Annotated in this window: 57 protein-coding genes (2 of these 57 running past the window's edge); 21 read left to right on the top strand and 36 right to left on the bottom strand. The window is 44.6% G+C overall.

Features of this window, described 5'->3' with window-relative positions:
• Both CWO08_RS03845 and dnaQ read right to left on the bottom strand, forming a co-directional pair.
• A protein-coding gene (locus CWO08_RS03845) for a TIGR03503 family protein (protein WP_102432044.1) crosses the window boundary here: on the bottom strand, window positions 1–1,118 show its 5' portion. It extends 130 nt beyond the left edge of the window; the window shows 1,118 of its 1,248 coding nt (coding positions 1–1,118); it begins with the start codon at window positions 1,116–1,118; its stop codon lies beyond the left edge, outside the window.
• 9 nt (window positions 1,119–1,127) lie between these two features.
• A complete protein-coding gene (gene dnaQ / locus CWO08_RS03840; protein ID WP_017060722.1) occupies window positions 1,128–1,895 on the bottom strand; it encodes a DNA polymerase III subunit epsilon in 768 nt (255 codons plus the stop codon).
• Between the two features lie 56 nt (window positions 1,896–1,951).
• Here dnaQ and rnhA point away from each other — a divergent pair, with 56 nt between their 5' ends.
• Window positions 1,952–2,416 (top strand): ribonuclease HI, encoded by a 465-nt coding sequence (gene rnhA / locus CWO08_RS03835; protein ID WP_048661234.1) that lies wholly within the window; start codon window positions 1,952–1,954, stop codon window positions 2,414–2,416.
• Window positions 2,417–2,535: 119 nt separating this feature from the next.
• Here rnhA and CWO08_RS03830 read toward each other — a convergent pair whose 3' ends face one another.
• Entirely contained in the window at window positions 2,536–3,318 is a 783-nt protein-coding gene (locus tag CWO08_RS03830) for a class I SAM-dependent methyltransferase (protein WP_048661233.1), read from the bottom strand.
• 53 nt (window positions 3,319–3,371) lie between these two features.
• Here CWO08_RS03830 and gloB point away from each other — a divergent pair, with 53 nt between their 5' ends.
• From gloB to CWO08_RS03815, 3 genes are all read left to right on the top strand, one after another.
• A complete protein-coding gene (gene gloB / locus CWO08_RS03825) occupies window positions 3,372–4,130 on the top strand; it encodes a hydroxyacylglutathione hydrolase (RefSeq protein WP_108019938.1) in 759 nt (252 codons plus the stop codon).
• A 70-nt stretch (window positions 4,131–4,200) separates the two neighbouring features.
• Entirely contained in the window at window positions 4,201–5,775 is a 1,575-nt protein-coding gene (locus CWO08_RS03820) for a LysM peptidoglycan-binding domain-containing protein (protein WP_102432045.1), read from the top strand.
• Window positions 5,772–6,458: a YIP1 family protein gene (locus CWO08_RS03815; RefSeq protein ID WP_048661230.1), complete on the top strand. Its 687-nt coding sequence runs from the start codon at window positions 5,772–5,774 to the stop codon at window positions 6,456–6,458. The genes CWO08_RS03820 and CWO08_RS03815 overlap by 4 nt, the downstream gene beginning before the upstream one ends.
• Before the next feature lie 34 nt (window positions 6,459–6,492).
• On the opposite strand, the gene CWO08_RS03810 is transcribed toward CWO08_RS03815, so the two are convergent.
• The 21 genes from CWO08_RS03810 to rpsB form a co-directional block, all read right to left on the bottom strand.
• Window positions 6,493–7,335 carry an endonuclease/exonuclease/phosphatase family protein gene (locus CWO08_RS03810; protein ID WP_108019936.1) on the bottom strand — a complete coding sequence of 281 codons (843 nt, stop codon included), beginning with the start codon at window positions 7,333–7,335 and terminating at the stop codon, window positions 6,493–6,495.
• A 61-nt stretch (window positions 7,336–7,396) separates the two neighbouring features.
• A complete protein-coding gene (glnB, locus tag CWO08_RS03805; protein ID WP_004738609.1) occupies window positions 7,397–7,735 on the bottom strand; it encodes a nitrogen regulatory protein P-II in 339 nt (112 codons plus the stop codon).
• Window positions 7,736–7,865: 130 nt separating this feature from the next.
• Window positions 7,866–8,177: a cytochrome c gene (locus tag CWO08_RS03800; protein ID WP_048661228.1), complete on the bottom strand. Its 312-nt coding sequence runs from the start codon at window positions 8,175–8,177 to the stop codon at window positions 7,866–7,868.
• A 58-nt stretch (window positions 8,178–8,235) separates the two neighbouring features.
• A complete protein-coding gene (gene tilS, locus CWO08_RS03795; protein ID WP_108019934.1) occupies window positions 8,236–9,573 on the bottom strand; it encodes a tRNA lysidine(34) synthetase TilS in 1,338 nt (445 codons plus the stop codon).
• A 126-nt stretch (window positions 9,574–9,699) separates the two neighbouring features.
• The gene (gene accA, locus CWO08_RS03790; protein ID WP_017060731.1) at window positions 9,700–10,659 is read right to left on the bottom strand and encodes an acetyl-CoA carboxylase carboxyl transferase subunit alpha; all 960 of its coding nucleotides are present in this window, start codon (window positions 10,657–10,659) and stop codon (window positions 9,700–9,702) included.
• 45 nt (window positions 10,660–10,704) lie between these two features.
• Complete coding sequence (gene dnaE / locus CWO08_RS03785) at window positions 10,705–14,184, bottom strand: DNA polymerase III subunit alpha (protein WP_048664589.1); 3,480 nt, start codon at window positions 14,182–14,184, stop codon at window positions 10,705–10,707.
• A gap of 143 nt (window positions 14,185–14,327) precedes the next feature.
• A complete protein-coding gene (rnhB, locus tag CWO08_RS03780; RefSeq protein ID WP_048606660.1) occupies window positions 14,328–14,948 on the bottom strand; it encodes a ribonuclease HII in 621 nt (206 codons plus the stop codon).
• A gap of 48 nt (window positions 14,949–14,996) precedes the next feature.
• The gene (lpxB, locus tag CWO08_RS03775; protein WP_108019932.1) at window positions 14,997–16,193 is read right to left on the bottom strand and encodes a lipid-A-disaccharide synthase; all 1,197 of its coding nucleotides are present in this window, start codon (window positions 16,191–16,193) and stop codon (window positions 14,997–14,999) included.
• A gap of 129 nt (window positions 16,194–16,322) precedes the next feature.
• Window positions 16,323–17,111 (bottom strand): acyl-ACP--UDP-N-acetylglucosamine O-acyltransferase, encoded by a 789-nt coding sequence (gene lpxA, locus CWO08_RS03770; protein WP_108019930.1) that lies wholly within the window; start codon window positions 17,109–17,111, stop codon window positions 16,323–16,325.
• Between the two features lies 1 nt (window position 17,112).
• Complete coding sequence (fabZ, locus tag CWO08_RS03765) at window positions 17,113–17,565, bottom strand: 3-hydroxyacyl-ACP dehydratase FabZ (RefSeq protein ID WP_048661224.1); 453 nt, start codon at window positions 17,563–17,565, stop codon at window positions 17,113–17,115.
• Between the two features lie 93 nt (window positions 17,566–17,658).
• Window positions 17,659–18,690: a UDP-3-O-(3-hydroxymyristoyl)glucosamine N-acyltransferase gene (lpxD, locus tag CWO08_RS03760; protein WP_102432050.1), complete on the bottom strand. Its 1,032-nt coding sequence runs from the start codon at window positions 18,688–18,690 to the stop codon at window positions 17,659–17,661.
• 5 nt (window positions 18,691–18,695) lie between these two features.
• Window positions 18,696–19,196, bottom strand: coding sequence for an OmpH family outer membrane protein (locus tag CWO08_RS03755; RefSeq protein ID WP_017056311.1), 501 nt, complete (start codon window positions 19,194–19,196; stop codon window positions 18,696–18,698).
• A 27-nt stretch (window positions 19,197–19,223) separates the two neighbouring features.
• A complete protein-coding gene (gene bamA / locus CWO08_RS03750) occupies window positions 19,224–21,629 on the bottom strand; it encodes an outer membrane protein assembly factor BamA (protein WP_048661222.1) in 2,406 nt (801 codons plus the stop codon).
• A gap of 48 nt (window positions 21,630–21,677) precedes the next feature.
• Window positions 21,678–23,036 (bottom strand): sigma E protease regulator RseP, encoded by a 1,359-nt coding sequence (gene rseP / locus CWO08_RS03745; protein WP_048664583.1) that lies wholly within the window; start codon window positions 23,034–23,036, stop codon window positions 21,678–21,680.
• A complete protein-coding gene (ispC, locus tag CWO08_RS03740) occupies window positions 23,033–24,241 on the bottom strand; it encodes a 1-deoxy-D-xylulose-5-phosphate reductoisomerase (RefSeq protein ID WP_108019928.1) in 1,209 nt (402 codons plus the stop codon). Before ispC ends, rseP begins: the two co-directional genes overlap by 4 nt.
• Before the next feature lie 51 nt (window positions 24,242–24,292).
• The gene (locus CWO08_RS03735; protein WP_048606675.1) at window positions 24,293–25,135 is read right to left on the bottom strand and encodes a phosphatidate cytidylyltransferase; all 843 of its coding nucleotides are present in this window, start codon (window positions 25,133–25,135) and stop codon (window positions 24,293–24,295) included.
• A gap of 15 nt (window positions 25,136–25,150) precedes the next feature.
• Window positions 25,151–25,903: an isoprenyl transferase gene (locus CWO08_RS03730; RefSeq protein ID WP_017063364.1), complete on the bottom strand. Its 753-nt coding sequence runs from the start codon at window positions 25,901–25,903 to the stop codon at window positions 25,151–25,153.
• 98 nt (window positions 25,904–26,001) lie between these two features.
• Window positions 26,002–26,559, bottom strand: a complete 558-nt coding sequence (frr, locus tag CWO08_RS03720; protein ID WP_017060741.1) for a ribosome recycling factor — start codon at window positions 26,557–26,559, stop codon at window positions 26,002–26,004.
• Between the two features lie 97 nt (window positions 26,560–26,656).
• The gene (pyrH, locus tag CWO08_RS03715) at window positions 26,657–27,388 is read right to left on the bottom strand and encodes a UMP kinase (RefSeq protein WP_017630771.1); all 732 of its coding nucleotides are present in this window, start codon (window positions 27,386–27,388) and stop codon (window positions 26,657–26,659) included.
• A gap of 150 nt (window positions 27,389–27,538) precedes the next feature.
• Window positions 27,539–28,384 carry a translation elongation factor Ts gene (gene tsf / locus CWO08_RS03710; RefSeq protein WP_017630772.1) on the bottom strand — a complete coding sequence of 282 codons (846 nt, stop codon included), beginning with the start codon at window positions 28,382–28,384 and terminating at the stop codon, window positions 27,539–27,541.
• Window positions 28,385–28,522: 138 nt separating this feature from the next.
• Window positions 28,523–29,254, bottom strand: a complete 732-nt coding sequence (gene rpsB / locus CWO08_RS03705; protein WP_009847420.1) for a 30S ribosomal protein S2 — start codon at window positions 29,252–29,254, stop codon at window positions 28,523–28,525.
• A gap of 457 nt (window positions 29,255–29,711) precedes the next feature.
• On the opposite strand from rpsB, the gene map reads away from it, so the two are divergent.
• From map to CWO08_RS03690, 3 genes are all read left to right on the top strand, one after another.
• Window positions 29,712–30,590 (top strand): type I methionyl aminopeptidase, encoded by an 879-nt coding sequence (gene map / locus CWO08_RS03700; protein WP_048661217.1) that lies wholly within the window; start codon window positions 29,712–29,714, stop codon window positions 30,588–30,590.
• A 141-nt stretch (window positions 30,591–30,731) separates the two neighbouring features.
• Window positions 30,732–33,353 carry a bifunctional uridylyltransferase/uridylyl-removing protein GlnD gene (glnD, locus tag CWO08_RS03695; RefSeq protein ID WP_102432053.1) on the top strand — a complete coding sequence of 874 codons (2,622 nt, stop codon included), beginning with the start codon at window positions 30,732–30,734 and terminating at the stop codon, window positions 33,351–33,353.
• 181 nt (window positions 33,354–33,534) lie between these two features.
• Complete coding sequence (locus tag CWO08_RS03690; protein WP_004734354.1) at window positions 33,535–33,918, top strand: DUF3461 family protein; 384 nt, start codon at window positions 33,535–33,537, stop codon at window positions 33,916–33,918.
• A 149-nt stretch (window positions 33,919–34,067) separates the two neighbouring features.
• Here CWO08_RS03690 and truC read toward each other — a convergent pair whose 3' ends face one another.
• A complete protein-coding gene (gene truC / locus CWO08_RS03685; protein WP_102432054.1) occupies window positions 34,068–34,817 on the bottom strand; it encodes a tRNA pseudouridine(65) synthase TruC in 750 nt (249 codons plus the stop codon).
• Window positions 34,817–35,131: a YqcC family protein gene (locus CWO08_RS03680; RefSeq protein ID WP_108019926.1), complete on the bottom strand. Its 315-nt coding sequence runs from the start codon at window positions 35,129–35,131 to the stop codon at window positions 34,817–34,819. The genes truC and CWO08_RS03680 overlap by 1 nt, the downstream gene beginning before the upstream one ends.
• A gap of 87 nt (window positions 35,132–35,218) precedes the next feature.
• On the opposite strand from CWO08_RS03680, the gene CWO08_RS03675 reads away from it, so the two are divergent.
• Both CWO08_RS03675 and CWO08_RS03670 read left to right on the top strand, forming a co-directional pair.
• On the top strand, window positions 35,219–36,259 hold the full coding sequence (locus tag CWO08_RS03675; RefSeq protein WP_048661213.1) for a DUF3549 family protein: 1,041 nt from the start codon (window positions 35,219–35,221) through the stop codon (window positions 36,257–36,259).
• A gap of 87 nt (window positions 36,260–36,346) precedes the next feature.
• The gene (locus tag CWO08_RS03670; protein ID WP_108019924.1) at window positions 36,347–36,655 is read left to right on the top strand and encodes a DUF3301 domain-containing protein; all 309 of its coding nucleotides are present in this window, start codon (window positions 36,347–36,349) and stop codon (window positions 36,653–36,655) included.
• Here the strand turns inward: CWO08_RS03670 and CWO08_RS03665 are convergent.
• Window positions 36,621–37,139 (bottom strand): GNAT family N-acetyltransferase, encoded by a 519-nt coding sequence (locus CWO08_RS03665; protein ID WP_048664574.1) that lies wholly within the window; start codon window positions 37,137–37,139, stop codon window positions 36,621–36,623. The two genes, CWO08_RS03670 and CWO08_RS03665, sit on opposite strands and share 35 nt — an antisense overlap.
• A gap of 785 nt (window positions 37,140–37,924) precedes the next feature.
• On the opposite strand from CWO08_RS03665, the gene CWO08_RS03660 reads away from it, so the two are divergent.
• Both CWO08_RS03660 and CWO08_RS03655 read left to right on the top strand, forming a co-directional pair.
• A complete protein-coding gene (locus tag CWO08_RS03660; RefSeq protein WP_055319552.1) occupies window positions 37,925–38,209 on the top strand; it encodes a hypothetical protein in 285 nt (94 codons plus the stop codon).
• Window positions 38,210–38,266: 57 nt separating this feature from the next.
• Window positions 38,267–38,710, top strand: a complete 444-nt coding sequence (locus tag CWO08_RS03655; RefSeq protein ID WP_009847429.1) for a YaiI/YqxD family protein — start codon at window positions 38,267–38,269, stop codon at window positions 38,708–38,710.
• Window positions 38,711–38,822: 112 nt separating this feature from the next.
• Here the strand turns inward: CWO08_RS03655 and CWO08_RS03650 are convergent, their stop codons facing one another.
• The 3 genes from CWO08_RS03650 to CWO08_RS03640 all read right to left on the bottom strand — a co-directional run bounded on the left by CWO08_RS03650 (window position 38,823) and on the right by CWO08_RS03640 (window position 41,184).
• Complete coding sequence (locus tag CWO08_RS03650) at window positions 38,823–40,409, bottom strand: AbgT family transporter (protein WP_048661211.1); 1,587 nt, start codon at window positions 40,407–40,409, stop codon at window positions 38,823–38,825.
• A gap of 388 nt (window positions 40,410–40,797) precedes the next feature.
• Complete coding sequence (gene ykgO / locus CWO08_RS03645) at window positions 40,798–40,923, bottom strand: type B 50S ribosomal protein L36 (protein ID WP_004734365.1); 126 nt, start codon at window positions 40,921–40,923, stop codon at window positions 40,798–40,800.
• Window positions 40,924–41,184: a type B 50S ribosomal protein L31 gene (locus CWO08_RS03640; protein WP_048661210.1), complete on the bottom strand. Its 261-nt coding sequence runs from the start codon at window positions 41,182–41,184 to the stop codon at window positions 40,924–40,926.
• Window positions 41,185–41,307: 123 nt separating this feature from the next.
• On the opposite strand from CWO08_RS03640, the gene tsaA reads away from it, so the two are divergent.
• The 6 genes from tsaA to CWO08_RS03610 all read left to right on the top strand — a co-directional run bounded on the left by tsaA (window position 41,308) and on the right by CWO08_RS03610 (window position 45,823).
• Entirely contained in the window at window positions 41,308–42,003 is a 696-nt protein-coding gene (tsaA, locus tag CWO08_RS03635; RefSeq protein ID WP_102432056.1) for a tRNA (N6-threonylcarbamoyladenosine(37)-N6)-methyltransferase TrmO, read from the top strand.
• Window positions 42,004–42,104: 101 nt separating this feature from the next.
• Complete coding sequence (locus CWO08_RS03630) at window positions 42,105–43,820, top strand: proline--tRNA ligase (protein WP_102333426.1); 1,716 nt, start codon at window positions 42,105–42,107, stop codon at window positions 43,818–43,820.
• A 190-nt stretch (window positions 43,821–44,010) separates the two neighbouring features.
• Window positions 44,011–44,700 carry a tellurite resistance TerB family protein gene (locus tag CWO08_RS03625; RefSeq protein WP_102478913.1) on the top strand — a complete coding sequence of 230 codons (690 nt, stop codon included), beginning with the start codon at window positions 44,011–44,013 and terminating at the stop codon, window positions 44,698–44,700.
• A gap of 167 nt (window positions 44,701–44,867) precedes the next feature.
• Window positions 44,868–45,071 (top strand): YaeP family protein, encoded by a 204-nt coding sequence (locus tag CWO08_RS03620; protein ID WP_008222923.1) that lies wholly within the window; start codon window positions 44,868–44,870, stop codon window positions 45,069–45,071.
• 1 nt (window position 45,072) lies between these two features.
• Window positions 45,073–45,264 (top strand): DUF4250 domain-containing protein, encoded by a 192-nt coding sequence (locus tag CWO08_RS03615; protein ID WP_029235125.1) that lies wholly within the window; start codon window positions 45,073–45,075, stop codon window positions 45,262–45,264.
• Window positions 45,265–45,496: 232 nt separating this feature from the next.
• Window positions 45,497–45,823, top strand: coding sequence for a hypothetical protein (locus CWO08_RS03610; protein WP_017063350.1), 327 nt, complete (start codon window positions 45,497–45,499; stop codon window positions 45,821–45,823).
• A 337-nt stretch (window positions 45,824–46,160) separates the two neighbouring features.
• Here CWO08_RS03610 and glyA read toward each other — a convergent pair whose 3' ends face one another.
• A complete protein-coding gene (gene glyA / locus CWO08_RS03605) occupies window positions 46,161–47,411 on the bottom strand; it encodes a serine hydroxymethyltransferase (protein WP_102432631.1) in 1,251 nt (416 codons plus the stop codon).
• Between the two features lie 347 nt (window positions 47,412–47,758).
• Here glyA and CWO08_RS03600 point away from each other — a divergent pair, with 347 nt between their 5' ends.
• From CWO08_RS03600 to CWO08_RS03590, 3 genes are all read left to right on the top strand, one after another.
• Window positions 47,759–48,361 (top strand): YitT family protein, encoded by a 603-nt coding sequence (locus tag CWO08_RS03600; protein ID WP_061032592.1) that lies wholly within the window; start codon window positions 47,759–47,761, stop codon window positions 48,359–48,361.
• Between the two features lie 88 nt (window positions 48,362–48,449).
• Window positions 48,450–49,967, top strand: a complete 1,518-nt coding sequence (locus CWO08_RS03595; RefSeq protein WP_108019922.1) for a winged helix-turn-helix domain-containing protein — start codon at window positions 48,450–48,452, stop codon at window positions 49,965–49,967.
• A 147-nt stretch (window positions 49,968–50,114) separates the two neighbouring features.
• Window positions 50,115–51,029, top strand: coding sequence for a hypothetical protein (locus CWO08_RS03590; RefSeq protein WP_102432634.1), 915 nt, complete (start codon window positions 50,115–50,117; stop codon window positions 51,027–51,029).
• A 145-nt stretch (window positions 51,030–51,174) separates the two neighbouring features.
• Here CWO08_RS03590 and treC read toward each other — a convergent pair whose 3' ends face one another.
• The 5 genes from treC to gmhB all read right to left on the bottom strand — a co-directional run bounded on the left by treC (window position 51,175) and on the right by gmhB (window position 56,649).
• The gene (treC, locus tag CWO08_RS03585) at window positions 51,175–52,860 is read right to left on the bottom strand and encodes an alpha,alpha-phosphotrehalase (RefSeq protein ID WP_108019920.1); all 1,686 of its coding nucleotides are present in this window, start codon (window positions 52,858–52,860) and stop codon (window positions 51,175–51,177) included.
• A gap of 141 nt (window positions 52,861–53,001) precedes the next feature.
• On the bottom strand, window positions 53,002–54,426 hold the full coding sequence (gene treB / locus CWO08_RS03580) for a PTS trehalose transporter subunit IIBC (RefSeq protein WP_048661201.1): 1,425 nt from the start codon (window positions 54,424–54,426) through the stop codon (window positions 53,002–53,004).
• A gap of 205 nt (window positions 54,427–54,631) precedes the next feature.
• Window positions 54,632–55,576, bottom strand: coding sequence for a trehalose operon repressor TreR (gene treR, locus CWO08_RS03575; protein ID WP_019824953.1), 945 nt, complete (start codon window positions 55,574–55,576; stop codon window positions 54,632–54,634).
• 89 nt (window positions 55,577–55,665) lie between these two features.
• Window positions 55,666–56,001 (bottom strand): MliC family protein, encoded by a 336-nt coding sequence (locus tag CWO08_RS03570; protein ID WP_048664565.1) that lies wholly within the window; start codon window positions 55,999–56,001, stop codon window positions 55,666–55,668.
• 63 nt (window positions 56,002–56,064) lie between these two features.
• Complete coding sequence (gmhB, locus tag CWO08_RS03565; protein WP_170960820.1) at window positions 56,065–56,649, bottom strand: D-glycero-beta-D-manno-heptose 1,7-bisphosphate 7-phosphatase; 585 nt, start codon at window positions 56,647–56,649, stop codon at window positions 56,065–56,067.
• A gap of 207 nt (window positions 56,650–56,856) precedes the next feature.
• Here gmhB and metN point away from each other — a divergent pair, with 207 nt between their 5' ends.
• A protein-coding gene (gene metN, locus CWO08_RS03560) for a methionine ABC transporter ATP-binding protein MetN (RefSeq protein ID WP_048661199.1) crosses the window boundary here: on the top strand, window positions 56,857–57,671 show its 5' portion. The gene runs 220 nt beyond the window's last position; the window shows 815 of its 1,035 coding nt (coding positions 1–815); it begins with the start codon at window positions 56,857–56,859; its stop codon lies off the right edge, out of view.

Below are 57,671 nucleotides of genomic sequence, written 5' to 3'. Positions count from 1 at the left end.
CGCTGTCTGTCATCTTCACGTTTTTGAAGGATCATCAACTCTGTTGCGATACGCTTCTGTTCAGCAAGTGCTTCTTCTTGAAGGCGTCGTGACTCTGCTAAGTCGATATCTTCAACAACGCTGTACGACTGCTCAGTAATTGGAAAGATAAGCGGGCGCTGACTTGAAGCATCAGTGGCATAAACCATCCCTGACCAATTATAAATCCCTAAATCGCCATTATAAGGCAGCTCTAAAGCGACTTTCATTGCGTCGACTTCAGCTTGCCCCTGCTTGTAAATAACATATTCATCAGGAGCCTTGTGCTCAACATGAACCGCCAAAGAGCTCGGTGCGATCATCCCCTGTTCACCAGACACCACAATAGTATGAGGTAAACCCTCTTTTCGAGACTGAATAAAGGTGGTAGTGAGCGGTGTTGGGTAAACCAAGACTTCTTGCTCTTGCGCTCGCAGGAACACACCATTACCAGAGGTAATTCGCGCTCGGTATTTACCGGGCTCGATATCAATTGGTAAGGATACTGTGAATACGCCGTCTCCCGCTTTTTCATCAAGATCAACACCATCATCAGCAAACTCGCCCATCACAACCGGAACCGGGCGAGCTTCTCTCACTAAAGACTCTTCGTTTTCAACAAACTTAGTAAAGGTAACCTTAAGCTTCACGCGATCGAGAAAATCACGCAGCACAAGCGGCTTGCCATCAGAGGTGAGACGGGCGGTAAATTTAATGCGCTCAGTCTGATACAACTTGTCGGGAAACTCATTAGCATCCAAAACAAGATGAGACAGGAGCTTGATGTTGTTCTTAGGGGAAACTTTACCTATCGCTTGCCAAGGGCCAGGCATCGGATTGTCGATAGATATAATGTCCATGGACGACTCTTCGTACCAACGGACATTATCAGCATTGCGCCAAGAGTAGTATTTCTTGCCATCAGGACGAACCAAAACGACAGGTTTAGAGTTATCGGCTCGATAAATCACAAAGGTGACTTGTTCAATACTGGAATCAACTCGAAAACGGTTGTCCAATAAACTCATTACGGATTCTGTTGCCGCATGCAAGCTAAAGCTTAACAGCAATAAACAACCGGTAGCCAATACCCTTAACATACTCTCTCCCTACTGACGCCAGAGGCAGCTTCCGCTTTTCTCGACGAGATCTAAACGACTTTGATGCGCTTCTACTTCATCGGCCGTAGCTCGTAAAACCTTTAGGGATTTTCGACCACTTTCTACTCTTCGTATGCTTTCGGCTTCGCCTTCCTGTTGACCAGCGTTAAATTGCAGCGAAGTTTGGCCACCCGTCATCAATAAGTAGACGTCGGCTAGGATCTCCGCATCGAGTAATGCGCCGTGGAGAGTACGGTGCGAGTTATCAATACCATAACGGTCACATAAGATATCTAGGTTGTTTCTTTTACCTGGGAATATCTTCTTCGCCATCGCCAAGGTATCGGTAACTTTACAGTAGTCATCCGTTTTACCTATCGCTGGATTAAGCTTCTCAAACTCATAGTCCATAAAGCCGGTATCGAAGGGCGCGTTATGAGCCACCAGCTCTGCACCTTTTATAAAGTCGAGAAACTCTTTATGTATGTCTTGATATTCAGGCTTATCAATCAAGAACTCATCGGTAATACCGTGAACGCCAATCGCCTCTTCTTGAATCGCACGATCAGGTTTTATGTAGACGTGAAAATGACGCCCGGTCAACCTACGGTTGATGATCTCTACTGCACCAATTTCAACGATGCGGTGACCCATGTAATGAGGGCCACCTTCTGTATTCATACCGGTGGTTTCGGTATCGAGTACAACAATGCGCTTATTTTCGTTCGAACTGTTTTTTTCGTTCGTGCTTTGTTCTGGAGTGCTACTGGTATTCATAAGGATAACTGTGTCAGACTATGCCGATAATGTGCTTGAGGTAATAGTATCAAATCATGACGAAACAAGTTGAAATTTTCACTGATGGTTCTTGTTTAGGCAACCCTGGTCCTGGCGGCTATGGCATCGTACTTCGCTACAAAAAAGTCGAGAAGACGCTAGCAGAAGGTTTCACGCTAACAACCAATAACCGTATGGAAATGCTCGCCGCTGTCGTTGCTCTCCAAGCCCTCAAAGAGCCTTGTTCTGTGATTCTGACCACAGATAGCCAATACGTGCGTCAAGGCATCACACAGTGGATTCACAACTGGAAAAAGCGTGACTGGAAAACAGCCGACAAGAAACCGGTTAAAAATGCCGATCTGTGGCAAAGGCTTGATAAAGAAACCGCTCGCCATAGCGTTGATTGGCGCTGGGTAAAAGGACACGCAGGACACAGAGAAAACGAAATGTGTGATGATTTAGCAAGAAACGCAGCGGAAAATCCGACTAAAGAAGATACGGGCTATCAGCCAAGTTAATCGTCTTTTAGAATTAGACGTACATTTCAGAAAATGATTTATTGTTCCTGAAACTGATTGATAACGCCTTAAATTAATTGATAATTTCTTAACCGAACTAGTAGATAAAAAGCCGACAACTAGTCGGCTTTTTCTGTTTTTAGCGGATATGACGCTTTGGCGGAATCCATTGTACGACGCGTATTGGTTCTAAAACTTGCTCCAACAGGTGAGAAACGTCGCTTAAGGTGCCAATGTGGCTTGATAGGTTTAAGCGGGTAAGTACGTTTACGTGCAACAATAAAGTATTGGCTTCCGGCGAAGGATGCACATCCACCTAAGCTGTTCTCCAACCACGTCCACATCGCTTGATACTTACTCATCGGAAACAGCGCGTAGGTGTCACAATGAATCACTTCATAATTAAGTACCCCTAACCAGTCTTTTATTCGGTTAGGCGTGTACATGCGCCCACTCCAAGGCAAACTGTTCTTTCGCCAAGGCATCAAACTGGCAAGCCCAGTGACACTAATCGGGTTAAAGCCAGTGATAATGATATAGCCATCGTCCATCATGACTCGATCAACTTCTCTCAATAAGCGATGTGGGTCATTGCTATAATCTAACTGATGACTCAACACCACAACATCAAAGCTTTTCTCCAAAAAGGGCAAATTATAGCCATCCGCTATCACATTATGTAATGGGTTCTGGATATCTAGGTTTACTTGATGTTGAATGTTGCATGTGCAGCTAGAAATCTCACTACTGAGGCCGCCGAGCTTGAGCATATGGTAACCAAATAGCTTTGGGCACCACTCATCGAGTCGAGTTTGAATAGATTCTCTCAACCAGTCCCCATTGTGCAATTGCGCCCAAGTATAAGGACGTTCAAACTTCTTTCTGCTACGTGCTGGCTTCATCAATAATCTGTCTCACTTATTCTGTCGCACTAAAAGTGACTGGAGAACCAATAATGTTACATATCAAAAGCATACCTGCATTTAACGACAATTACATCTGGCTGATTGAAAATAGCGATCGCCGTTGTGGTGTCGTCGACCCCGGTGATGCGGCTCCAGTATTAGAGTACTTAGCACACCATGAGCTAACTTTAGATGCAATCTTGATTACGCACCACCACCACGATCACATTGGTGGCGTTCCAGAACTAGTTAGACAATTTCCCGGCGTTGATGTCGTGGGTCCAAGGAATGAACCAATCCCCACCTTAACTCACCCAGTCGATGATGGTGACCAATTAGAACTGTTTGACGAAGTATTCCTCGTCCTAGGGCTCAGTGGCCACACCGCGGGTCATATTGGTTATGTAGGTGATGCAAAACTGTTTTGTGGTGATGTGCTGTTCTCTGCGGGTTGCGGCCGAATCATGGAAGGCACACCACAACAGATGTTCGATGCACTGAATAAGATCACGGCGCTACCTCAAGAAACCGAAGTTTATTGTGCGCATGAATACACTGCCGCAAACATCGCTTTCGCATTAGCGGTTGAACCTGACAACCAACATTTGCAGCAATATCGCGACCAAGTGAACCGACTTCGCGCGCAAAATAAGTCGACCATCCCCACAAATTTGAGACAAGAGAAGTTTGTGAACCCCTTCTTGCGCTATACCGAGCCAAGTGTAGTGAAATCAGTGTCTAATCGCACCGAGCAGACCGACCCTTTATCGGTATTCACCGCTTTACGTGCGTGGAAGAACGAATTTTAACAAATACAGACTTGTCACTCATAGGGGGTGGCAAGTATTATCATCGGCCGTTAATTAAAAAGGCTGTAACATGCGAGTTAAGTACAGCTGGGCTTTGGTATTACTACTTTCTGGTTGCCAATTAACTCAGTCAGAGAATCCAGACCAAGCTTCCGAGCAAACCAACACATCTCCTACTAAAGAAGTTTCTCAAGCGAACGTTTCATCAGAAGCCACAGCCAAAGAAGATCAAAAAGTTGAAGCACCTGTCGTAACTCCACAAACACAACAAGATGTTTGGAAACGCATTGCGATGCAACTTGAAATGGAAGTACCAGACCAAAAGAAGGTCGACTACTACCGAACTTGGTACCTCAAGCACCCGAGTCATCTAAAAACCGTATCAAAGCGTGCTGAACCTTTCCTGTATCTGATCACCACTAAGATTGAAGAAAAAGGCTTACCACTAGAGCTGGCCCTATTGCCCGTTGTAGAAAGTTCTTTCGATGCGTTTGCCTATTCTCATGGCAGTGCTGCAGGTCTATGGCAATTCATTTCAGGCACAGGCAAAGACTACGGGCTTGAACAGAACTTTTGGTATGACGGCCGCCGTGATGTTGCCGCCTCTACCGACGCCGCATTGGATTTCTTATCAGACCTTAACCGACGTTTCGATGGCGACTGGAACCATGCGATTGCTGCCTATAACAGTGGCGGTGGTCGAGTAAACAGCGCAATCCGTAAGAACAAGAAGTTGGGTAAACCAATCGACTTCTTCTCTCTCGATTTACCAAAAGAGACCAGCAGCTATGTACCTAAACTGCTTGCTCTAGCTGATGTCATTGCCAATCAAGAAAAGTATGGCATCGATATCCCTGCGATCCCGAACAAGCCAGTGCTGACTCTGGTTAACCCTGAAGAACAGCTTGATCTAGCGATTGCTGCGAACTACGCAGGCATTCCAGTTAAAGAGCTGCAAGGCTACAACCCTGCTTACAACCAGTGGGCAACGGCACCAGAGAAACACCAACAGCTATTACTTCCTCTAGACTCAGTTGAAAAATTCAACAAAGAAGTCGCTGCCAATAAAGGCAAAGGCATGAAGTTGGTGCGTTACAAAGTTCAATCTGGTGACAGCATTAGCGTGCTAGCAAGCAAATACAACACCACCAGTAAAGTGATTCGCTCTGCAAACGGTTTGAGCAACAACAATATTCGTATTGGACAGCACCTGCTAATCCCAACATCAACTAAAGATGACAAGACATACGCACTAAGCGCTTCAAACCGCCTAGCAAGCACCCAGTCGAAGAGTCGTGGTCAATATAAGCTCAGCCATACAGTAAAAAGTGGTGACAGCCTATGGACGATTGCACGCGCAAATAAGGTATCTCACCAATCACTGGCTAAGTGGAACGGTATGGGACCACGCGACACGCTGAGAGTTGGTCAAGAACTGGTCATTTGGAAGAATGGTTCAGACGGCGCCGTCATCCGCACGATCTTCTATAACGTAAGATCTGGTGACACAGTCAGCGGTATTGCATCAAAGTTCAAAGTAAAAAGTACAGATGTTGTAAAATGGAACGCTTTGCAGAACAAGAAATACCTACAGCCAGGACAAAAACTCAAGCTGTATGTTGATGTAACTAAGGTAAGTGTATGAACCCGTCAAGTAACCCACTCGTCATGCTGTTGGATATATTCCGTTCACCAACAGCGTGTTTCTTAGCGCTTTATCAGCGAAGTGCTTGGGGATGGCAACCCTACGTCGTATTAATGCTCAGCCCATTTTTGTTTTGGGGTGCTTATTTTTCGAATGTCGATTTTGCATGGTTAAGTGCAGAGCTATCACAGCAATTGGCTCAAACTAACCCTGACCAATTGGCGTTACTTGACAGCAACACCCTACTCGCAAGTGAAATCATCAACGACGTATTTAGCCGAACGCTAACCATCGTTTTGTTGGCATTCTGGTTTAACCTAGCAACAAAGCCAAGCCAACATCAACATAGCTTTTGGCGATGGTTTGCAGCGGCATCCGTTATCATCTTCCCTGCAGTTTTAGGCGACATTGCGAGCTACGCAAGCCTGATACTCAAGCATGGGCATGTGATGAACTACGCCGCTGATTTGAATAGCTTAAACGGCTTAATCAAGTTACCGCTAACCAATGATTGGTCGCAGTTTGCTAGCTCATTACCACTGTTGTTGCCTTGGTACATTGTGTTGGGTTATGCCGCTGTATTGACGTGGACTGAGTTTGAGCGTGGTCAGGCACTGGTCATCTCTGGCTTACCATGGGTCGGCTACTACCTAATCTGGGCGCTCTACATTTTAATCTTTTAAGTTAAAGATATAAGGCTAGCGAAAACTCTCTAGCCTATTTAGCCTTAAAAGTCACTCGCATAGGGTTATGATCAGAAGCGTCCGTAATGGGCGCTTTTGCTTTTTCTACCTCTAGCCCTCGATAGAACACATGATCGAGCACCAGTCCTGTAATGAACTGAGTTCTGTTGTCTGGGTCAAAGGCTACTTCCGTCAAACCTACCTGTTCCAATGCACCTTTCAAGACAGCAAAGCGGGCTTCACTCCAACTATTAAAATCCCCAGCAAAAATAACAGGCCCACGATACTTTTGCAGATTGTCAGTTAAGCTCTTGAGCTGAGCTTTGTAATCTTCCGTACCAAACGTAAAGTTCACAGCATGGATGTTAATCACGGCCAGTTGTTCGCCGTTACTAAGTTGGTAACGCGACCAAAGCGCGGATTTTGGTAATTGAAGCCAAGGTTCTTCATGAGTATAAGCACAAGCTTCGATAGGCAAATGCGTCGCTAGGTTAAGTACACCAGCACTTTGCTCAAAGGCTTCAAACGCATTAACACGAGTGCTTCCCCACTGGCCACTCGTTACCCATTGGCGAAGTTCTTCTGTCATACTCGCTTCTTGCAACAAGACTAAATCGCTACCAGCCGACAGCTTATTTAATTCACTCTGCCAATTACTTCGGTTTTGCTTGTAGATATTCCACACCGTAATGTCTAAGCCATCAGACACATCAATTGCTTTCGGCTCAGAATTTTGGTAGCAACTGTAGATATCATTGCTGGTATTTTGAGAAGAGGTGATCAGGTTGGGTTTATTCGGGATCACGAAGATTAAATGAAAACTAACGACAGCAAGCGTTATCAATAGCGTGATAACAATGATGGTTTTCTTAAACATACAACACCCTACCAGAGATGAAAAAGGAGCGATAAACGCTCCTTTTAGGGTAATAGTTTTTTTATACGGCGTCTTCGTCTTCTTCACCAGTACGAATACGTACCACACGTTCAACGTCAGTAATGAAGATCTTACCGTCGCCAATTTTGCCTGTTTGCGCCGTTTCGATAATGGTATCAACACATTGGTCAGCCACTTCGTCGGTCACAACAATTTCCAATTTCACTTTAGGTAAAAAGTCGACCATGTACTCTGCGCCGCGGTATAGCTCAGTATGACCTTTCTGACGTCCAAAGCCTTTCACTTCAGATACTGTCATACCCGTAATACCCACTTCTGCAAGTGCTTCACGTACATCATCAAGTTTGAATGGCTTGATAATGGCTTCAATCTTTTTCATGTTCATCCCTTAAACTGTGCGAATGGCTCATTATCGGTTAGCTATAGTAAACATTCAATGAAAAAAGCCAGAGCTTTAAAGCTCTGGCTCGAAATTTATCATCTTGTTTAATCAGCGCTTTAAGAAGGTTTTACTTAAGGCTTGCGTAGTAAGCGGCTAGATTAGCAATATCTGCATCATTCAGCATTGAAGCTTGAGCCTGCATTACAGCGGCCAAACCGCCGGTACGCTGGCCGTTCTTATATGCGTTAATTGATGAAGCGATGTATTGCTCGTTTTGACCTTTAAGGTTTGGGTAACCTGGGATCACTGCGATACCGTCAGCACCATGACATGCTGCACAGATTGCTGCTTTAGCTTGACCCGCAGCAACATCACCCGCCAGAGCGTTACCACTCAATAGTCCAAATCCAAGAACTAATCCTAGTGTAATTTTCTTCATTGCATATTCCATTAATTATTTTTATTAAAGTGACGGTGAATTGTGACACAAACTTTTTCTACTTGCTCCAAAGCGCTTCACAATCTTGACCTTCGTAGTTTTTATCTACGAATAAGCCTAAAACAGCGATCACTCGATCGCCATCCATTAATATTGGCGTTCTGCGTCGTAACCAACTGGGTACTTGGTACTCTTGAAAGAGTTTTTTGAGCTTTCTGCTATGACCGCGTCCAACAGGATGCGCTGATAATCCTTCAGGGTTGAAGATCACTCGTAGCGCTCCGTTTAACCCCTTCAAGCTGAAGCTTTGCGAATTACGACCATTCGATACAGCACCACTCTGTGATGGCATGAATTGTAATCTCCCTAAACCATCGGGCAGTTGCAAGCTATCACCAAGCACAACATCGGCATGCCAACTCGACAAGTCCTTAGTCTCTTTCACTATGTAGAGCTGATGATTAAAACGCCTAACCTCAACCTCATTCAACACCAACTTAGGATTGGCGTCAGCCTGAGCGCATGCCACCTCATCCCATATAAGTTTGAGCTGCTTTTGGCTCGGCATCGGTTGATTACAGCGGCTCAGCCACATTCTTAATAGGCGTGCACGCAGTAAATCAGAGTGCTGAGACAATGCCTTAATACTTAAGCTGTGCTTCTCAGTTAAAGCTTGTTGTAAGTGAGACTCAAGCAACTCATCCAACAGTAACTCTTGCTCTGCACATAGCTGAGCGCTGCGACTGACCGATTCTCGGAAACTAGGCCAACGCTCGGTCAGTGTCGGAGTGACTTGATGACGAATAAAATTACGGTCAAAACGCAGATCCTGATTACTCTCATCTTCGACCCAAGTTAAGCCCATGCCGTAAGCAGCTGCTTCAATCTCGGTTCGAGTTACCGATAGCATAGGGCGAACAATATGAGCATCAACAAACGGCATCACTTTCGCCATTGAAGAGAGGCCTTTAGGCCCACTGCCACGCTTCAACGCTAACAAGAAAGTCTCTACTTGATCATCGAGGTGTTGACCTGTAACAAGCACATCACCATATCGAATATATTGTTTGAAGGCGTGATATCTAGCATCTCTAGCGAGTTTTTCTATGCTTTCTCCACTGTTAACATCCAACGACACTCGCTCAATAGCTAATGGAATAGACAAACCATCACACCATGTTTGGCATTGTTCTACCCAGAGGTCTGCATTTGTACTTAAGCCATGGTGCACATGAACCGCATGGCACTCAATGTCGTGCGCTTGGGCATATTGAGCGGATAACTCCAACAACACTCGTGAATCGACACCACCACTGAAAGCGACGACCAACCTACTACGAGGCTTAAGCGCGCTTTGATCAAGTACAGATGTGAAAGTATCAATTAAGTGTGTCATGAGGCTACTAAACCAAGAGGTCGTGTGTGAAAGGATAATGTTTTAATAATAAAAAAGGGTTGGCACTGAGTCCAACCCTTTCATCAACTTGTTACGTTAAGCAGACCTTATTACTAAGGTAACTTATCAGCAGTAGCCGTAGCTCATTAGACGCTGGTAACGACGCTCAAGAAGCGTTTCGTTATCAAACTGCTCTAGCTCTTCTAGCTGTTTAACTAGCATGTCTTTCATGTTCTGAGCGGTTTGTGCAGGGTCGCGGTGCGCGCCACCTAGAGGCTCAGGAATGATTTCGTCGATAAGCTCAAGCTCTTTAAGACGAGGAGCAATCAGGCCCATCGCTTCAGCTGCTTGTGGGGCTTTATCTGAATCACGCCATAGGATTGAAGCACAACCTTCTGGAGAGATTACTGAATACGTAGAGTACTGAAGCATGTTCACGTAGTCACCAACACCAATCGCTAGTGCACCACCAGAACCGCCTTCACCCACAACGTTACAGATAACTGGAACAGAAAGACCAGCCATAACCTTTAGGTTTTTCGCGATAGCTTCAGATTGACCACGCTCTTCAGCACCAACACCTGGGTATGCGCCCGCTGTGTCGATGAAAGTAATAATAGGCATGTTGAAACGCTCAGCGGTTTCCATTAGACGTAGCGCCTTACGGTAACCTTCTGGCTTTGGCATACCAAAGTTACGGATCACTTTCTCTTTAGTCTCGCGACCTTTCTGGTGACCAATAACCATAACAGGACGGCCATTTAGACGAGCCATACCACCCACAATAGCTTTGTCGTCAGCGTAAGCGCGATCGCCCGCCATCTCTTCAAACTCTGTGAATGCATGCTCCAGGTAATCTTTTGTGTAAGGACGTTGAGGGTGACGAGCAAGTTGAGCAACCTGCCATGCACCTAAGTCACTAAAGATTTTCTGTTTAAGCTCTAAGCTTTTTTTCTCTAGTTGTTCGATTTCTTTGTCTAGATCTACCGCTGTGTCACCACCATGACGCGAAACGTCACGTAGCGCTTCGATTTTTGCTTCAAGTTCAGCGATAGGCTTTTCAAATTCTAGAAAGTTCAGGCTCATCTATGAATCCTTGTTGATTCAGCTCCGTATTCGCGAAGCTAAATTTTAGTTAAATTCGAGTTCTACTTGGCTATTTCCAAGCAGCTGTTTTAATTCGTCTAGTAATGTATCACTTGGCGTCACACGCCATTCTGTGCCCAATGTTAACCGCGCTCTAGCGTCGGCACGCTGGTAGTATACATTGACTGGGACCGTTCCGGCTCTATAAGGTTCTAAGATTTGACTAAAGCGTTCAAAAAATTGACCGTTAATTTGGGATTGGTCGATAGATATCGACACCCCACGAGCATATTTCTCACGGGCGCTTCCTAAGTCCATGACCTCGCGCGCGGACATTTTAAGCCCGCCATTGAAATCATCAAAGCTGACCTGTCCGGAAACGACCACAATTTTGTCTTTTTCGAGCAACTCTGCGTAACGATCGAGGGCATCCGAGAACAACATCACTTCCATTCGCCCAGATCGGTCATCAAGTGTCATCAAACCGATTCGTGTACCGCGCTTAGTGGTCATCACTCTCGCAGCAATCACCAAACCGGCAATCGTTAATGATTGGTCACGACGCGTTGGCGTGGCATCTTTCAAGCGACAGCTAGTGTATTTCGCTAACTCTTTGATGTAAGCGTTAACCGGGTGACCAGTTAGATACAAACCAAGCGTTTCGCGTTCGCCCTCAAGCCAAACCTTCTCAGGCCACTTAGGCACTTGGGTATACTTGTGTTCAACCTCTTCCGGAGCATCGGTCAACACGCCAAACATATCTGATTGTCCAAAGGACTCAGCGTGGTGATGTTGGCTTGCCGCTTTAACCGCATCCGGCAATGAAGCCATCATCGCTGCACGGTGAGGACCTAATCTATCTAAGGCACCGGATAGAATCAACTTTTCGATAACACGTTTGTTGACCTTCTTCAGATCAAGACGCGCACAGAAGTCGAATAAGTCTTTAAAGTAACCGCCCTTATTTCGTGCTTCGATAATCGCTTCAATAGGGCCTTCACCTACCCCTTTGATCGCGCCGATACCATAAACAATCGCGCCATCTTCATCCACGTTAAAGCGGTACAAGCCCGAGTTGATATCAGGTGGAAGCAGCTTGAGCTTCATACGGAAACACTCATCAACAAGGCCAATAACCTTCTCGGTGTTATCCATATCAGCCGTCATTACCGCAGCCATAAATTCCGCTGGGTAGTGCGTTTTCAACCACAGCGTTTGGTAAGAAACCAGTGCGTATGCCGCCGAGTGAGATTTGTTGAAGCCGTAGCCCGCAAATTTCTCTACCAAGTCAAAGATTTTCATGGCAAGTTCGCCATCAACACCGTTGGCTTCAGCACCCTCTTTAAAGGTACCACGCTGTTTCGCCATCTCTTCTGGCTTTTTCTTACCCATCGCACGACGCAACATATCCGCGCCGCCAAGCGTATAGCCTGCCAGAATCTGTGCGATCTGCATTACCTGTTCTTGATACAGGATGATGCCGTAGGTAGGTTCTAGTGTCTCTTTCAGTGATTCGTGTTGCCACGTTTCATCAGGGTAAGAAACCGCTTCACGGCCATGTTTACGGTCGATAAAGTTATCTACCATGCCTGATTGCAGAGGACCCGGACGGAACAGGGCTACCAATGCGATGATATCTTCAAAACAGTCGGGCTGTAGACGTTTGATCAGGTCTTTCATACCACGCGATTCCAGCTGGAATACCGCGGTGGTTTCAGAATTTTGTAATAGGTTAAACGACGCTTGGTCATCTAGAGGAATCGACTCGATACGAACCGGTTCTTTACCCTCTTTCTTCAAACGTGGGTTCACTAGGCCTAACGCCCAGTCGATGATGGTCAAGGTACGCAGACCCAAGAAGTCGAACTTAACCAAGCCAGCAGTTTCAACGTCATTCTTATCGAATTGCGTTACTGGGAAGTTGCCTTCAGCATCGGCATAAATTGGCGCAAAGTCAGTGATCGTGGTTGGTGATATTACAACACCACCCGCGTGTTTACCGGCGTTTCGCGTACAACCTTCAAGGATGCGACACTTATCAATCAGTTCACGAACTTCTTCATCGCCATCGTAAAGCTCCGGCAGTGCCGGTTCAGCAAGGAAGGCTTTCTCAAGCGTCATACCCGGATCTGGCGGTACAAGCTTTGAAATTCGGTCGACGAAGCCAAACGGGTGACCCAATACACGGCCTACATCGCGGATTACCGCTTTTGCCGCCATAGTACCAAAGGTGATGATCTGAGAAACAGCATCACGACCGTACATCTCAGCCACGTGATCAATAACTTGGTCACGTTTATCCATACAGAAGTCGATATCGAAATCGGGCATGGATACACGTTCTGGGTTCAAGAAACGTTCGAAAAGGAGATCGTACTCAAGCGGGTCAAGGTCGGTGATATCAAGCGCGTAAGCCACCAAAGAGCCAGCACCAGAACCACGCCCTGGACCTACTGGCACATCGTTGTCTTTTGACCACTGAATGAACTCCATTACGATCAAGAAGTAACCTGGGAAACCCATGTTATTGACAACTTCGAGCTCGATCTTGAGTCGCTCATCGTATTCAGGTCTGCGCTCAGCGCGAACTTTTTCGTCAGGGAACAGGAACGCCAAACGTCGTTCAAGACCTTCTTCAGATTTCTTGATCAAGAAGTCTTCAATCGCCAAACCTTCCGTAGGGAAGTTAGGCAGGAAGTATTCCCCTAAACGAACGGTCACGTTACAACGCTTGGCAATCTCAACACTGTTCTCTAACGCTTCCGGAATATCAGAGAACAGCTCACACATCTCTTCTTCACTACGAAGATATTGCTGCGCGCTGTAGTTCTTAGGACGACGAGGATCGACCATAGTGAAACCGTCATGGATCGCCACGCGGATTTCATGAGCATCAAACAGGTCTTCAGTTAGGAAAACCACTTCGTTGGTTGCGACAACAGGCAGGTCTTCCTGTTCAGCAAGCTCTAACGCAAAGTGTAAGTATGACTCTTCATCCGGTCGTCCGGTACGAATCAGTTCTAAGTAAAAACGGTCGGCGAAGTACGTCTTGTAAAACTCGACGCTGCTTGCAACCAAATCACGGTTACCTTTCAGTAGCGCCTTACCAATCTCACCTTCTTTGGCACCCGATAGAATAATCAGGCCTTCGGCATTCTCAATCAACCACTCTTTATCGATAACAGGCTGATGCTGTACATGACCACGAAGGTAAGCTTTTGAGATAAGCAGCGTTAGGTTGTTATAACCTTTATTGTCGGTTGCAATGACGGTGAGCTTGGTTAGCTCGTCACCGAATTCCGGAGACTGCATCAAGAAGTCAGCACCAATAATTGGTTTAACCCCACACCCATGAGCAGTACCGTAAAACTTCACCAACCCACACAGGTTGGTAAAGTCGGTCAATGCTAGAGCAGGCATACCCATTTCAGCGACTTTTTTTACTAATGGTGGCACCTTGGATAGGCCATCCACCATCGAAAAGTCACTGTGTACGCGTAGGTGAACAAATTTTGGATCTGACATTATTTTTCCTGAATTCTAGGTTTGAGCCTAGGGTTACAACTGTGTGTATTCTATTTTTTTCTGACGCAAGTAAGCAACTTTATTCGATGCCCAGGTCTAGCTAACGTAAAGCTCTAGTCTAGATAGAGCTTAATCAATACGCTCTAATCTATGCCAAGGATACGTTTTACTGGCTTAAAGCTCTTACGGTAATGTTCGGTAACACCATGTTTTTCAATCGCTTCGAAATGCGCTTTGGTTGGGTAACCTTTGTGTTTCGCGAAACCAAACTCTGGATGCAACTTGTCGAGTTCTTCCATCTCTTGGTCACGAACCACTTTAGCGATAATAGACGCTGCACTTATCTCTGCTACTCGTAAATCGCCCTTTACAATAGCCAGACCGTCCATTGGCAGTTCAGGAACACGGTTACCATCGATCAGTGCCATGTCAGGCTGAACGCTCAACCCAGCGATAGCGCGCTGCATAGCGACCATAGTTGCCTGTAGAATATTCAGCTCATCAATTTCTTGTGGCGAACAGCGACCAACAGACCACGCCAAGGCTTTCTCCTTGATTTCAGGAAGCAGAGCAAGACGCTTTTTCTCAGACAGTTTTTTTGAATCGTTTAAGCCTTCGATTGGATTATTTGGATCTAGGATAACCGCAGCAGTCACCACATCGCCTACCAATGGCCCACGACCTACTTCATCCACACCAGCAAACAACTGGTAGCCTTGCGGATATTCAAATGGAGGAAGCTCTTTTTTCTCTTTTACTGCCATGACAATTCTCTTTGTAACTTATAAGTCAGTGCTTTCTGAGGCTGCACTTTATGATTCAACAAACTCTCGACCAATCAATTTCAGTACTGCGTTGGCGGCTTGCTTATCAGCATCTTTACGAATCCAGTGATGCATCTCGGTAAAACGTTCGATCAATGCACTGTTGTCGGCTGATAGCATTTTGTCGACAGATGGGAACAAGAAGTCTGGGTGGCATTCCTCAAGAATATGCTCTTTCACGATCTCTTCACCAGCCAAAATATTCGGCAGTGATACGAAATCAGTGATTGCTAGCTTCTTCACAATGTAGCCTGTCAGCTTATTTACTTTGTAGCCAACGACCATTGGACGCTTCAGTAACATACACTCAAGAGCCACTGTGCCGGAAGCCAGAAGCACAGAGTCAGCAGCGGTAATCACGTTGGTTGCCGTATCTTCGACTAACGTGAATTCAAGCTCAGGCGCTGTTGTTTGCCAGATTTCGGTAAACTGTTTTTTACGCTGTTCATTCACGAGCGCAACAACAAAATTGATGTCAGGGTATTTTTGCTTAATGCGCTGGCACGTTTCGATAAATGGTTGAGCGATCAACCCCATCTCACCACCTCGACTGCCCGGCAATACGGCTAACCACTGTTTGTCTTGGTCTAAGCCTAACAGCTCACGTGCATCTTGTTTACTTGGTTCTAAAGGAATTGCGTCTGCCAGCGTGTGGCCAACAAATTCACAGGCAACGTTGTATTTATCGTAAAACGCTTTCTCGAATGGCAGGAAGGCCAAAACCAAGTCGGTTGCTTTGTCGATTTTAAAGATACGCTTGGGACGCCAAGCCCACACTGAAGGGCTCACGTAATGGACCGTTTTAATGCCTGCGTTCTTAAGATCAAGTTCAAGTCTTAGGTTGAAATCAGGTGCATCGATACCAACAAACACATCTGGTGGGTTTTGAGTGAAATACTTAACCAACTCTGCTTTTACTTTTAGCAGACGAGGTAAACGGCCAAGTACTTCAACTAAGCCCATGACAGCTAGCTCTTCCATCTCGAAAAGAGACTCACAACCAAGCGCCTTCATTTTGGGTCCGCCAATACCGACGAATTCAGCATTCGGGTACTGTGATTTGATTGCTTTGATAAAACCTTCACCAAGCGTATCACCAGAGAGTTCTCCGACAACGATACCTACCCGCAGAGGTTCATTCGAAACAAAGTCCTTGCTGTTGGTTGCTGCTTCTTGCTGTGCCATAGTTTTCCAATTCCCTTCTTGCCTAAAACAAAAAAGATCGCCTAATGATTAGCGATCTTTTTGTTATACCAATCTGATTAAGTAATTATTGTCATACTTGCGCGGATTGGTACACAACCACATCCAGTATTAACGAATAATACCGCGCTCAGAATTCTCTAGCATTTCTAGCATAGGAGCCACCGAAGTAAACTCTTTCGCCATTTCAACTAAAGCCGCTTTCGCTTCTTCAAGTGTTTTACCTGAACGGTATAACTCTTTGTACGCTTTCTGTAGTGCACGAATTTCTGTTTTTTCAAAACCGTTACGCTTCAAGCCCACTAGGTTCAGACCGAATGGAGCAGCATGGTTACCCTGTGCAAGTACGTACGGAAGTACATCTTGAACAACAGCAGAACAGCCGCCAATGTATGCGTAAGCACCAATTGAGCAGAATGGGTGAATCGCAGACAGTGCCATAACACCAGCGTAGTCGCCAACCGTCACGTGTCCACCAAGAATAGCGTTGTTACCAATGTGAGTATGGTTACCAACAATAACATCGTGCGCTACGTGAGCATTAACACAAAGTAGGTTGTCATCACCAATTACAGTGGTTGCTTTGTCTTGAACCGTACCACGGTGGATTTGAACCGCTTCACGGATCACGTTGCGATCACCGATCACAACTGTTGTCTCTTCACCACCGTATTTCTTGTCTTGGTTTTCTTCACCAATAACAGCATGAGGGAAGATACGGTTTTCTTTACCAATGGTTGTATGACCTTTGATCACAACATGCGACATCACTTCAGTGTCGTCACCAATTGTCACGTTACCAGCAATGTAAGTGAAAGGCCCAACTGTCACGTTAGCACCGATAGTTACATCACCTTCGATTACTGCTGCCGGGTGAATTTTCGCTGTTTCATGAATCATATTAAAACTCTCTACGAGCACATTTAAGTTCAGCTGAACATACAACGTCGCCGTCAACTTTCGCTACACCGTTAAACGATGCAATGCCACGACGCTCTTTTAAGAATTCAACTTCGATAACCAGTTGGTCACCAGGTACGACTGGCTTACGGAATTTTGCTTTATCAACACTTGCAAAGTAGTAAAGTTCGTTGCCAGAAGGCGCACCAAAAGATTTAAATGCTAGAAGGCCTGTTGCTTGTGCCATTGCTTCTAAGATCAACACGCCTGGGAATACAGGAAGCTGAGGGAAGTGGCCTGTGAACTGAGGTTCGTTAACAGAGACATTCTTAATTGCGGTCAGTGTTTTTTCTTTTTCAAAGCTAGTCACACGATCAACCATTAAGAATGGGTAGCGATGAGGTAATAGTTCCTGAATTTCAGTAATGTTCATCGTTGTCTGTTCAGTAGTCAAAGTCGTATTCCTATGTATATTCTTTATTTAATTAGAAGGATTATAAACGAAAAAGACTCGCTATACGCGAGCCTTTTATTAGAAATGCTGGAATTATGATTCCGCGCTCTTCTCGATAAGTTTTTCAACGGTTTTCAAACGCTTGTTCATTTCATCAATACGATGAACACGCGTTGCTGTTTTACGCCAATCTTTGTTTGGCTGTAAAGGAATACCCGAAGAGTACATGCCTTTCTCAGTGATGCTGCGCATTACCATCCCCATACCGGTGATTGTAACGCCGTCAATGATTTCAATGTGACCATTAATCACACAGCCACCACCAATAATACAGTACTTACCTATCGTCGTGCTGCCAGCTACAATAGTACCACCCGCAAGGGCTGAACCATATCCGATGTGAACATTGTGAGCAATTTGAAGTTGGTTATCTAAGATAACGTTATCTTCAATAATTGTGTCGTCTAATGCACCACGGTCGATGGTAGTACACGCGCCGATTTCTACGCGGTTACCGATACGAACTGAACCGACTTGTGGGATTTTAATCCACTCGCCTTTCTCGTTCGCATAACCAAAGCCATCAGAGCCGATAACCGTGCTTGATTGAATCAAACATGCTTCGCCAATCACAACTTCATGGTAAACACTTACGTTAGCCCATAGCTTAGTGCCAGAGCCAACTTTCGCGTTTTTACCAATAAAGCAACCAGCACCGATGATCACATCATCACCAAGTACCACACCAGACTCAATCACAGCATTTGCACCAATAGACACATTTTGTCCAATGGTCGCATCACTTGCAATCGAAGCTGAATCAGCAATAGCCGCAGCGGGTGCTGGAGTAGTATCAAGCGCTTGAGCAACTTTAGCAAAAGCAACGTAAGGGTCATTAACCACAATCACGTTCGTCTTACAAAGTTCACGCTCATTCTCTTTAACCATAATAGCGGATGCTTTACAGTCACCTAGGTGCTTGCTGTACTTTACGTTAGAAAGGAACGTAATGTTACCTTCTTGCGCTTTATCCATAGGAGCGACTGCTGAAACGGTAATAGTACCATCTCCGTGTAGCTCTCCCCCGGTAATCGTTGCCAATTCGGCTAAAGTTAGATTCTTCATAAAACTTATTTCAGTGCTTTAATTACTTTCTCAGAGATGTTGTATTCTGGCTTGCCGTATTGCAGAGCTTGAATATCAACGATCATATCGTAGCCTTCTTTCTCTGCAACTTTCGTTACAGCATCTTGAATCACTTTGAATAGCTTCTGCTTCTCTTGTGCTTCACGACGTTGGCTTGCTTTTTCTAGTGCTTGAGCTTTGATTTTGTACTTGCTGTCTAGTTGACCTACTTCGATACGTAGCTTTTCAACTTCGTCAGGACCTAGTAGCTCGCCATCACGCTTAAGCTTTTCAATCTTCGTTTTTGCTTCAGCTTGAATGCTCTGCAGCTCAGCTGCTTTGTCTTTGAACTCTTCCTGCATTTTTTGAAGAACAACTTCACGCTGAGGTAGAGCCTGGAATACTTGTGCAGTGTTTACATAACCCACTTTTTGCGCAGCTTCAGCAGCTGTTGCAAAGAAAGAAGAGCTAAGAACTACAAGGCCTAAACCTGCTGCTTTAATCATATTTTTCAAAATATTGTCCTTTAAATATTAGAAAGTTCTACCAATGGTAAATGTGAAGAATTCCTCATCATCACCTTCGTAAATTTTAACTGGTTTCGCTAGAGAGAAAACCAGTGGGCCCATCGGTGACATCCATTGAAGGGCTGCACCATAAGATGAACGGTAATTCGTTGGATCAGAGTAATCGTAGTAGTACTGGCCGCCACTATTAGGCGCGCCACGGTCTACAAATTCGGTATCCCATACACTAGCCATATCGAAGAAGACACTGGTACGAATCTGGCTGCGTGCTTCATCAGAAGCAAACGGCGTAGGTACAATTAACTCTAGACTTGCCAAAGCAACCGCGTTACCACCCACTGAATCATCAGTAGCAGTATCGTAGGTTGGGTTGTTACCTGTGCTGCTTCCGTAAACGGCTTTCGGGCCAGCCGAGTTAGAACCAAAACCACGTAGGGTTGTAAAACCACCTGCGTAGTAGTTCTCGTAGAATGGGAACAAGTTATCGTTACCATCCGTTTGACCATAACCATTACCATAGCCTAATCGGCCACGCATCAATAGTGTGAACTCATGCTTTTTGGTCAGCGGGATGTAATGTTTTACATCGTACTGCATTTTGAAGTACTGAGCATCAGAGCCTGGCACCGTCATTTTAGCGAAAGCACGCTGGTGGTTACCTTCTGTTGGGAAGAAACCACGGTTCAAGTTATTACGCGTCCAAGAGATATTGATATCGAAATCATCGGTTAAGATGTGCTCGTCACCATATTGGTCAATACTTCTCGCAAACTGTTCAACTTGGATATAAGTCGGAACGTTACCGATTTTGTTGTGTGTATAGCCAACACCAAACTCGATACGGTTCAGCTCATCCATAGGGAAACCCCATGTAAGGCTCGTACCGTAACTTTGGTTGGTATAGTCGACAATACCCGCTTCAGAGGCTTCGAATTCGTTGTAGAAGATCTTACCGCCTAGACTCACACCATCAAGGTTCCAGTATGGGTCACGGTAGTCTAAGCTCACGTTCTTTTGGTAATCGTTCATCATGGCACTTACGCCAACACGGTTACCAGAACCCGCAAAGTTGTCTTGTTGTAGGCCAACTTGGAAACTAACACCTGATTCCGTACCGTAGCCGACACCAAAGTTGATGCTGCCGGAGTTCGCTTCCTTAACGTTGTAAACCAAATCAACTTGGTCTTCACTGCCAGGAACACGAACTGTTTGTACATCAACCGTTTCAAAGAAACCTAAACGGTTAAGACGGCTCTTACCAGTATCAATTGACTTAGAGTTAAGCCAGCTGCCTTCCATTTGACGCATTTCACGACGAAGAACTTCATCTTTCGTTGAATTGTTACCCGTAAATCGAATGTCACGAACATAGATACGGCTGCCCGCTTCTACATTGATAACCAACGACACTTCTTTGGTCTCATCATTGAACTCTGGAATAGTACGAACTTGTGGGTACGCATAGCCAGATTCGCCAAGAATTCGTTTTACGTTCTCTTCTAAAGACGTTACCGATGAACCGTTATAAGTATCACCGTCTTCAAATGGCACTAACGCCTCAAAGTCAGCCTCACGGCCGATGAGCTCACCACGAAATGCGACATCTTTAACGGTATAAGCTTCGCCTTCATCAATACCAAGCGTGATATACACGCCTTTCTTATCTGGAGAGATCGCAACTTGAGTAGAATCTACCTTAAACTTAAGGTAACCACGGTCAAGGTAGTAAGATTTCAGCGCTTCGATATCACCAGCTAATACTTGCTTCTGGTATTTTTCATCCGCAAGGAAATTCCACCATGCAACATCAACGTTCAAGTTGAAACGACTGAGGAGTTCAGCGTCAGAGAAAACTTCGTTACCGATAAAGTTGATTTGCTGAATCTTAGCGGATACGCCTTCAGTAAACACAAACTTAAGGTCAGAACGGTTACGTGGCAAAGGCGTCACAACCGCTTTTACTGTCGCGTTGTACTTACCAACACTGTAGTAAAAATCTTCAAGGCCTTTCTCAATGTTACTCAGCGTCGTACGGTCAAGAGCCTCTCCTTCACGAACACCAGACGCATCTAGGTTCTGCTGAAGTTGCTCTTCTTTGATCGCTTTGTTACCCGAGAATGAAATGCTCGCGATGGTCGGTCGTTCTTTGACTTGAACAACTAAAACACCTTCATCGCGAAGGACTTTAACATCCTCAAAGTTACCCGAAGCATACAATGCACGAATGATCTCAGATACATCGCTTTCATCCACTTCATCGCCAATACGTACTGGCATTTTCAGTAGAGCCGCACCAAGTGCAACACGCTGTAAACCTTCGATCTTGATATCTTGAACTACAAAGTTTTGTGCTCCGTTCGCAGCCACACTAGTGGCCAATAGACTTGCGAACAGAATTTGCTTAATCGCCATACTTATTCTAATTATTCCTTGCTACTACCAATGCCTGTGAGAAACCATTCACAGACGAGTAAAATCGTTAAATATTGCCAGAGCCATCAATGAGAAGAGGATTGCCCCTCCCAATCTGTATCCCATTTCCTGAACTTTCTCAGGTACCGGTTTACGAGTAACGGCCTCAATAGCGAAAAACAGCAAATGTCCGCCATCAAGCATAGGCAGCGGAACCAAATTAATAATCCCTAAGTTAACACTAATCAGAGCCAAAAAGCCTAAGAAGTAAACCAAACCATAATCGGCGGTTGTACCTGCACCTTTCGCGATTGAAATAGGGCCACTCAAGTTGTTTAAGCCAACATCACCAACGATAAGCTTCTTAAGCATTGTCAGTGTCAAACCAATGATTTGACCTGTTTTATCAAATGCTTTTCCTACAGACTCAATTACACCAAATTGTAACTCAAAGCGATAATCTTCTGGCCATTCTGCGACTTCCGGAGCAATACCTGCATAGCCGATTGTCGAACCATCAGAAAGCTCTCGACTTTTTGGTGTCATAACCAATGATTGCTCAGCACCATTTCGCAATACGACCAAGTCCAAGGGTGTCATTGGATTTGCACGAATTAACTCAACAACCGACTGCCACTGTTCAATAGGTTGCCCGTTAATCTCAACAATTTTATCACCGGCTTCAAGACCTGCATCGTATGCAGCGCCATCATCAATGATTTGAGCCAGTACAGTCGATACCTCTGGAGAGTACGGTCTAAAACCCAGCGTTGTCATTGCAGATTCAGTTTCTGGGTTGAACGACCAGTCTGAAATATCCAATGTCATTTGTTGCTCAAAGCCGATGTCGTCTTGAGAAGCAACCGTCACTGTCATGGATTGATCACCAATGTGTGATATCAAACCCATATTGACTGATTCCCAATCTGCGGTTTTGATTCCTGAAATAGATTTAAGTTCCATCCCAGTTTCAATTCCGGCTTGTGCAGCAATAGATTGCGGAGTGACTTCACCGATTACAGGTTTAACCGCCGGCACGCCAATCAAAAATACTAGCCAATATGCAAAGACGGCAAAGATAAAGTTAAATGCAGGACCTGCACCAACTATCGCCGTTCTTTTCCACAATGGCTTCTTATCAAAAGCGTATTGTTGTTCGTCTTCAGAAAGGTCGTCAACACGACCATCAAGCATCTTAACGTAGCCGCCCAATGGAATGACTGACAAGCTGTATTCCGTACCATCACGGCCAACTTTGCTCCAGATTGATTTACCAAAACCAATCGAGAATTTCTCAACTTTCACACCACAGCGACGAGCAACCCAGAAGTGTCCAAACTCATGAACAGCGACCAGAATGCCAAGCGCTACAATAAAGGATGCGAAGTTCCACAGAATTCCACTCATGCTAGCTGCTCTTTAATAAATTGATTGGCTAATTGACGAGACATATTATCTAGCTCGAGAAGGCTTTCCAAGCTATCTAAGCCCTCAGAGTTATGTTGTTCACATACTTTGCTCATAACATGTTCGTTAATGACAGCAATATCGGTAAACCTCACTCGATTGTTCAAGAAAGCATCGACGGCAATTTCGTTTGCCGCGTTAATTGCGGTTGTAGCATGCTGACCCAAGTAGCAAGCTTCAATCGCTAACCTTAAACATGGGTAACGACTAAAGTCTGGTTCTAGAAAAGTAAGCTCGCCCACTTTAGTGAAATCCAGAGACTTAACGCCTGCTTCTGTGCGCTCAGGGTAAGACATCGTTAAAGCGATTGGCGTCGCCATATCCGGTTCGCCCATTTGAGCAAGCACAGAGCCGTCCTTGTACTGAACCATCGAATGAATCACAGATTGAGGATGAATAATCACTTTCAACTGCTCTTGAGAGGCATTAAATAACCATTTCGCTTCAATGTACTCTAAGCCTTTATTCATCATGGTCGCTGAATCGACGGAGATCTTAGGGCCCATAGACCAGTTAGGGTGTGCAATAGCGCGTTCAGGAGTCACTGATTCCAACTCAGCCACGTCGGTATAACGGAAAGGACCACCAGAACCAGTTAGTAGAATATGGTTAATACCATTAGCTTCTAAATCACAGCGACCTAGATTGGTTTGGACGTTTTGCGGCAAACACTGAAAGATAGCATTATGTTCACTGTCGACAGGAAGTAGCTCAGCACCGTACTTTTCCACGGCGTCTATAAACAACTGTCCAGACATCACCAAGGCTTCTTTATTAGCAAGTAAGATACGCTTACTTGCCTTAACCGCAGCCATAGTAGGAAGCAAGCCTGCTGCGCCAACAATCGCAGCCATAACAGTGTCTACTTCATCTAGGGAAGCGACCTGACACATGCCTTCTGAGCCTGAAAGTACTTTGATGTTTGGGTAATCCGAAGACAACACATCACTCAGTTGAGACGCTGCATCGGGGCAAGCCATAGCAACATAGCTTGGTTGCCACTTTTCAACTAGCGCCAGCATCTTTTCAACATTCGAACCGGCGGCTAGTGCCACGACCGTATAAAGATCTGGGTTTTGCTCAACGACTTTTAGTGTACTTGCACCAATAGAGCCGGTAGCGCCAAGGATAGTTAGATTTCGCATCACATATGACCGTAGAAATGTAATAAAGGGCAGAATCACTGCCCTTTTTTATTAGAATGCTAAATAAAGCAGAGCAAAGACAGGGAATGCAGCCGTTAAGCTATCTATTCTATCTAGTATACCACCATGACCAGGAATCAGATTACTGCTGTCTTTCACCCCAGACACACGTTTAAACATGCTTTCAACAAGGTCACCAAGAACAGAAATAACGACGGTCACAAGAGTAATAACAATCATGTGAAGAGGACTTGTGAATTGAATATCAAACAAGTCAGCAAAGATCCAAGCCACGATCACTGCAGTAATGATGCCACCAATAAGACCTTCAATCGTTTTATTCGGGCTTACCGCTGGGGCCATTTTACGCTTACCAAAGCTCTTTCCTGAAAAGTAAGCACCGCTGTCTGCAGCCCAAACGAGCAAGCAAACAAACATCACCAATTTTGCACCGTGGTAAGGATCAACATCGATACCGTTAGCACGCAGGATAACCACACTCCAGAAGAATGGCAGCAGAGTCAGCACACCAAAGGCGTGACGAAGAAGAGAAGAATCTTTCCATGCAGGCATAGACTTAGGATAAGTCACCGCCATACCACTCGCTATTACCCACCAAATTGAGCCAATCGTTAGAATGGCGTAGTGAGCAGTAGACAAGTTATTAAGGCTAAATGCATCAAAAGGGATAAAAGCAAAACTTGCGGCACTGACCACAACCGTTGGAATCAACGCTAAATAACGCGATTTGCTTTCAACAAACTGAGTCCACTCCCAAAAACCTAATAGCGAGATTACCGCTAATGAAAGAATAAATGTAGGAAGTGATAACTCGAAAATGCCTAGAATAACTAGGGGAGCTAAAATCAACGCCGTAATAATTCGTTGTTTCAAACCAAAAAATCCTTATTAACTGTCCATCAGAGCTTTAATTTGCTCACCAGTGCATCCAAAACGACGCTCACGGTTTACAAACCAAGTCACAGCTTCTACTAAGCTGTCTTCATTAAAGTCTGGCCAGAATTGTTCAGTGAAATACATTTCGGCGTAAGCCAACTGCCAAAGCATAAAATTACTAATGCGGCATTCACCACTGGTACGGATAAGTAGATCGACTTCAGGAATATCTGCCATCGTCAGGTGCTGTGTAATCATAGCTTCATCAATGTCATCTACATTAATATCACCAGACTTTACCTGTTGAGCAATAGAGGTCATTGCTTGCTGAATATCCCACTTACCGCCGTAGTTAGCCGCAATATTAATAACCATACCGGTATTGGTGCTAGTCAAAGCTTCCGCTTCTTCTATCTTCTTTTGTAGTCGATCATTGAAACGACTTTTATCACCAATAACACGAAGTTGTAGATTATTTTTATGAAGCTTTTTTACTTCACTCGACAGCACTGAAATAAACAGTTCCATCAAAATACCGACTTCTTCTTCAGGACGACGCCAGTTCTCGCTACTAAACGCAAAAAGAGTAACGGCTTTAATGCCAAGTCTGGCTGCAGAAGAGATAGTTTTACGAACGGCTTGAACACCGTTTTTATGGCCAAAGACGCGAGGCTTGCCCTGAGCTTTTGCCCAGCGACCATTACCATCCATAATGATAGCAATGTGTTTAGGAAGAGAGTCTGTGAACGCTTGAGAATTATGCATAAAAGAGTGAATCAAATTCTAATAGTCGAACAGAGTAGCATAAAAAAACGCTGCACCGTGAGTACAGCGTTTTTCCGGAAAGAAAAGAATATGGAAAATTAAACTTCCATCAACTCTTTTTCTTTAACAGCTAGAACTTCATCTACGTTCTTAACCGCAGCGTCAGTTAGCTTTTGAATTTCGTCTTGTGCTTTACGATCTTCATCTTCAGAGATTTCTTTATCTTTAAGAAGTGCTTTTAGATCGCCATTCGCGTCACGACGGATGTTACGGATAGCAACACGGCCACCTTCAGCTTCGCCACGAACGATTTTAACTAGGTCTTTACGACGCTCTTCCGTTAGCGGAGGAAGTGGAACACGGATAACTGTGCCAGCAGACATAGGGTTTAGGCCTAGGTCAGATGTCAGAATTGCTTTTTCAACTAGAGGAGTCAGTGTTTTATCAAACACTGTAATAGCTAGTGTACGTGCATCTTCAGCGATAACGTTAGCTACTTGAGTCAAAGGCGTTGGAGCACCGTAGTACTCAACAGTAAGACCAGAAAGTAGGCTTGGGTGCGCACGACCTGTACGAATCTTTTGCAGGCTGTTTTTTAGTGCATCAACACTTTTTACCATGCGCTCTTGAGCGTCTTTTTTGATTTCGTTAATCACAATTTCACCTTGATTATGTTCTTTCTTCAAGAAAGCTTTTTATTTGAGTGATAAGGATAAGCTTACCAAAGTCTAACACCTCAGTAAGCCCGAAAAATTAGTCAGCGTCGCTGATTAATGTACCTTCAGTTTCACCCATAACCACGCGACGTAGTGCGCCTGGTTTATTCATGTTAAATACGCGGATTGGCATTTTGTGATCACGAGCTAGCGTAAATGCAGCCAAGTCCATTACTTTAAGTTCTTTATCAAGAACTGTGTTGTAAGACAACGTATCATACAGCTCTGCGTCTGGGTTTGCTACAGGGTCAGAAGTAAATACACCATCTACTTTTGTCGCTTTTAGAACTACGTCAGCTTCGATTTCGATACCACGTAGACATGCAGCAGAATCCGTAGTGAAGAATGGGTTACCAGTACCAGCAGAGAAGATCACAACGCGACCTTGACGTAGTTGGCTGATTGCGTCTGCCCAGTTGTAGTCGTCACACACACCTTTAAGAGGGATTGCAGACATTACACGTGCGTTTACGTAAGCACGGTGAAGAGCGTCACGCATTGCAAGGCCGTTCATTACCGTTGCAAGCATACCCATGTGGTCACCAACAACGCGGTTCATACCTGCTTCAGCAAGGCCTGCACCACGGAAAAGGTTACCACCACCGATAACAACGCCTACTTGAACACCTAGTTCAACCAATTCTTTCACTTCTTGAGCCATACGATCAAGGATCGTCGGGTCAATACCAAAACCTTCTTCGCCTTGTAGTGCTTCACCGCTAAGTTTTAACAGAATACGTTGATACGCCGGTTTAGGGTTCGTAGTCATGGAGTTTACCTTCCAAAGAGTTGATGATTAACAGTCATGGATAAAAACTGAATAGCTCAGTTTGCATTCATAACAGCTAAAAAATAATTCACTATTCATAAAAAGACCGCAGCATTTGCCACGGTCTCTTTTCAAACAATACGCTAAGGATTAACCTTTTTGTACCGCTGCAACTTCGTCAGCAAAGCTCATTTCAGCTGCTTTCTCGATGCCTTCACCAACTTCTAGACGTACGAAGTTAGATACTGAAGCGCCTTTCTCTTTAAGGATAGCGCCAACAGTTTGCTTAGGCTCCATGATGAAAGCTTGACCAGTTAGAGAGATTTCGCCCGTGAATTTCTTCATACGGCCAACAACCATTTTCTCTGCGATTTCAGCTGGTTTGCCTTCGTTCATAGCGATTTCAACTTGAACTGCTTTTTCTTTAGCAACTACGTCTGCAGGTACGTCTTCTGGGTTTAGGAACTCAGGACGTGATGCAGCAACGTGCATTGCAACGTGCTTAAGAGTTTCAGCTTCGCCTTCACCAGCAACAACAACACCGATTTTCTCACCGTGACGGTAAGAAGCTAGTGCAACACCTGAAACGTACTGTACGCGACGGATGTTGATGTTTTCGCCGATTTTTGCAACTAGAGCAACACGAGTCTCTTCGAACTGTGCTTGTAGCTCTTCAACAGTTGCTTGAGAAGCTACTGCAGCAGCTGCAACTTCTTCTGCGAATGCTGTGAAGTTAGCATCTTTTGCTACGAAGTCAGTTTGGCAGTTAACTTCAAGAAGAGCAGCTACGCCGTTCTCTTCTTTGATGATGATTGCGCCTTCAGCAGCAACGTTACCAGCTTTCTTAGCTGCTTTCGCTGCGCCAGACTTACGCATGTTTTCAATTGCTAGTTCGATGTCAGCGTTTGCTTCTACAAGCGCTTTCTTACATTCCATCATGCCAGCGCCAGTGCGCTCGCGAAGTTCTTTAACTAGAGCTGCAGTTACAGTTGCCATTCTCTATTCCTCAGTAAATTCTAAAAAAGATAAAAAACAGGGGCCTAATTAATTGGCCCCTGATATTGACTGTATTCAGTCCGTTAAGCCACCGATTATGACCGCTTAATATGAACTAAACATGGCTCAGAGCCGCTATTATTCAGCTTCTACAAAACCGTCTTTTTCAGCAGCTACAGCAGCAACATCTTTGTTGCGACCTTCTTTAACCGCGTCTGCAGCAGCGTTTAGGTAAAGCTGTACTGCACGGATTGCATCATCGTTACCTGGGATAACGAAGTCAACGCCGTCTGGGTTAGAGTTAGTATCAACTACAGCGTAAACTGGGATACCTAGGTTGTTTGCTTCTTTAACTGCGATGTGTTCGTGATCAGCATCGATTACGAATAGAGCGTCTGGAAGGCCGCCCATGTTCTTGATACCACCAAGAGATTTCTCTAGCTTCTCCATTTCGCGAGTACGCATTAGAGCTTCTTTCTTAGTAAGCTTGTCGAAAGTACCGTCTTGAGCTTGCGCTTCAAGTTCTTTCAGACGCTTGATAGACTGACGAACAGTTTTGTAGTTCGTTAGCATACCGCCTAACCAGCGGTTGTTAACGTAGAACTGGTTGCTGTTGATAGCAGCTTCTTTAACAGCTTCAGATGCAGCGCGCTTAGTACCAACAAAAAGAACTTTACCTTTCTTCTCGCCAACTTTAGCGATTTCAGCTAGAGCGTCGTTGAACATTGGTACAGTTTTTTCTAGGTTGATGATATGTACTTTGTTACGAGCACCAAAGATGAATGGCTTCATTTTTGGGTTCCAGTAACGAGTTTGGTGACCGAAGTGAACACCAGCTTTAAGCATATCGCGCATTGATACAGTTGCCATTTTAAAATCCTCTATGGGGTTAGGCCTCCACATCCCCCATGAATCCGACCCCTAACAACTAACCACTTTTCAGCCGTTATCTGTGTTGTTGAGGCACCCCGGAACATGTGTCGGAATGTGTGTGATTTAAAGAAATAAGTTAGTGGACACAAAGCTTGTTTCGCCTATTGGAGAAAACACTCCTGATGTCCGGCGCGCTTTATACCATATTTTGTCTATCTATGGCTAGAAAAAAATCTAAAAATGGCGACTGCTATACTGATCCCTATCGGCGAAATTTACCTATAAATAGTGTCGCTATTCATTCACTTCTATCTCAATAGACCGGACGTAAACCACTCAGGTTGAGTAGTATCCACCAGCATTGTATGGATATGGGAATGTTGCGCTAAAATGCTGCACTGATAGAATAGCCCCAATATGCACACTTAGGTGCTACCAAATTAAGAGATATGCAATGGCTGTAAAAATTAAAACTGCTGAAGAAATTGAAAAAATGCGCGTCGCCGGCAAGCTGGCGTCGGAGATTCTAGAGATGATTGAACCTCACATCCAAGTAGGTACAACGACAGAAGAGCTAAACCAAATCTGTCATGAGTACGCTACGGAAAGAGGCGCATACTCAGCACCACTTGATTATCACGGTTTCCCTAAGTCAATCTGTACCTCTATCAACCACATTGTGTGCCACGGTATTCCAGCATCACAAGATGAGACTGGCAGCACAGGTCAATTCAAACCTGCGGTACTAAAAGATGGTGACATTCTTAACGTTGATATCACAGTAATCATCCCTGATGACGAAAACGCAGACTTAAGCGTTCGTCCACAAGGCTACCACGGTGACACATCTAAGATGTTTCTTGTGGGTGAAGTTTCACCAGCAAACAAGCGTCTATGCATGGTTGCTCAAGAAGCACTTTACGAAGGCATGCGCCAAGTGAAACCTGGTGTTCAACTTGGCCAAATCGGCACTGCTATCGAGAAGTACATCAAAACAAACAACAAGAATAACCCACGCGCTAAGTTCTCTATTGTCAAAGATTACTGTGGTCACGGTATTGGTTCTGAGTTCCACGAAGATCCACAAGTGGTTCACTACAAGAACAGCGACCGTACAGTGCTGAAAGCAGGCATGTGTTTCACTATCGAGCCAATGATCAACGCGGGTAAGTTTGGCTGCCGTCTTGATGACCAAGATAGCTGGACAGTGTACACAGCAGACAGCAAAAACTCGGCGCAGTGGGAACACACACTGGTAGTGACAGATACAGGTTGTGAAGTACTAACACTACGCAGCGACGATACGATTCCACGTATCATGAAAAACGCTTAGTTCATCAAACTGAACACATCAGCCTTTTAAAAATATCCTCGCCTTGTCGAGGATATTTTTTTATCCACTCAATTTCGACTTTCCACCAGCTTCTGTTAAATTGTTTACTATTCTCATTTGCTTGCACGGATAGCAGACCATATGCCTTATCAATGCCCTCTTACGTTCAATGACGAACAAATTGAAATCTGCGAATTAAAAAATCAGCTCGAGATCTTCACGCAGTATCAAAAAAATGAATTCCTGAATCATCATCCAGTTACCGACTTAGTGTTGCTACGCTCCGAATACATGGATTTACTTCTCAATCGTTTATGGGAGCATTTCGGATTCAATAAACTGCCTCATATTTCACTCGTCGCTGTAGGCGGTTATGGCCGTGGTGAACTCCACCCCTTGTCCGACATTGATATCCTTATCGTCTCGCAAAAAACATTGCCACCAGCACTTGGCGAAAAAGTCAGCCAGTTCATCACCCTACTCTGGGATTTGAGACTCGAAGTTGGTCACGCGGTACGTACCATTGCCGAATGTCTTGATATCGGTATTGATGATTTAACCGTTGCAACCAACCTGCAAGAGTCTCGATTGCTGTGTGGTAGTGAAGACACTTTTCAAGAACTAAAGCTGAAAATTCATTCCGATTCATTTTGGCCAAGTGAAACCTTCTACAAGGCTAAGATTCAAGAACAAAGAGAACGTCATGCTCGCTACCACGACACCACTTACAATCTAGAGCCGGACATTAAATCGACTCCAGGTGGACTCAGAGACATCCATACCCTGAGCTGGGTAGCGCGTCGCCACTTCGGTGCGACCTCTTTGTTAGAGATGAGCAAGTACGGTTTTCTAACCGATGCTGAGTATCGTGAGTTAGTTGAGTGCCAAGATTTCTTATGGCGTGTTCGTTTTGCACTGCACATAGAGCTGCGCCGTTACGACAACCGCCTCACCTTTGCCCACCAAGCTCAAGTCGCTGAACATTTGGGTTATACTGGTGAAGGTAACCGTGGCGTTGAGATGATGATGAAAGAGTTCTACCGAACACTTCGTCGCGTTGCCGAGCTCAACAAAATGCTGCTTAAATTGTTCGATCAAGCAATCATCAATGGTGGCCAGACTCAAGACGCTGAGATTCTCGACAACGACTTCCAGCGCCGTGGCTCACTGATCGAAGCGCGCAAGCCAGCTCTATTCCAAGCTAGACCAGAAACGATTCTCGATATGTTTATCCATATCGCTAATGACTCGACTATCGAAGGGGTAAGCCCACCAACATTGCGACAACTGCGAACGGCACGTCGCCGATTAAACCGCTTCCTGCATACTATTCCTGAAGCTCGTGACAAGTTCATGGATCTAGTTCGCCACCCAAATGCACTACACAAAGCCTTTAGCTTAATGCATAAGCTAGGCGTGCTCTCAGCGTACTTACCACAGTGGAGCCAGATCGTTGGCCAGATGCAGTTTGACCTATTCCACGTATACACTGTGGATGAGCACAGTATTCGCCTGCTCAAGCACATTAACCGTTTTGGCCAAATTGAGAACCACGACAAGCACCCTATCTGTTGTGAAGTTTACCCACGCGTACAGAAGAAAGAGCTGCTGATTCTGGCGGCTATCTTCCACGACATCGGCAAAGGCCGCGGTGGAGACCACTCAGAGATTGGTGCTGTTGAAGCATACTCTTTCTGTATTGAACACGGGTTATCAAAACCTGAAGCCAAGCAAGTCGCGTGGTTGGTACAGAATCACCTGTTGATGTCTGTAACCGCTCAACGCCGTGACATCTACGACCCAGATGTAATCACTGAATTCGCAAAGAAGGTCCGTGATGAAGAATCACTAGAGCTACTGGTTTGTTTAACCGTTGCCGATATCTGTGCAACTAACCCAGAGCTATGGAACAGCTGGAAGCGAACGCTGTTAGCGGAGCTATTCCACTCTACTCAGCGAGCACTACGCCGCGGATTAGAAAACCCTGTCGATGTCAGAGATCGTATTCGTCATAACCAACAAATGGCGTCAGCTTTGCTGCGTAAAGAGGGATTCACCGCTCGTGAAATTGAAGTGTTATGGCAACGCTTCAAAGCCGACTACTTCTTACGCCACACACACAAACAAATCGCTTGGCACTGTGAGCACCTACTTCGCCTAGAAGACCCAAGCCAACCACTCGTACTGATCAGCAAAAAAGCGACACGTGGTGGTACAGAAGTATTCGTTTACTGTAGAGACCAAGCGGCACTGTTTGCGACCGTGGTTGCAGAGCTCGACAGGCGCAACTTTAACGTTCATGACGCGCAGGTCATGGTCAGCAAAGATGGCCATGTTTTAGATACCTTTATCGTACTAGACCAACATGGTGAAGCGATCGATGAAGCCAGACACAAAGCCGTTGCCAAGCATCTGACTCATGTACTGGCTGATGGTCGTCCAACTAAGATTAAGACTCGTCGCACGCCACGCAACTTGCAACACTTCAAGGTAAAAACCTTAGTTGAGTTTCTACCAACCAAGAGCAAGAAACGCACCTTAATGGAGTTAAGAGCTCTTGATACTCCAGGACTATTGGCTCAAGTAGGTGCAACCTTTGCGGAGCTAAGCATCAACTTGCACGGTGCAAAAATTACCACCATAGGTGAGCGAGCTGAGGATTTGTTTATTCTGACCAGTGAAGCAGGAGGAAGGCTTTCTGAAGAGCAAGAACAAGCGCTAAGAGAAAGGCTAACCGAGCATGTTTCGGAACTCGCTCCTTAGAAGTCGAATTAAGTCTGAGGGCAGCTTTAATAGCCAAATAAGTGTGGGTAAAGATAGAGAGCGATCTTGCCCACAACTTACAATCAATTCACAGATATCAACTATCTAGCTCGTCGTTAGGCTGCTACATTGATCAAGTCAATTACATAAAAGTATTACATTCATAACCTAGAGGTCGCTTATGTATCCAAACCTCACTGGCTTAGGTATCCACGAACCTAAACAGATTGAACGTTATTCCCTTCGCCAAGAAGCTCATAAAGATATCCTGAAAATTTACTTTCGTAAGCAGAAAGGTGAACTGTTCGCAAAAAGCGTTAAGTTTAAATACCCACGACAAGTGAAAAGTGTGCTTGTTAGCGGTGGCAATAATCAATACAAAGAAGTGACCGAGATTAACCGAAACCTCACTCTTGTAATTGATGAACTCAACAAGATAACCAAACCGACGCCAACGGCTGAGGTGGATGTGAAGCAGAAGATCCTTACCGACTTACGCCATCTAGAGAAAGTGGTATCAAGTAAGATCGCCGAGATCGAAGCCGATCTAGAAAAGCTAAAATGATCCCACGATTAACGACGAACTAATCAACAATAGTGATGCCGTTAAGAACGCAAAGACATCAAAAAGGGCTGATATCGCTATCAGCCCTTTGTTTTTTTATTCTATTTTCTTTATTCACTTAGACTCATAATTACTAAAACGCGTGTGACTTACTTAGACAAGCACGTTTGAGCATCGATTAAGTTGGTATCCCACTTAAAGGTTTCAAACAACCTTAACCACGTTTCATCTAGGTTGGCCTTCATCACCAACTCTTTTTTAGTGAAAGGGTGGACGAAGCGTAATTCAGAGGCATGCAGCAACAAACGGTGCGAATCTAAATCATCACGAAACAGTCGATTGTGTTTACCGTCACCATGCGAAGTATCGCCAACGATTGGGTGTCTTAGGTGAGCCATATGACGACGCAGCTGATGTTTACGCCCTGTTTTTGGCATCATCTCAACCAAGCAGTAGCGGCTCGTTGGGAAACGTCCCGTTGAATAGGGTACTTCGACTTTTGCTATCGGTTCATAAACCGTCACAGCCTCTTGCGCTTCTTTGTCTTCTTTCGCGAACTTATCTGCGATCTTATCCAGCTCAACCTTAAGTGCGTAATCTAGCGTATCGCCCTCTTCTATCCAACCACGAACAATTGCATGGTAAGTCTTTTGCATCTCATGGTTAGCGAACATTGGCATCACCTCAGAGGCGACCTCACTCGATAGCGCAAACACCAAAACGCCAGACGTTGGGCGATCTAAGCGATGCAGAGGAAATACGTGCTGACCAATTTGATCACGCAGTGTTTGCATCACAAATTGCGTTTCGTGTTTATCCAACCATGAGCGATGCACAAGCATGCCAGCGGGCTTATTCACCGCGACAAAATACTCATCTTGATAAATGATCTCTAACATTACGCGCATACCTCATCAATGCTCAGAATCGTCACTAGCAGTTCAGCCTTGTCTGCCTCATTTTTCCAAACTTCACCAAAATAAGGATGGATAGCAAAGCCCTTCGGTAGGGGCATTTTCGCATCCATCATTGCGTTGATCTTAACGATAAAGATCCACTGCAACCACTCTTCCGGTTGTAACGAATCAATCGCGAAAGGTTCAACACTGGCCAGAGCTTCGTCCGAAGGTGGAACATCACTCCACAGCGAACATTGGCACATTTGTTGTTCTAATTGTTGAAGTAAAGGAGGTAACTTTGTGGCAGCTGTCATTTTTCACCAAGTTATTTATCTAGTGACCTTGAAATTGGGGCATAGAGTACCATCTATTTAGGAAAGAAAGTTAGGAGCTTTATTACTATGGAAACGATTCACACGCTCACTCAGTTACTCAAGAATAGCGGTTGCCAATACGATATCTACGACCTAGGTCGTCGCATTCAGAAGATCGACAACACCTTATTCTCTGATGTTGAGCAAGGGAAACAGCCGTACCCATTTCCACTTCAGAAACAAGCTCACTTAGCCATTAGTTACTGGAACGAACACAAGCAGCCTTGGATTTGGTTTCTAAAGTTCAAGCTGGACGAAAGGGGCCTGTTGCATCAAGGCGATGTAGGTAACTTCCTTAAGTTTGTCATAGAAGCAATGGGCACACGTCTAAACGGCGAGATCAGCGAAGAGCAACAACAAAAGCTGTCTAACAACCCATACACGTTTAAGCCTTCAGAGGACAAGATGGCCGTGTTCCATAGCCAAGTAAGATCAGGTTTAGATCTGGCGACTAGCCAATACTACGAACACGCTCAACACTACTTCACTGGTGATCTAGGCTGGGATAACTGGAAAACTGTTGGTCTTCAAGGTATCACCGATATGTGTGCTCGCCTAGGCAGCCAACAAAACGGTGTCGCGATTCGTAAAGCATTGAACAAACTACCATCAGAACCTCTATACGCAACACTAGGGGCGCTTGAGCACACGCAAATCAATGACAAGCTGGCTCAACGCTTACAAGAGATGGCCGAAAATGAGATCAATAGCCAAGAACCGGATCTGTTCTTGCTGTCTGCGTTGGTTCGTGCCCTTTCTGGTGCAGAACCAAGCACAACGAATGCCGTAATTAACCAAGTTCTGGCGAGCCCACGCTTAAGTCACCAAGAAGTGTTAATTGGTTTGGCTGGTCGAAGCTGGCACGCACTGCAAGATCCTGCGATTGCTGAGCAATTCTTGCTGCGCCTCGCACAAACAGGTAACCAAAACTTGTTCAATCAGTTATTTGCAGATTTAGTGATGATTCCAACTCTGAGAATGGTATTTTTACCGCTACTGAACTCAAATCCATCACCAGAACTTGCAAACGCACTGGTCGAACTGCAGCAAGCGGCTAAAGCTAATTAAGTTCACAGAGAGACTCACTCTGTAGTTCATCAAAATGCGCAACTATCACAATTGGAATGAAGAGATAAAAAAGGAAGTATGGATTAAATGATAGATAACTTATTGGCTATTTTGTTTCTGTGCTTCTTTTGCTTTTTATTTTGGCAGCAGCGCAGGCAATCAGAGCTTGCGAAGGCTGCCATTGCGAGAAAGTGTAAAGAGCTGGACTTACAATTGTTGAGTGTCGCTTTTAGTGGTCATAAGCTTAAGATGCGCCATGAGTTAAGCACGATTTGGCGCTGGCATACTGTGTACCAATTTGAATTTTCAGCGTTAGGTGATGACCTATACCAAGGTAAACTGACCATGGTCGGTTTCCGCTCTATGCGGTTTGAGCTACAGCCTCATAGAATGTAACGTCGCAATACTCGGTATAACGATATTCATGATAAGGGCCAAACTGATCTTGTTTGGTCTCTTTAAATGCAAAGCCTAATTTTTCTAATAGCTTAATGGATGGGTTGTGTCCGACATTCACAGTCGCAACAACATTCGTTAAACGCTCTTCAAAGCGCACCAAACTAAAGAAAGGTTTTAGTACCTCACTAGCAATACCTTGATTCCAGTATTCTTTATCCAAAATAAAGCCAAGTTCATGCTTACCCTTTTCCGATGAAACAAAGACATGTCCAAGATATTCACGGGTTTGGTTGTGGATGATCGCGCGGCAGAAGCCGACGTTATCTTGCAGTATTTCTTGAAAAAGGTGCTTCGCAGAGGCGACAGAGTGAGGTCCATTCATTTCGGCACGATTAATGGGGCAGCAATTTAACTTGATAAAGTCGAGTTCTAGCTGTTCAGTATAAGGTACCAACAGCGTTCTTGAGGTTGCTATCGTCATAAAACACTCCTTGTGTTGACCATTAGCAGAAAAGCAGATGTTGCGCTCTTAAATGAAGAAGCTCTTAGATAAAGACGCTCTAGATTTAAAAGAGTCTCCTAGATAGAGAAAAGCCTCAGGAAAAGAAAAGCCCCGACACCGAAGTGTCAGGGCTAGGGTCTTACTCGCAGCAGTCCGGCTACTAATTAATGCTCCATGCATCATCCATAATAGTGGCTGTAATCCTTCAGCTCTTTCCTTTACTTCGCCGTCCTAGCGGTGTCCAATCATCCTGAAAGCTAACAATCCTAGTTAGCGCACATCACTTGTTCCGTGAGCGGTGTCCTTTACATCGTCCTGATGCTAATCCAACCCTTTAATCCTAAAGGTGTCCATTGTCATTCCGTTGCAGCTAACTTCCTGTTAACTGACTGTATCCCTACAATGTCCTTACGCTCCATGCTTGATCACTCAATCCTAAGTAACCAAATCTTCATCCTGAAGATAACCAAATCCTTGGTGCTTTCCTGTTCCGTGTCAGAATCCTTCCGACAAGGTTTAATTTACGCGATTTAGGATTTCGGACAATAGATTTGCATCACACTTTGAATTCACCCGAGTTGTTAATTATATAAAACAATTAAAATTCAACAAGTTAACCATATGCATATCAATCTCTCTAGACAACTATTCGTGTTATCTCACAGCCTTTGTAAGAGATCTCTCACACGCCATTGGATGTTTTATGATTCGCTATCATCCACCGGAGCGAGTAAAATGATTGAAGACTAAAAATGGAGGTCAACATGCTGACAAAAGATGTTTCTGAAGAGTTGAAATCAGTGCTTGAAGGACTGCAAGCACAAGGTAAAGAGCCGACCGTTGCGTTAGTGAAAGCTCGCATGAGTACATCGGTTCCAATGCCTGCTTTAATCACAACCATCAAGAGCTGGAAAAGTGCGAATCGCGTTCCTAAAGTTGAAGTCGCGACACAAGAAGAGCCGGCACTAGACCGTGTTGGCCAACTGGAAAAGCAAATCCTTGAACTTACCGCTCGCGTTGCCACGCTTGAAGCCAAATTAACTGAGTAATAAGTTAACCGAGCAATAAGTTGACAGATAAATAAGCGAATAGAGAAATAGAACACTATGAAGATATGGGTTGATGCGGACGCTTGTCCAAAGGTTATCCGAGAAACAATCGTACGCGCAGCTGAGCGCACAGGGGTTGAATGTACCTTTGTGGCAAACCATCTGGTTCCCGTTCCTAAACGCAATAACATTCACTCGATTCAAGTACCAAGCGGATTTGATATTGCTGATGATGAAATCGTAAAGCGCACTGAACCTGGCGATCTTGTGATTACATCCGATATCCCTCTGGCTGACGAAGTGATCACCAAAGGTGGCCAAGCTCTCAGCTCTCGTGGTGAGCTTTACACCAAAGAGACCATCAAAGCACGTCTGAACATTCGTGACTTTATGGATACCATGCGCTCAAGTGGCATCCAAACGGGTGGCCCAAGTGCCCTATCACAGACCGATCGCCGTGAGTTCGCCAACCACCTCGATCGCCTGCTAGCAAAACGCTAACAATCTAATTCTAGATTAACTTAGTTCTATCTCTTCATGACAAGAACAAAAAAACCTGCAATCAATGCAGGTTTTTTATTGTCGATTAAAAGGGGGCTCCCCTACTCGACCACTAAGGCGTGTAGTAAGTTGCAGCGCCCGGACCTACTGGTAGGCCAAATACGAATACCCAAACGTAGAACATTAAGCTCCAACCAACCAAGAATACGATTGAGTATGGAAGCATAGTTGCAATCAGAGTACCGATACCTAAGTTCTTCATGTAACGCGTCGCTACAGCAAGGATAAGACCGAAGTAGCTCATCATTGGAGTAATGATGTTCGTTGTTGAGTCACCGATACGGTAAGCCGCTTGAATCGTTTCTGGTGCGTAGCCTACTAGCATTAGCATTGGAACGAAGATAGGTGCTGTAACGGCCCACTGAGCAGAAGCCGAACCGATCATCAGGTTAATGAAGCCACACATTAGGATGAATGCGAAAAACAACATTGGACCCGTTAGGCCGATATCCTGTAGGAACGTAGCACCTGCAACTGCGAATACTTGACCGAAGTTAGTCCACTTGAAGAAAGCAACAAACTGAGCAGCAAAGAACACAAGTACTATGTACATACCCATTGAAGACATAGATTTAGACATTGCATCGATTACATCACGGTCGGTTTTCATTGTGCCGGTAACTTTACCGTAAACGAAACCAGGAACTGCGAAGAATACGAAGATGAACGCTACGATACTTTTCAGGAATGGAGAACCTGAAACCGTACCTGCGGCTGAACGTAGAACGCCGTCAGCTGGAACAATCGTCCAAGCAAGAAGTGCAGATACCGCTAGCACTGCGATACCCGCAAGCTTAAGGCCTTTCTTCTCAACGTCTGTTAGTTTACCCATCGAATCATTTGATAGGTCTTCAGACGCTTCTTCATCGTTGTATTTACCCAGTTTTGGCTCAACAATCTTCTCAGTTACAAATGCACCTGTAATCGCAATGAAGAAAGTCGAAACAAACATGAAGTACCAGTTTGATTCAGGACCGACGCTGTAAGTCGGGTCGATCATTTGTGCTGCTGTTTCTGTAATACCAGAAAGCAGTGGATCAACCGTACCGATTAGAAGGTTTGCAGAGTAACCACCAGATACACCAGCAAATGCTGCCGCTAGACCCGCTAATGGGTGGCGACCCAAAGAGTGGAAAAGCATTGCTGCAAGAGGGATAAGTACTACGTAACCAAGCTCTGAAGCCGTGTTAGAGATAATACCGGCAAAAACTACGGTTACCGTAACCATACGCTTAGATGCGCCCATTACCATGCCACGCATCGCCGCAGATAATAGACCTGAGTGTTCAGCAATCGCTACACCTAGCATTGCAACAAGCACGGTACCTAATGGCGCAAAGCCAACAAAGTTTTTAACTAGATTAGTAACAATGAGCTGTAAGCCTTCAGCGTTAAGTAAGCTTACAACGTAGATCATGCCGTCAGCAGCACGACCTGGAGCACCTTCTGGGCGAGGGTCCATAACAGACACTTCAAAATATCCAGCGATACCTGAAGTAACTAGAATAGCGACGCAGAAGATTGCGAAAAGAGTGATTGGGTGGGGTAATAGGTTCCCCAAATATTCAACACCATCGAGAAAACGGGTAAAAATAGGTTTCTTTGGCGAGTTGTTTTTTATTGAAGCTGATGAACTCATCAGTTCCCTCCTTGTAGTGATTCCTATGCAATTGTGACAAAAATGTTCAAATTGCCAGCGAAGGGTACGCGACAAAATTATCAATTAGAAATTCAAAATGTTACAAAATGTGTAACAAGCGACGATATTTAACTCTATTTGAACAATTAATTAGCAAATAAATCCACATTAAATACAAAATCTAGATTTATAATTCACAACTACGCATTCACTACAAATATACCTAACGATATAACCTATTGATTCACTTAAAAATAAAACACATCGTACGCTAAATAAACACTCTATCTTTAATCACGTTCCTCTTGAGGGAAAAGAAAAGCAGGCAAATGAATGAAGTTTGACTTTCCCCTCGTTTTTTACACACGTGTCACATCAAATTGACGGCTTATTTCTGAACCGCTTTGAATCTCGGATTAGTTTTACAGATAACATAGTGTCGGCCTCTGCGTTTTACTATCTGACAATCCGGGTGACGGCTCTTTGCACTTTTCAGTGATTTCACGACTTTCATTTATTTCGCTCCCTTACCTAGTTGACCAAAACGACGAGTGAAGTTCGCAACACGTCCCTCTTTATGTAGCACTCTCTGTTTACCGGTATAGAAAGGGTGCGACTTTGACGACACCTCAATCGTGAAGTAAGGATAAATATTACCGTCTTCCCATTCGATAGTACGGTCTGTTTTTAGCGTTGAGCCGATTAAGAAGTACTCATCGACACTGGTGTCATGAAAGACCACGGGACGGTAATCTGGATGGATATTCGGTTTCATTGTATTTCCCTCAATAACTAATTTGATATGTTATAACATTTCAAATGATAATTATTATCAAAGGAAAAACAAGCAATTTTATGATATTTTTCCGTCTTAATCGTAATCAGAGAACACCCAACTATGTACACCATTGAACCTGTTGGCTTTATTGACTCTCCTTATAAAGAGAAGTTCGCTGTGCCAAGGCAGCCTAGGTTGGTACCCACATCCACCTCAAGAGTCAGGTTAGTTGATGCAGCAAACTGCCTTGAGTCTGTTCGTGGTATTGAGCAATTTAGCCATGTTTGGTTACTATTTCTGTTCGACAAGAACCTTGAAGCAGGCTGGAAACCAACCGTGAGGCCACCTCGCCTTGGCGGGAATGAACGTATTGGTGTATTCGCGTCTCGTGCCACATTCAGACCGAATGGAATTGGCATGTCTGCGGTTGAACTAAAAGGTGTGTCTCAAGAGAAAGGACAAACTTGGTTGGATCTCGGCAGCGTCGACTTAGTAGATGGCACACCGATCATCGACATCAAGCCTTATATCCCCTACTCAGATTCGATTCCGGACGCATTGGGAGGGTTTGCTGCCGATGAACCAGAAGTGCTCGAAGTTAACTTTTCGCAGCAAGCGCAAAGTAAGCTAGCCAGTCATCCACAAGCGCGCCATATCGTTCAGGTGATCAAAGAAGTATTAGGCCAAGATCCTCGTCCTGCCTATAAGAAAGGTAAACCTGACAACAAGGAATATGCGGTAAATTTGTTCGATCTTAACGTGAAATTCGTAGTTGAAACACTTTTCATCAATGTAACTGACATTGAACGCTTTTGAGATCCCAAATAGGCTGATATTATATGCGGCTATATCAGATTTGCTGTGGTCACGAACGACAGCAAGTTTTCTTTTGTCAATGATGAAACGGATACCATAGAATGCGTACCAGTAACTACCTTCTTTCTACTCTGAAAGAGACTCCAAACGACGCAGAAGTTATCAGCCACCAGCTGATGCTACGTGCAGGTATGATCCGTAAGCTAGCTTCAGGTTTATATACTTGGCTACCTACTGGTCTACGTGTACTGCGTAAAGTCGAAAATATCGTTCGCCAAGAGATCGATAATGCAGGTGCCGTTGAAATCTTGATGCCCGTAGTTCAACCGTTTGAGCTTTGGGAAGAGACTGGCCGTTCTGAAAAGATGGGTCCTGAGCTACTTCGTTTCACAGACCGTCACTCTCGTCCGTTTGTTCTTAGCCCAACAGCTGAAGAAGTAGTGACGAGCCTAGTACGTAACGAGATCAGCTCTTACAAACAGCTACCTTTAAACCTGTACCAAATCCAGACTAAATTCCGTGATGAGCGCCGCCCTCGTTTTGGCGTAATGCGTGCACGTGAATTCTCTATGATGGATGCGTACAGCTTTGATATCGATAAAGAAGGCTTAGAAAAGTCTTACCAAGCGATGCACGATGCTTACTGTAAAGCATTCGACCGCATGGGCCTTGAGTACCGTCCAGTATTGGCAGACTCTGGCGCAATCGGCGGCAGCGGCTCTCAAGAGTTCCACGTTCTTGCTGAAAGCGGCGAAGACCTAATCGCATTCTCAACTGAGTCAGATTACGCAGCAAACATCGAAAAAGCAGAAGCACTTGCTCCTACTGAAGATGCTGCAGCACCAACTCAAGAGATGGAACTGGTTGATACACCAAACGCGAAAACTATCGCAGAATTGGTAGAGCAACACGGTCTAGCAATCGAGAAGACAGTTAAGACTCTATTCGTTAAAGCTTCTGATGAAGTAGAAGCAGATATTATTGCTCTGATCATCCGTGGTGACCACGAGCTTAACGAAGTGAAAGCAGAGAACCTTCCACAAGTTGCTGCTCCGCTAGAGATGGCTTCTGAAGAAGAAATCCGCGCACTTGTTGGTGCAGGTCCAGGTTCACTTGGCCCTGTTGGCCTAGAGCTACCATTCATCGTTGACCGCTCTGTTGCTGTAATGAGCGACTTTGGCGCTGGCGCAAACGTAGACGGTAAGCACTACTTCGGTATTAACTGGGGTCGTGATGTTGAGCTTGCTCAAATTGAAGATCTACGTAACGTAGTTGAAGGCGACCTAAGCCCATGTGGTCAAGGTACAATCCAACTTAAGCGCGGTATCGAAGTTGGTCACATCTTCCAACTGGGTAATACTTACTCTAAAGCAATGAACTGTAACGTGCTTGGTCCTGACGGCAAGAGCGTAATCCTAGAAATGGGTTGTTACGGTATCGGTGTTTCACGTGTTGTTGCATCTGCTATCGAGCAAAACCACGATAAATTCGGTATCACTTGGCCAGACGCACTAGCACCGTTCCAAGTTGCTATCGTACCAATGAACATGCACAAATCTGAGCGCGTTAAAGAAGCAGCTGAGAAGCTATACGCTGAATTAACAGCTATGGGTATCGAAGTTCTATTCGATGACCGTAAAGAGCGCCCAGGTGTTATGTTTAAAGATATCGAGCTAGTGGGTATTCCTCACACTATCGTTATCGGTGATCGCAGCATGGACGAAGGTAACTTCGAATACAAAAACCGTCGTACTGGTGATAAAGAAGCTATCGCAATGGACACGGTTATCGAGCACCTTAAAGCTCAACTAGCTTAGTAATCAGATTACTCACTAGATAAACATTGAAAGGCTACCATCAGGTGGCCTTTTTTATACCTATTTTTTCCCTTCAAACTCCCTTCTATTTATCAGTAGAGTAAATAAGGTAAGTTAATCCCCTGTTCATCTTCAAATCCGTATATTGGTGTCATCAACTTTTTGGACATGCTCACCATTGGAGGTATCGATGGATATCAAAAGCTTACTTAACCAAGCACTTAAGTCAGATCTCGTTAAACAAGGCACTCAGAAACTTTCACAAGGGTCTTCAAGTTTAAGTGGCCTTTCTCAAGGCAACAATGGCAAGAGTAGCAGTAAAAGTACACTCGGAGCCTTCGGTGCAGGCGCTGTTGGTGGCGGGCTATTAGGTGCATTAATGGGTTCTAATAAAACCAAGAAAATGGGTAAGAAAGCCGCAGGTATTGGTGGCGCAGCAGCTCTGGGCGCTCTCGCTTACAAGGTCTACAACGACTACCAATCTAAACAAGGCCAAACACCGAATGCCGAGCAAGCTCAATTTGATGAGAACGACTCAAACCATAGCGTACTGATTCTCAGATCAATGATTGCCGCATCCAAAGCCGATGGCCATGTCGATGAAGAAGAGATGGCTAAGATTGAACAAGCCGTCGAGAACATGGGTGCCGATTATCAACTGACTAAATTGGTGTCTGAAGAGTTGCACAAACCACTCGATCCAAGTGAAATCGCTCAACTCGCGACATCACCGCAACAAGCCAGCGAAATCTACTTAGCCTCTTTGATCGTAGCCGACGAACAGAACTTCATGGAAAAGGCGTACCTCAAAGAGTTAGCCAAACAACTCAACCTTGCTGATGAAGTGACTTATCAACTTGAACAGCAAATATCTGGTTAAGTGGTCAATATCCGGCTAATTGGCAAGCTAGCAAGTGATATGTTGAGCATCAACAGAATGAGATATTGAGCAAGAACAAACTAACTCTGAACTTAATCAGATCCACTTTGTTTTTGCTTATCTCTATGTGTATATTGAGATCAGTTATCATTTGGTTAGGTATAAAAATGAAAGTATACGATTGTTGTGATTTGGTGCGTGAACTGTATTCTCAAATTGGCAGTGGCGACCAAGGCTATATCCCGAAAGCGATCACCTGCGCGGTAAAAACATTGAATGACCTTGCTGCAGACGAATCTCTTCCTAAAGAAGCGCGTGAGCGTGCAGCCTTTGCCGCTGCAAACCTGCTGATCTCAGATTTCGAGGACTAATATGAACCTCGCTAATTTTGAAAAAATGGATCCTGTAATGTTGATGAGCATCGTCAACATGAAGCTACGTGACGACTTCGGCGGTGATATAGATCGAGTGGTCAACTTCTACGAGATCGACAAAGCAGCATTGATCGCTAAACTTGCGTCAGCTGGTTTTGAATTCCTTCCAGAAGCCAAACAGTTTCGATAGTCATTTAAAACAAGCTTGATTTTGAAAGGCCAACCTCAGTGTTGGTCTTTTTTATTGGTGATACGTATTGGATAAACATGCAGTTAGCCAATTATAAATTGTCTGTCTACATCTATACTTTTATATCTTAGAGTCAACGAGCGCTCCTTGAACCAAAGCGTATTGTTGTATAGGCTACCTGAAATAGCATATAAAACTCATCAATCAATCTGATGATAGCGAAGGATTAACAATGAAAAGACTCGGACTTTTGGCAGTTTTCGCAGCAACACTGACTGCAGGTTGCGCTTCAAATACACAGCAAGACAACTTTCGTGAAGCCTCTTTTGAGCTGTGTAACACCGAAGTCGATATTTACTCAGTAAGCCATGATGAAAGAGTGCGTATTGTCTGCTCTGATGGCTCTAAATTCGCTCTGAAAAGCGAAGACACACTAGAAGTGATGCGTGACATCAATATCGACTACTGTGACGGCGAAGGCTTAGGAAAATTCAACGAGAGCCGCCATTATTACTCATTCAAGTGTAAGTCTGGCACCCTGCTTAGCATCAGAAAGTAGAACCAACATAAGAAAACCACAAAGGGTTGATGTGCAGACATCAGCCCTTTTTAGTACCCGCCTTTCTGCATTCTCATATAACCCAACTCTCATACCTACAAATACAAAAAAGGCCCCTATCAAGGAGCCCTTCAAATCGTACTTTCAATCAAATAGCTTAAGTTCAAGGAACAGGCGCGGAGTTTTCAGCACCTTTCCCTAAAACAAAAAGAGACTCAATGAGCCCCTTTAAAAGTATTTTTCAAAGTAGTCGTTTGAAATTCTAGGAGAGCACGCGGAGCTTACGGATGTAAGTGAGCATGCTCGACAACGAAGTTCAAATTACTACGAAGAAAAATTAAGCGTAAACCGGTAGACGCTTACAGATATTTAGTACTTTTGCTTTTGTCGCTTCGATAACAGACTCATCGCCCATGTTATCTAGGATGTCACAGATCCAACCTGCTAGCTCTTTCGCGTCTGCTTCTGAGAAACCGCGACGAGTGATAGAAGGAGAACCGATACGGATACCTGAAGTAACGAACGGGCTACGTGGATCATTTGGTACTGAGTTCTTGTTCACAGTGATGTTCGCTGCACCTAGTGCTGCGTCTGCTTCTTTACCTGTGATGTCTTTGTTGATTAGGTCAACTAGGAACAGGTGGTTCTCTGTAGAACCTGAAACGATGTTGTAACCACGCTCAAGGAATTCAGCAACCATTGCTTTTGCGTTAGCAACTACACGTGCTTGGTATTCTTTGAACTCTGGCTCTAGAGCTTCTTTGAACGCTACTGCTTTACCAGCGATAACGTGCATTAGAGGGCCACCTTGACCGCCTGGGAATACTGCTGAGTTCAGCTTCTTGTAAAGGTCTTCGCCTTCGTTAGAAAGGATTAGACCGCCACGTGGACCTGCTAGCGTTTTGTGCGTTGTTGTTGTAACAACGTGCGCGTGTGGAACTGGGTTCGGGTAAACACCTGCCGCGATTAGACCCGCTACGTGAGCCATATCTACGAATAGGTAAGCACCTACTTTGTCAGCGATTTCACGCATGCGCTTCCAATCACAGATTTGAGAGTAAGCAGAGAAACCACCGATGATCATCTTAGGTTTGTTCTCGATAGCCAGCTTTTCCATCTCTTCGTAATCGATTTGGCCTGCTTCGTCGATACCGTAAGGGATGATGTTGTAAAGCTTACCAGAGAAGTTTACTGGAGAACCGTGAGTTAGGTGACCACCGTGCGCTAGGCTCATACCTAGAACTGTGTCGCCTGCGTTCAGTAGCGCCATGTATACAGCGTTGTTTGCTTGAGAACCTGAGTGAGGCTGTACGTTCGCGTACTCGGCACCAAACAGCTCACATGCACGTTCAATTGCTAGAGTTTCAACTTTGTCTACGTACTCACAACCACCGTAGTAACGCTTGCCTGGGTAGCCTTCAGCGTATTTGTTTGTTAGCTGAGAACCTTGAGCTTCCATTACACGTGGGCTTGTGTAGTTTTCTGAAGCGATAAGTTCGATGTGCTCTTCCTGACGAAGAGTTTCTTCTTGGATAGCTGCGAATAGATCCGCATCGTAATCAGCAATGTTCATGTCACGCTTAAGCATCTGTATCTCCTGACTCAGATTGTACTGAAAGTTTCAAAAAAACCACACAACGACCGAAAGCAAACGTTTCCGTCACCGTTTTGATGTGACGCATTCTACATAATTTGATCTAGGTCATAAAGAGCTAATTGCAATTTTATCATGCAGTTTTTTCATAATCACAAATAAGATTCATCATGGTTATTGGGCTTATCCAACCAAAGATGTTCCTTACTGTCAATTTTACGATTTACACCCTGTAAAACGCAGATTACATAGGTTTACCTTAATTTTGCCCCTCTAGCTACCGAAAGCTTAAGTTTTTCTCTACTATGCACGCCTTTATTGATTAGGTAATTATTAAAACGATGGAAAAACACTCACGTAAAGAAGATTGGATTGCAGTCCTGACGGGCACGTTTTTAGTAGCGTTAGGCGTCTTCTTTTTACAGTCTGCGCACCTGCTTACCGGTGGTACTACTGGTTTGGCTCTACTGTTGAGTCAATTTTTGCCTGTAACCTTCGGTATTCTATACTTTGTCGCTAACTGTCCATTCTATCTATTGGCGTGGAAACGTTTTGGTCGCAGCTTTGCGATCAGCAGTGCGATTTCCGGCGCTTTAGTGTCTGTGTTTGCCGATCATTTATACTTGGTTATTTCGCTCGAAGTTCATAATGAGATCTACTGTGCAGTAGCCGGTGGTTTATTGATGGGCTTGGGTATGCTGATCTTATTCCGTCATCGCTCAAGCTTGGGTGGATTCAACGTCTTGTGCTTATTCATTCAGGATCGCTACGGTATCTCAGTAGGCAAAACCCAAATGGCTATTGATGCGTGTATTCTGTTTGCATCATTCTTCTTCGTATCGCCTTGGGTGATTGCGGTTTCTGTATTGGGCACTGCGGTATTGAACATCGTATTAGCGATGAATCATAAGCCTACACGCTATTCGGTGAACTACGCGTCTTAACGCCAGCTATCCAATCAATGAATTACTAGCTGTTTTTCATAACGAAAACAGCTAGTATTTAGCTTTTATAAGCTACCCCTCTTTCGTTATGCAAGATTACCTCTCCAGCGCCAAAGACACTCAAACCTCGATCTTCATTGAAGGTTTAGAATTCAACCCAATGACACGTGTCTTGAGTTGCAACGAGCAGGTCATCGATTTAGAGCCTCGTTCTATCGAGTTACTTGAGCTATTTCTCACGAGCGTCGGAGAGCCATTAGCGGCAGAGCAAATTATCGCGACGGTTTGGCAAAGTAATTTCATATCCAAAAACGTACTCACCAACCGAATCAGCACACTTCGCTCGGTACTACAAAAACACTTGCCAGAGAACGACGCTACCAAAATTTTGGTCACTTACCCACGCAAAGGCTACTTTCTTAGCCCTAGCTCGGTCAGTTTATCTAATGCAGCATCTGAAACAGCAGAAACAGTTTTGGAAACAGAACAACCTAAAGCGCGAAAGACTCCGACGCTAGTGACCTCTGTTCTCCTGTTAACGACTCTGGTGTTACTGATCACTACAGCAAGCTTGGGTTACATGTTATGGCATTCGTCGAACCATGCCTCTGAGGTTGAACGTGAACAGAGGTTAATTCCTAAGGTTGAGCTGCTACTCAATCGCATCGATGCGGTCGGTGACAATGCAAGACATTATCGCAAGATGGTTAAAGCTCTGTTGCTTCAACAACAAATTGAGTACGCCTATACCGATTTAGCCAACCAAGATGCCCCAAGTTACTTCCTAGACCCGGTAGATAGCTCTCCTTTCTTCCCTGGCGCAAAGAACATGCGCACCAGTGACTATCTGCTTAATATTCAGCTGAAGGACCAAGAGGTCGACAAACGACTCGCAGCCAAGGTCAGCCTTATCTACCCGAGCTCAGGTAAGCTTGCCTTTCGTGGCGTTTACTCTATTGAGATAGATAATCTCAGCGAGAGCTTGATGGAGATTAACCAAGAACTTGCGAGCTACTTTGCTCTGCCTGCTCCGCTCTATCCGGAATGGTCTGTCGACAATCACGCATTAAGTGCTCTATTGAATGGCACGACTATCGATCTTGAGAACGTACCACTCAACGTGATGACCTCAACGCTGATCGCTCGCCAGCTAGCGCTATTTGAGACAGATCACCAGCGACTGATTCGATTTACTAGCCTAGTGCAAACCCACTTTAAGTTGATTCCAGACGAACTTAAGCTGTGGCTGGGGATTATTCACTTCAAGTTGAGAGATCTGCAAACTTCGAAAGAATTCTTAACCAACACCGCCGGAAACTCGACTATCGAAAATGCTCTGGTTTATATGGTGGTATCTCACATCGCTTATAAGCAAGGAGACATGGATAAGTTTCGCCTCAACTACATGGAGTCTTTGGTTGCCTTACTACGAGTCGTTCCATCGGAAGAACTGTTTGCGCGCTTATCCAAGCCAGAGTCAAAATCGACCTGCCTTCAGCCTTGGAAAAATCTAAAACTCAGTGTCAAAGAGCCGCTGATCATCAAGCAGTGGGAGAATCTGATGCTAAATTACTGTACCGCTGTCGGGCATCAACTATCGAACTAAATAATATAAAATCATTAATAACAGCAACTTAAATATAAATTAAGGTTTCATGTATCTTCATTTTTTGCCCTACAAACCCTCATATCAATAGCATTCCTAAAAACATCCGACCGCTCACGGTCAACAACATTATTAGGAATGCTTCACATGAAAAAAACCATGACGCTGCTTGCGACTTCTCTTTTTGCTCTTTATGGCTGTGGCGGCGGAGGCGGCTCTTCGTCTGGTTCAACCAATGGCAATAAAGGCCCAAGCAATCAAGTCGATTACCCAATCAATGACTCTCAATTCGCGCCTCAAGCAAGCACAGCATTAAAATACGCATTTACCAAAGATGGTGAAACTGAAGGCTCGATGACGATGAACTTCACGCCGTTAAGTGGTGAGCTCGTCATTGCAGGTTTAGAATCAGAGTCAGGCAATGAAGCGGAAATTCAAGTTATCAACGACCTGATCAATTACGGCATCACCGAGTTTTATGTCTCTGAAGACATCATGACGAATGCTGAAGGCACACAAGAAGACGGCAGCATTTATTTTGCAGGTCCTGACCGTGGGTTACACGAAATCACCAATGCTTACTTCATTGGTAGCCAATACATCACAAGAATGATGTACAGCAGCCCACTGTTCCGTTTGAAAGGAACAGACGTAAAAGAGAGCAACCCAATTATTGATATCAGCGAAGAAACCATTTCAATGCAAATTACGCTTGATGGAGAAGCCGTCGCGAATATGTTGAGTGACTTTGAGGATCACCAGTGGGTGCAATCACTGCCAACTGATGCGTCATGCCAAGTTACTTGGCAGCAAGAAATCAATGAAACAGGTGTACGTAAAAGCTTCACTGTTTCGGGTAAATCGATCGAAGCTGCGAATCTTACGGAGAAAAACACTTACTACATTGGCTGTGTCGGTATGGATTCAGCAGAGTTTGGCACATCGTCTGAGCGCTGGTTCAACCCAACGATTGGCCTGATTGAGCAGATTGAATTGATGTCAGTGGAACAATCTACTATTGAGGAATCAGCAGCTAAGCTGACAGCAATAGAAAAAACGTAGTGATACTAACTGCAGCACACTGATGTAAAAAAGGCTTTGGGGAGCAATCCAAAGCCTTGTTGGTAAGCTTATGACCTACTGGGGTACTAAAGGTCATGAGCTTTATTTTGTGTTTAGATATACCTTAATAAAGTGACCTAGCTACCTAGCCCTCAATCAACAAAATACGAGTCTCATAAGGGCGCAATACTTGATGATGCGATGTTACTGAGTCGTCTGTCTCTTGATAGTTAGCAAGCAAGCACTTGGCATTCGTCATATCAAAACGTTCCGGTAAAACACATTCCGTCTCTTCACCATAATAGTTATTAACACACAGCAGAGTCTGCCCTTCGCTCTCGCGAGAATACGCAAATATAGATAGGTGCTCAGGTAGCAAATCTTGATAACTACCATGAGTAATCACAGGCACCTCTTTACGAAGTTCAATCAAACTCTTGTAGAAATAGAACACCGAGTCTTTGTCTTCCAGAGCTTGCTCAGCATTGATCTCAGGGTAGTTGTTCGCAACATCCAACCATGGCTGAGCCTTCGAAAAGCCCGCGTGCGCTTCACTGTTCCACTGCATCGGCGTACGAGAGTTATCACGAGATTTCTGTGCAAGAATCGCCATCATATCTTGATGAGCCACACCATCACGGTTAACCATGATGTCATACATGTTGGTGCTCTCTACATCACGATACTGGCTTATCTCAGTATAACCCGGGTTAGTCATGCCAATCTCTTCACCTTGATAGATATACGGCGTGCCTTGCATCATGTGTACAGACGCAGCCAGCATCTTCGCCGACTCAACACGATACTGCTGATCATCACCTAAGCGGCTCACCACTCGCGGTTGGTCGTGGTTACACCAGAACAATGCGCCCCACCCTTTGCCGTTCAAGCCTGTTTGCCAATGATTGAAGATCGACTTGAGCTGTAAGAAATCAAACGGCGCATTAGTCCACTTCTCACCATTGGTGTAATCGACCTTAAGGTGGTGGAAGTTAAACACCATTGATAGCTCGCTGTTATCAACATTTGAGTATTGCTGACAATGCTCCAACGTAGTTGAAGACATCTCACCTACAGTCACGCTGCCGTACTTCTGGAATACTGCTTCGCTGATCTCTTTCAGGTATTCGTGTACACGTGGGCCATCAGTGTAAAAACGACGACCATCACCGATATCATCGTTAGGAAAATCTTGTTGTTTCGAAATAAGGTTGATCACATCCAAGCGGAAACCATCAACGCCCTTCTCTGCCCAAAAGCTGATAACGTCTTTCACTTCTTCGCGTACAACTGGGTTCTCCCAGTTGAGGTCAGCCTGTTCTTTAGCGAATAAGTGTAGGAAGTATTGCCCAGTCGCCTCATCTAGTTCCCACGCATTACCACCGAACTTAGACTGCCAGTTAGTTGGTGCTTGACCATCTACTGGATCTTTCCAGATATAGTAGTCGCGGTATGGGCTGTTTTTGTCACCCAATGCCGACTGAAACCACGCATGTTCTGTTGAAGTGTGGTTTACCACGATGTCCATCACGATACGAATACCACGTTGGTGCGCTTCAGCCAGCAATAGGTCGAAGTCTTCCATGGTGCCGAATTGCGGGTTAATCGCGTAGTAATCTGAAATATCGTAGCCGTTATCGATCATTGGGGATGCGTAAACTGGGGTTAACCAAATTGCATCCACACTCAAGTGTTTAAGATAATCCAGTTTTGAAATGATCCCTTTGATATCGCCAGTACCTTTACTGCCACTGTCACAAAAGCTCTTTGGGTAGATTTGATAGATGGTTGCGGTTTTCCACCAACTTTCATCATGCTCAGTCATCGCCATCTCTAACACTCACTTACCAGAAAATATAAAATAAAAATCACCATGCAAATCATGGTCGAATAGCCGTTATAACTAAAAGAAAAAGCTATAACTAAGAGAAAAAGCGATGGCTCACTTTGGAGTCATCGCTTATTTAATGCATTACGCGTTGGCGGTTTCTAGCTCGCCTTTCATCTGTGCTCGTTTATAGAAGAACAGTGTTAACGTGACGGGTAGTACAATCGCCACCAGCATCGCAATTAAGTAAACAGACCAATATTGCGGTTGAATCGATAAGATACCCGGCAAGCCACCAACACCGATACCATTCGCCATCACACCTGCACTACCACAGATTGCAGCCGCTGCAGCACTGCCGATCATTGCGCTCAGCATTGGGAATTTGTATTTAAGGTTGATGCCGTACATCGCAGGCTCCGTCACACCTAAGTAGGCAGAGATTGCAGCTGGAACCGAGATGTCTCGTTCACCTTCGCGTTTGCTTAAGATGATGATGCCAACAACCGCTGAAGCTTGTGCAATATTAGATAGCGCAATCAAAGGCCAGATTGGTGTGCCGCCTAAGTCTTGCATCAGTTGTAGGTCGACTGCGTTGGTTGTGTGGTGAATACCCGTAATAACCAAAGGTGCGTATAGGAAGCCAAATACCACTGAACCAAGAATCGCAAAATCACCCGTCATTGCTGCTTTAGCCGCGAATGCCACGCCATCACCTAACATACGGCCAAATGGACCAATGAAAGCGTGAGCTAAAATCACAGACAAAATAATCGATACAAATGGCACGACAACAAGGTACAAATAAGAAGGTACAATACGCTTAAGGTTAGTCTCAATGAACGCCAGAGCCACACCCGCTAGCATCGCAGGGATCACCTGTGCTTGATAACCGACTTTCTCAATCACGAACAAGCCAAAGTCCCACACCTCAGGTACCGATTTACCTATCATGTAAGCGTTCATCAATTGCGGGGAAACCAAGGTTACACCGAGCGTGATACCCAAAATAGGGGTTCCGCCAAGCTTCTTAACCGTCGCCCAACACACACCAACCGGTAGGAAGAAGAAAATCGCTTCGCCAATCAGCCATAAGAAAGAGTGAACAGTTGCCCAGAATTGGCTGATTTCAACGAGGGTTTTGCCGTCGAACATGCGAATGTCGCCAATCACATTACGGAAACCAAGAATCAGACCACCAGTAATGATGGCAGGCAGCAGTGGTACGAAAATTTCGGCTAAATGGGAGATACCACGCTCAAGGAAGTTCATATTTTGACGAGCGGCCAGCTTAGACTCATCTTTTGATGACGCCTCTTTACCCGTTTGCTCAATCAGAAGTGCGTACACTTCATCAACTTCAGTGCCAATCACGACTTGGAATTGGCCTGCGTTAGTAAAACAGCCTTTTACTAGCTTCAGTTTTTCGAGTTCAGCTTTGTTGGCCTGCTCTGTATCGTTCAATACAAAACGCAGTCGAGTCAGACAATGGCTGACACTCGCAATATTTTCTTTGCCACCGACTAACTCGATAAGACGCGCAACGTCTTGCTTCGCTATCTTACTCATACTACCCCACCCTGGTTTCATTCAATTACTCATCTAAACCATGCAGTGATAACCACTCAAGATTCAGATTTATGGGAACATTCCCAATTACAGTTATTATAATGCCCGCATGAATGATAAATTTAAATGGGAACAGTCCCATTAATTGAAAGAGATCACACTCTAATTTTAATCTAAGCGGTTAAATTTCGCTTAATTGAGTGGATTATAGAATCGGAGATTGAGTGTGATGAGAGATCTCTGAATTGCCTAAAAGCTGAGAGATCAATAGATTAGCCGCCAACTTACCTGCAGATTGATAGCCTGGATCAATACTAAATACGCGAGGGAACAAGAAAGAGAGAAGATCATTGCCACCAACGCCTGTTACAACCACATCTTCACGTTGTAGTTCTTGTAGACGCTTGATCACGCCAAGAGCCAATGTGTCACTAGCACAAACAAGTGCTTGAGTTGTAGGAGTCAGTACCTCATCCACCAGCTGATAAGCGCTTTCATGATGAAGTTGGCCAGTACGATAGTTCGCAATCACTCCAGTGCTTTCACACCAATCGAGGTAAGCCTTAAGACGCAACTCACCGGTTGATTTATCGCTAGGATCAACACCAATAAAACCGACATCTGAGATACCCTGATCCGATAGATGCGCTAACGCACTATTGATCACCTGTTGGTTATCATAGTTAATCGACGTTACGTTCTCGGTATCCAGAGCGATAACAACGGCTTTGTGTTCCCACGCTTCGATCGCTGGAATGTCACAGTCCGTAAAGCCAAACACAATAATGCCATCAACGTTACGACGCTTAAGAACCTGAAGATGCTCGTTGGCTTTATCTCTATCGAGTTGGCTTTCCATGATCACCACGTCGTAATCCGCTCGATACAACTCAGCTAGCATGGTGCTAACGGCTTTGTTTTCAGAGGGAGAATCTAAACGAGAGATGATCACGCCGATGACTTTTTGACTGCCACCACGCATTGATTGCGCAGACTTTGAAGGCGTGTACCCAGATTCTTGAATTACTCTTTCCACCCTTTCACGGGTTTCAGGTTTCACTTTTGGATCATTGGTCAGAACGCGAGATACGGTTGACTTACCAACACCGGACAGCTTAGCAATATCGAGAATAGTGAGTTTTTTGCTCATAAAAAGTCTAACGTTAAAGGGAAGAGAAAAAAAAGTGAGGGTAGATCCCCTCACTTAACTGTTTGTAAATCTTAGGAGTTAACTATGACTTACTTTCGACAATTTTTATAGACGACACGACCAAGTTCTAGACGTGCGTTGTCACCTTTAGTACGTAAAGTGACGCTATTGATCAGTTCAGAGGTTCCATCATCTAAGATGTACTTCGTTCCTGAACCTGCCGCTATTTGAGTGAGGCGATATTCATTCTCTGGCAAACGTAATACCGCTTTTTCATTACCAAGGTAAGCGACCTTAAATGAAGCGTCAGACTCACATTGATAAGTCACGAATTGATCGTCCGATACTGCACCATCAGGCGCTGCGGATTTAGAACACCCGAACAACGCTACCGTACATAGAGATGCTATCAACAATGCTTTCATGCTACGTTCCTCATCTTTATATAGTGAACAACACTTATATCTAAGTGAAAGAGACTTAGTGTCTTAACCTTTTAAGAAAGCAGGTACATCTTTAATGCTATCAAGTACCACACTAGCTAACGCTTCACCCTTTTCAGTGATTGGCTTACCGGTTCTTACCAGTACTTTTGTGCCAACACCTGCCTCTTCTGCAGCCATCATGTCTTCAGCTTTATCGCCGATCATGACCGAGTTAGCCATATCAATCTTCAGAAAGTCACGAGCAGAAATGAACATACCTGGCTTTGGTTTACGACATTCACAATCTTGCTTGTAGTCACCAATACCGTGTTCAGCGTGGTGCGGGCAGTAATAGATGCCATCAAGCTCAACGCCGTTATCGACAAAGTTCCAATCCATCCACTGCGTTAAAGAAAGAAAACGGTCTTCACTAAACATGCCGCGAGCAATACCAGATTGGTTGGTCACTAGCACCAATAAATAACCCATATCTTTAAACGCTTTCGCCGCTTCAAACACACCATCGATGTATTCAAAGTCATGCTCATCATGTACGTAGCCGTGATCAACGTTAATCACACCATCACGATCTAAAAAAACAGCAGGTTTAGACAAAATTTTGTTCTCTATCAACTCTCTATTAATCATTAATTATTACACGCTTTATTTGCTTCATCACTATCTATTTAGTTTTGCGTTCGTTAACGATTTGTTTCTAGCTTATCAATACAATCGACGTTTAGCCGTCTAGACGTAAAAATATCTATTGACTTAGATCATAGAACACCATAGCATCGTCTGTAAATCGAGCGAGCTATCGACATATTATTCTGTTCTACCTGCACGGGTTTCTCTATGATTAAAGTGAATCAAGTCAACAAGGTTTTTTATCAAGGCACTAAAGAAATCAACGCCTTAATTGATATCAACCTCCACATTCCTCAAGGTCAAATCTTTGGAGTCATCGGCTCTTCAGGTGCAGGCAAAAGTACCCTAATCCGCTGTGTAAATATGTTGGAAGCCCCGACTTCAGGTGAAGTGATTGTTGACGGTATCGACCTGACAAAACTCAGCAAATCTGAACTTAGCGAAGCGCGCCGTAATATCGGCATGATATTCCAACACTTCAACCTGCTGTCTTCTCGTACTGTATTTAACAATGTAGCACTGCCTTTAGAGCTTGCTGGTAAAGATAAAGCAATTATTGAAGCGAAAGTGAGTGAGTTACTTGAACTCGTTGGCTTAGCTGATAAGCGTGACACTTACCCTGCAAATCTAAGTGGCGGTCAAAAACAGCGTGTTGCGATTGCTCGTGCCCTGGCCTCTGATCCGAAAGTACTTCTGTGTGATGAAGCGACCAGCGCACTGGATCCTGCAACCACTCAATCGATTCTTGAGCTACTGCGTGAAATCAACCGTAAGCTGAACATCACGATCCTGCTTATTACGCACGAGATGGATGTAGTTAAGAGCATTTGTCACGAAGTGGCGATCATCGGCGGTGGTGAATTGGTAGAGAAAGGCACAGTTGGTGACATCTTTGCTCACCCTAAAACTGAGCTTGCGCATCAATTCATTCGTTCAACGCTGGATCTGACGATTCCCGAAGATTACCAAGCACGCTTGCAACAGACTCGTGTAAACAGCAGCTACCCGCTGGTACGCCTTGA

The organism is Vibrio sp. 10N.286.48.B8, from assembly GCF_003050085.1.
GTDB classification, from domain to species: Bacteria; Pseudomonadota; Gammaproteobacteria; order Enterobacterales; family Vibrionaceae; genus Vibrio; species Vibrio crassostreae.
The sequence above is the reverse complement of the archived record's forward strand: the minus strand, read 5'-3'. Positions and strand labels throughout refer to the sequence as shown.

Bases quoted from the DNA above. Each gene is read 5' to 3' on its own strand.
- dnaQ (WP_017060722.1), bottom strand. From the start codon at position 1,895: ATGAATACCAGTAGCACTCCAGAACAAAGCACGAACGAAAAAAACAGT.
- rnhA (WP_048661234.1), top strand. From the start codon at position 1,952: ATGACGAAACAAGTTGAAATTTTCACTGATGGTTCTTGTTTAGGCAAC.
- CWO08_RS03830 (WP_048661233.1), bottom strand. From the start codon at position 3,318: ATGAAGCCAGCACGTAGCAGAAAGAAGTTTGAACGTCCTTATACTTGG.
- gloB (WP_108019938.1), top strand. From the start codon at position 3,372: ATGTTACATATCAAAAGCATACCTGCATTTAACGACAATTACATCTGG.
- CWO08_RS03820 (WP_102432045.1), top strand. From the start codon at position 4,201: ATGCGAGTTAAGTACAGCTGGGCTTTGGTATTACTACTTTCTGGTTGC.
- CWO08_RS03815 (WP_048661230.1), top strand. From the start codon at position 5,772: ATGAACCCGTCAAGTAACCCACTCGTCATGCTGTTGGATATATTCCGT.
- CWO08_RS03810 (WP_108019936.1), bottom strand. From the start codon at position 7,335: ATGTTTAAGAAAACCATCATTGTTATCACGCTATTGATAACGCTTGCT.
- glnB (WP_004738609.1), bottom strand. From the start codon at position 7,735: ATGAAAAAGATTGAAGCCATTATCAAGCCATTCAAACTTGATGATGTA.
- CWO08_RS03800 (WP_048661228.1), bottom strand. From the start codon at position 8,177: ATGAAGAAAATTACACTAGGATTAGTTCTTGGATTTGGACTATTGAGT.
- tilS (WP_108019934.1), bottom strand. From the start codon at position 9,573: ATGACACACTTAATTGATACTTTCACATCTGTACTTGATCAAAGCGCG.
- accA (WP_017060731.1), bottom strand. From the start codon at position 10,659: ATGAGCCTGAACTTTCTAGAATTTGAAAAGCCTATCGCTGAACTTGAA.
- dnaE (WP_048664589.1), bottom strand. From the start codon at position 14,184: ATGTCAGATCCAAAATTTGTTCACCTACGCGTACACAGTGACTTTTCG.
- rnhB (WP_048606660.1), bottom strand. From the start codon at position 14,948: ATGGCAGTAAAAGAGAAAAAAGAGCTTCCTCCATTTGAATATCCGCAA.
- lpxB (WP_108019932.1), bottom strand. From the start codon at position 16,193: ATGGCACAGCAAGAAGCAGCAACCAACAGCAAGGACTTTGTTTCGAAT.
- lpxA (WP_108019930.1), bottom strand. From the start codon at position 17,111: ATGATTCATGAAACAGCGAAAATTCACCCGGCAGCAGTAATCGAAGGT.
- lpxD (WP_102432050.1), bottom strand. From the start codon at position 18,690: ATGAAGAATCTAACTTTAGCCGAATTGGCAACGATTACCGGGGGAGAG.
- CWO08_RS03755 (WP_017056311.1), bottom strand. From the start codon at position 19,196: ATGATTAAAGCAGCAGGTTTAGGCCTTGTAGTTCTTAGCTCTTCTTTC.
- bamA (WP_048661222.1), bottom strand. From the start codon at position 21,629: ATGGCGATTAAGCAAATTCTGTTCGCAAGTCTATTGGCCACTAGTGTG.
- rseP (WP_048664583.1), bottom strand. From the start codon at position 23,036: ATGAGTGGAATTCTGTGGAACTTCGCATCCTTTATTGTAGCGCTTGGC.
- ispC (WP_108019928.1), bottom strand. From the start codon at position 24,241: ATGCGAAATCTAACTATCCTTGGCGCTACCGGCTCTATTGGTGCAAGT.
- CWO08_RS03730 (WP_017063364.1), bottom strand. From the start codon at position 25,903: ATGCATAATTCTCAAGCGTTCACAGACTCTCTTCCTAAACACATTGCT.
- pyrH (WP_017630771.1), bottom strand. From the start codon at position 27,388: ATGACTACGAACCCTAAACCGGCGTATCAACGTATTCTGTTAAAACTT.
- tsf (WP_017630772.1), bottom strand. From the start codon at position 28,384: ATGGCAACTGTAACTGCAGCTCTAGTTAAAGAACTTCGCGAGCGCACT.
- rpsB (WP_009847420.1), bottom strand. From the start codon at position 29,254: ATGGCAACTGTATCAATGCGCGATATGCTTAAAGCTGGTGTTCACTTC.
- map (WP_048661217.1), top strand. From the start codon at position 29,712: ATGGCTGTAAAAATTAAAACTGCTGAAGAAATTGAAAAAATGCGCGTC.
- glnD (WP_102432053.1), top strand. From the start codon at position 30,732: ATGCCTTATCAATGCCCTCTTACGTTCAATGACGAACAAATTGAAATC.
- CWO08_RS03690 (WP_004734354.1), top strand. From the start codon at position 33,535: ATGTATCCAAACCTCACTGGCTTAGGTATCCACGAACCTAAACAGATT.
- truC (WP_102432054.1), bottom strand. From the start codon at position 34,817: ATGTTAGAGATCATTTATCAAGATGAGTATTTTGTCGCGGTGAATAAG.
- CWO08_RS03680 (WP_108019926.1), bottom strand. From the start codon at position 35,131: ATGACAGCTGCCACAAAGTTACCTCCTTTACTTCAACAATTAGAACAA.
- CWO08_RS03675 (WP_048661213.1), top strand. From the start codon at position 35,219: ATGGAAACGATTCACACGCTCACTCAGTTACTCAAGAATAGCGGTTGC.
- CWO08_RS03670 (WP_108019924.1), top strand. From the start codon at position 36,347: ATGATAGATAACTTATTGGCTATTTTGTTTCTGTGCTTCTTTTGCTTT.
- CWO08_RS03665 (WP_048664574.1), bottom strand. From the start codon at position 37,139: ATGACGATAGCAACCTCAAGAACGCTGTTGGTACCTTATACTGAACAG.
- CWO08_RS03660 (WP_055319552.1), top strand. From the start codon at position 37,925: ATGCTGACAAAAGATGTTTCTGAAGAGTTGAAATCAGTGCTTGAAGGA.
- CWO08_RS03655 (WP_009847429.1), top strand. From the start codon at position 38,267: ATGAAGATATGGGTTGATGCGGACGCTTGTCCAAAGGTTATCCGAGAA.
- CWO08_RS03650 (WP_048661211.1), bottom strand. From the start codon at position 40,409: ATGAGTTCATCAGCTTCAATAAAAAACAACTCGCCAAAGAAACCTATT.
- ykgO (WP_004734365.1), bottom strand. From the start codon at position 40,923: ATGAAAGTCGTGAAATCACTGAAAAGTGCAAAGAGCCGTCACCCGGAT.
- CWO08_RS03640 (WP_048661210.1), bottom strand. From the start codon at position 41,184: ATGAAACCGAATATCCATCCAGATTACCGTCCCGTGGTCTTTCATGAC.
- tsaA (WP_102432056.1), top strand. From the start codon at position 41,308: ATGTACACCATTGAACCTGTTGGCTTTATTGACTCTCCTTATAAAGAG.
- CWO08_RS03630 (WP_102333426.1), top strand. From the start codon at position 42,105: ATGCGTACCAGTAACTACCTTCTTTCTACTCTGAAAGAGACTCCAAAC.
- CWO08_RS03625 (WP_102478913.1), top strand. From the start codon at position 44,011: ATGGATATCAAAAGCTTACTTAACCAAGCACTTAAGTCAGATCTCGTT.
- CWO08_RS03620 (WP_008222923.1), top strand. From the start codon at position 44,868: ATGAAAGTATACGATTGTTGTGATTTGGTGCGTGAACTGTATTCTCAA.
- CWO08_RS03615 (WP_029235125.1), top strand. From the start codon at position 45,073: ATGAACCTCGCTAATTTTGAAAAAATGGATCCTGTAATGTTGATGAGC.
- CWO08_RS03610 (WP_017063350.1), top strand. From the start codon at position 45,497: ATGAAAAGACTCGGACTTTTGGCAGTTTTCGCAGCAACACTGACTGCA.
- glyA (WP_102432631.1), bottom strand. From the start codon at position 47,411: ATGCTTAAGCGTGACATGAACATTGCTGATTACGATGCGGATCTATTC.
- CWO08_RS03600 (WP_061032592.1), top strand. From the start codon at position 47,759: ATGGAAAAACACTCACGTAAAGAAGATTGGATTGCAGTCCTGACGGGC.
- CWO08_RS03595 (WP_108019922.1), top strand. From the start codon at position 48,450: ATGCAAGATTACCTCTCCAGCGCCAAAGACACTCAAACCTCGATCTTC.
- CWO08_RS03590 (WP_102432634.1), top strand. From the start codon at position 50,115: ATGAAAAAAACCATGACGCTGCTTGCGACTTCTCTTTTTGCTCTTTAT.
- treC (WP_108019920.1), bottom strand. From the start codon at position 52,860: ATGGCGATGACTGAGCATGATGAAAGTTGGTGGAAAACCGCAACCATC.
- treB (WP_048661201.1), bottom strand. From the start codon at position 54,426: ATGAGTAAGATAGCGAAGCAAGACGTTGCGCGTCTTATCGAGTTAGTC.
- treR (WP_019824953.1), bottom strand. From the start codon at position 55,576: ATGAGCAAAAAACTCACTATTCTCGATATTGCTAAGCTGTCCGGTGTT.
- CWO08_RS03570 (WP_048664565.1), bottom strand. From the start codon at position 56,001: ATGAAAGCATTGTTGATAGCATCTCTATGTACGGTAGCGTTGTTCGGG.
- gmhB (WP_170960820.1), bottom strand. From the start codon at position 56,649: ATGATTAATAGAGAGTTGATAGAGAACAAAATTTTGTCTAAACCTGCT.